Origin of the sequence: Bacillus salipaludis (assembly GCF_030938565.1) — a bacterium.
GTDB lineage: Bacteria > Bacillota > Bacilli > Bacillales > Cytobacillaceae > Neobacillus > Neobacillus salipaludis_A.
The window spans coordinates 5,358,192-5,415,862 of the sequence record NZ_JAVGVR010000001.1 but is presented as its reverse complement, the minus strand read 5'-3'; the positions used below and the strand labels follow the sequence as shown (position 1 = coordinate 5,415,862).

Genomic DNA, 57,671 nt, shown 5'->3' with positions numbered 1-57,671 from the left:
TAAACATGTTTTTTCACCTATGTTTCTTTAGTTTTTTATGTTATTTTAGCAAATTACCGTGAAACTAGGTAGAATTTGTCGATTTTTTATTAAAGGAATAAGCGGCAAAATAAAGAAACCTTATTTAAGGAGTAAAAAGTTCGATCCACTTTCGAGGGGGAAAGACATGAAAAAAAATATAAAGGAAGCAATTATTGAAGCAGCGATTAAATTATTTAATTCAAATGGATACTCTGGTACATCAATCAGAGATATTGCAGGCTATGCGAATGTAAACTCTGCAACTGTTGCTTACTATTTTGAAAATAAGCTCGGTCTTTTAGAATATTGCTTTACGCACTTTTATGAACAATACCTCGGGATAATGGAAGAGGAATATGCCCTGGTGGGACTCGGTGCCAAAGATTGCGTAAAACGAATGACTGCCAAATTGCTCCATTATCAATGTGATAATATTCATTTAGCAAATGTCGTGTACCGTGAAATGTCATTGGATTCTCAAATCGTTAGGGAAATAATGTCAACGTATAATCTTAAAGAAAAATATTATTTTCAAAAAATATTTGAAAAAGGGATGGAATGGAAGGAATTCCAGCCTCACTCTGTTCCTTATTTGATTATTCAGCTTAAGGGTTTACTAATGATGCCATTTATGAATTCTCATTATCTAAGAGAAGTAATGTATATTTTTCCAAATGAACGTTTCTTTGAGCAAAAATATTTAAATGAAATGTACAATTGGATTGAAAATACCCTTTGTAATGGTGTTGTAGTAAAGAAAGAGGCTATTTTATGATGAGCCTCTATTTTTTTGATTTCTTTTGCAAAAAAATTGAAAATTATAGTCAAAAATTGTCGTTTACATGGTATCATAAATACATTGAATTGAACATATTGTGCTATTTTTATATAAACTGACACCTAAAGAGAACTTGAAACGATGTTTTCCGGAACAGGAGGCTTACATGTGAAGTATTTCATAGGATTTTTTATCCTTATGCTAGCTTTATTTGTATTAGGATATCTAATAAAGAAAAAGTATTTTAAAGAAATGGATCGGTTAGAAGCGTGGAAAATCGATTTGTTGAATCGTCCAATTTTAGAAGAAATGTCCAAGGTCAAGCAACTTAATATGACGGGGCAAACAGAAGAACTGTTCGAAAATTGGCGTAACCAATGGGATGACATTGTAACAGTAAAGCTCCCGAAACTAGAGGAAATGTTATTTGATGCGGAAGAATACATAGACCGCTACCGATTTAACAAGGCGAAAACAGTTCAACGTACAATCAATGATACCTTGCAGGAAACCGAAAATCAGATCACAAAAATACTGGAAGAATTGCATGAACTAGTCGGCAGCGAGGAAAAAAACCGGGTAGAAATTGAACAATTAAAAGAATTATACCGGGAAACAAAAAAAGTACTTCTTGCCCACCGGCATACCTTCAGCAAGGCTGAAAAAAGTCTGGAAAAACAACTGGAAGAGATCACGAAGAAGTTCCAAGAGTTTGATGAAAAAACAGAGAATGGAAACTACCTTGAGGCTCGAGAAATTGTTTTAACAATTAGCAGCCATTTAGGGACCATTAAAAATGTGATGGAGCTTATTCCACAGCTGTTAATTGAAGTTCAATCCATCCTGCCGGCACAACTTTCCGAAGTCTATGATGGGTTTAAGGAAATGGCTCAGCAGGGCTATTACCTAGAGCATATTCAATTGGAAAAAGAAATTAAAGCATTAGAAGAAAAGCTTTCAGAAGCAATTCGCTTGATTGAGGAAACGGACTTAGATAAAGCAGTTGAAGGTGTAAAAGAAACCAAGGATCGAGTGGATATCCTTTTTGATTTACTTGAAAAAGAGGTACATGCTAAGCACTTTATCATTAAAAATGAGAAAATTACCTATGATCTACTGATAGAAGCACAGGAAGAAAACGACCATCTTGTTGATGAAGTGTCGAATGTCCAGCAAACCTATCATTTAAAAGAATATGATTTTGAAACACAGAGACATTTGGAAAAAGAGCTTTCAGCAGTGTTTAAGCATTATGAAATCCTTGTTGAAAAATTAAAAATTAATGAAACAGCTCAGACCAAAATAAGTGAAGAATTAAATGAGATAAAGGAACAGCTTGAAAACATCAGAGAAGAGCAACAGCAGTTTGCAAATAATCTTCAATCATTACGTAAGGATGAGATTGAGGCAAGGGATGCGGTTAGAGAACTGACAAAAAAAGTGGGGGAAGCCGTTCGGCTTGTTTCCAAAAGTAATGTACCTGGATTGCCCGAGGATTATAAATATTTGTATGAGGACACAAATGAGAGCATACAAAATGTGAAGCTGCAGCTTGAGGAAAAACCGCTTAATATTTCTGCCCTTAATCAATATTTAGAAATTGCAGTTTTAACAGTCGAAAAACTTACTCATTCTACATTGGAATTGATTGAAAATGCGATGCTGGCAGAAAAGGCTATTCAATATGGAAACCGGTACCGCAGCAAATTCCCTTCCGTTGCAAAGGGATTAATGGATGCAGAACAAGCTTTCAGGCATTATGAATATCAAGAGGCTTTAGAACAGGTCGCAGCATCATTAGAAGGGGTTGACCCTGGAGCCTTAAAGAAAATCAAAGCAGCAATTGCAAATGACTAATAAAGATAAGCAAAAAACCGAATCAGCATCTGCTGTTCGGTTTTTTGCTTTTGTTAAACAGAAATTTCACTTGAACCATCTTTCTAAAATGAAGCAATGTATGATAAGATTATTTTTTGCATAAGGGTTTTCGGATTCGTTAGGGGGAAAATCATGATTTATTTTGACAATAGTGCGACAACTAAACCATATAAAGAGGTTCTCGATTCATTTTTGACGGTTTCTAGTGAATACTTTGGAAACCCGTCCTCACTAAACGCATTAGGTGGACAGGCTGAGAAACTTTTAACAAAGTCAAGGGAACAGGTGGCAAATCTTTTATCTGTAAAGCAAACAGAGATATTGTTTACATCGGGAGGAACCGAAAGTAATAATTTAGCGATTAAAGGTGCTGCCTATATTCATAAAAATAAGGGCCGCCATTTAATTACGACAAGCATTGAGCATGCCTCTGTCAGACAATCATTTGAGCAGCTTGAGCAGGATGGATTTGAAGTAACGTACCTTCCAGTTGATTCAACCGGTCGGATTCAAATAGAAGACCTCGAAAAGGCAATTAGGAAAGACACCATCCTCATTTCGGTTATGCAGGTCAATAATGAAGTTGGGACCATCCAGCCAATAAAGGAAATCGGAGAATATTTAAAAAGCCATCCTAATATTTTGTTCCACGTGGACGCTGTTCAAGCTGTCGGAAAAGTCCAGCTATCATTACATGAAAACAGAGTGGATCTATGTTCTTTTTCCGCCCATAAATTCCACGCCTTGAAAGGGACTGGAGTTTTATATGTTCGGGAAGGTGTACGATTGTCCCCATTATTAGCTGGAGGAGGCCAAGAGCGGAAACTCCGCAGCGGTACAGAAAACGTTGCAGGGGCAGTTGCCCTATCTAAGGCGTTACGAATGGTATTGGCGGAAGGGAAAAACGGGATGGAAAGAATGAAAAAAATTCGGGAAATCCTAAGGAATGGGTTAAGTGAATTAGAAGAGGTTCAAATCCATACGCCCATTGAGAATGCCGCTCCACATATTTTAAATTTTTCCATTAAAGGAATAAAACCCGAGGTTCTGATTCATGCACTAGAAGAAAAAGAAATCTATGTTTCCACCACAAGTGCATGCTCATCTAAGAAGAAATCCTCAAGTGCAACATTGCTTGCTATGGGGGTTCCGGATGAACTGGCTGAAAGTGCAATACGAATTAGTCTCTCCTTTAATAATACAGAAAATGAAGCCATTGATGCTCTTTCAGCAATGAAAGAAGCTTCTGATCATTTACGAAAGGTAATGAAATAATATGAATTATGATCGAATAGTCATTCGCTATGGAGAATTGTCAACGAAAGGCCGTAATCGAAATAAATTCGTTGGTAAATTAAGAAAAAGTGTTAAATTGGCCCTTTCCGCTTTTCCAAAAATAAAAGTGGAAGCAACACATGATCGTATGTATGTTTTATTAAACGGTGAAGATGTACAAGAAATTAAAATGATTTTAAGAAAAATATTTGGGATCCAAACATTTAGTCCGGCTGTTAAGGTAGAGAGTGATTTGGAGAAAATGAAAGAAGCTGCTCTTGAATTAGTTGGTTCACTTTATCAAGAAGGCCAAACCTTTAAAGTTACCGCGAAAAGATCAGATAAAACTTTTGAATTGGATACGGACGGAATCAACCAACTATTTGGTGCTCATCTGCTGTCAAACCTTCCTGGTCTAAAAGTAAATGTGAAGAAGCCGGATATTAACTTATTGATTGAGGTACGTAAAGAGGCTGTTTACCTATCATGTGAAACAATAACAGGGGCCGGGGGATACCCGGCGGGCTCCGGTGGTAAAGCGATGTTAATGCTGTCAGGTGGAATCGACAGCCCTGTTGCTGGGTTTATGGCCATGAAGCGAGGTCTTGAGATTGAGGCCGTTCACTTCTTCAGTCCGCCGTTTACAAGTGAACGGGCTAAGGAAAAGGTGATTGACCTTGCTAAAAAGCTAGCTGAAGTGTATGGTCAAATGACGCTTCATATTGTTCCGTTTACGGATGTACAACAGGCAATACGTGAACAAGTTCCTGAAAACTATACGATGACATCCACAAGAAGATTCATGCTTAGAATTACCGATAAAATTAGAGAAAAGCGGGAAGGGCTTGCCATTATTACCGGCGAAAGCCTTGGTCAAGTGGCTAGTCAAACACTTGAAAGCATGTTTACCATTAATGAGGTTACCAATACCCCCATCATACGGCCGCTTGTAACGATGGACAAAACCGAAATTATTAAAATCGCTCAAGAATTCGATACCCTTGAGATTTCGAATAGACCGTATGAAGATTGCTGTACGATTTTTGTCCCTGCGTCGCCAAAAACAAAGCCCCGCAGAGAGAAAGTCCAGCAATATGAAAGCTATTTTGATTTCGATCCTTTGATTGAAGAAGCAGTTAATGACACGGAGACTATTACAATTAAACCGGATCTGGGTAACGATGATTCAGAGTTCGATGAATTATTTTAAAATGAATTTTTTGTGAACAATTACCAATTGATATTAAGAATGAACCTTGTGAGTTCTACACATTATATACTCACAAGGAGGTGATATCAAATGGCAAACAACAATTCTAATCAATTACTAGTTGCTGGTGTTGAACAAGCTCTTGGCCAAATGAAATACGAAATTGCTACTGAATTTGGTGTACAACTTGGTGCTGATACTACTTCTCGTGCTAATGGTTCAGTTGGTGGAGAAATTACTAAGCGTTTAGTCGCTATGGCTGAGTCTCAATTAGGCGGCAGCGGATTTACTCGATAACAAATAAATAATATGGCTACAGAGAGCAGGAATTATTCCTGCTCTCTTCTTTTTTTGTTTTATCTCATTTGATTGTATCAATAACGAACTTAAAAAATGTTTTTCGAATAATAATAATTTAAAATTTTAGGACAATTTTGTATAATAAAATTGGACGTAAATTTTTATTGCTGAGGGGGAGAGTTATGAAACGTGAGGATTTAATTGCACCGGAGAACTACAATCTTGTTTCTGAAGTAGAACGTTTTGCAAAAGACCCGAACAAATTAGCATTAAAATGGGAAAATGAAACAGGTGAAACAAAACAGGTTACATATGAAGAATTATTGAAAAAAGTAAATCAAGCAGGTAATGTGCTGATTCATAATGGTTTACAAAAAGGTGATACAGTTTTAGTGATTGTTCCAAGACTGATTGAAGCCTATATTGTCTACCTCGCTGCATTAAAAGCGGGGATGGTGGTAATTCCAAGCTCTGAAATGCTAAGAGAAAAGGATTTACAATACCGGATTACACATGGAGATGTTAAGGCTGTTATTAGTTATTATCCATACGTGGATCAATTTGAAAATATTAGTACTGCCCAATCTCTTGTGAAATTTTCCCTTGGAGGAAAAATGGAAGGCTGGAACCATCTGGATGAAGAAATGAAAGCGGCTTCAGAGAATTTTGATATTGCCGATACGAAAAGAGAGGATATGGCCTTTTTATCCTATACCTCGGGTACAACTGGGAATCCTAAAGGAGTGGTGCATACCCATGGCTGGGCATTTGCCCATCTGAAAACGGCTGCGTCTAAATGGCTTGGCATTAACGAAGGGGATACCGTTTGGGCAACGGCCGGTCCAGGCTGGCAAAAATGGATTTGGAGTCCATTCTTATCAGTCCTTGGGTCAGGCGCAACAGGTTTAATATATAATGGCAAATTTGAGCCTAAAAAGTATTTAAGCCTGCTACAAAAATACGATGTAAATGTTCTTTGCTGTACACCGACAGAATATCGATTAATGGCAAAGGTAGATAACCTCGCAGAATATCAATTGCCAAACCTTCATAGTGCAGTATCCGCTGGGGAACCACTCAATCGCGAGGTAATTGATACCTTTAGGAAATACTTCCGTGTTGATGTTCGGGACGGCTATGGTCAAACAGAAAACACTTTACTTGTTGGGGTTACCAAGGGAATGCCGTTAAAACCTGGTTCCATGGGCAAACCAACTCCGGGAAACCGTGTTGAAATCATTAATGAAGAAGGACAAGTTTGTCAAGTAGGTGAGGTGGGCGATATTGCCGTTCATGTTGAAACGCCTGCTTTATTCAAAAATTATTATAAAGACCCAGAACGAACAGCGATGCAATTCCGTGGGGATTACTACGTAACGGGCGACAAAGCGAAAATGGACGAGGAAGGCTATTTCTGGTTTGAAGGGCGCGGCGATGATATTATCATTAGTTCCGGCTATACAATTGGACCATTTGAAGTAGAGGATGCGCTTGTTAAACATCCATTTGTCAAAGAATGTGCCGTAGTGGGAAGTCCTGATGAAATTCGCGGGTATATCGTCAAAGCGTTTGTTGTTTTACAAGAGGGGATTGATTCGAACAATCCTGAATTAACAAAGAATCTTCAAGAGCATGTAAAGGAGCTTACAGCACCATATAAGTATCCTAGAAAGATTGAATATGTATCGGATCTTCCGAAAACCACTTCCGGAAAAATCCGCCGTATCGAACTTCGCCAAAAAGAAATGGAAACTTTAAAAAGTTAATTAGATAAAGAAAATCGGTAAATTCCGATTGTTAAGACTGTCGACAAATCCGAAGGATTTTGGGTTTATCGACAGTCTTTTTTGGTTGTCTACGTTAAACTCCGCTCTAGGACCTCCCCGCGGAAAGCGAGTGACCGGAGCGGAAATCAATAGGCCCTTTTGCATGGGAAATCCATTAAATAGTATTAGATTTGACAAAGTAGAAAGTTGCTGAGAAAAATACCCTTTCTTGAAAATCTGGCAATCGGTTCTCGATTGTTTTTTATTTTGGGCAAAAATTGGTGAATTAAAATTCCCCCTTTTCCTTCCGTTTCACGTTATAATAATAAATATTTCGAAACTAGAAAGATTGGGGAACAGAACAACAATGAATAAATCAGAGATAAAAAAGGGAACCTTCCATGCAGGTTTCTCCTATTTCTTATGGGGGCTGCTGCCCATCTATTGGAAGCTCATCGATCAAGTAAGTGCCTTTGAAATTCTTGCGAACCGAATTTTTTGGTCGTTTATTTTTATGGTCCTAGTACTTTTATTAACAAGAAAATGGAGATTATTTACTCAAACCCTTAAAGGATTTGCACAAAATAAAAAACAGCTTTATGCCCTGGCCATTGCCTCGTTATTAATAAGCATTAATTGGTTTGTCTATATTTGGGCAGTTAACAGCGGTCATATGCTCGAAGCAAGCTTTGGCTATTATATCAATCCGCTCGTGAGTGTCCTATTGGGAATGATTGTCCTAAAAGAAAAATTGTCAATTGCACAATATATCTCATTTGGCCTAGCCACTATTGGGGTATTGATCATTTCAATTTCCCATGGGAAATTTCCTTGGATTGCCATTAGTCTAGCACTTTCTTTTGGGTTATACGGCCTTGCAAAAAAATTAATCAATGTAGAGTCAGCCGTGGGATTAACTCTTGAAACATTAGTTGTTGCACCGATTGCAGCAATATATATGTGTTTCCTATTTATTAATGGTACGAATTCATTTTTATCAGCAAGTGCGGTAACCGATTTACTGTTAGTAGGCGCCGGAGCGGCAACGGCTGTACCACTGCTTTATTTTGCAAAAGGTGCACAAAAAATTCCGTTATCCTTACTTGGATTCTTACAATACATTGCGCCGACTTTAACCTTAATTTTAGGCGTGTTTGTCTATAAAGAACATTTTTCAAAAACACAGCTGCTTTCCTTTATTTTTATTTGGTCCGCTTTAACGATTTATTCTTTATCTAAAACAAAACTATTTCCTCAGAGAGGATTAAATATCCAAAAAGAAAAATTAAACGGATAAAAATAGCAGCCACCGAGTTTAATTCTAGGGTGGCTGCTTTTTTATAGAAATTGTCTTTTCACTTTATGCCAGAATGAATTGTCTTTTAATTTAAGCGTCTTAATTTTTTTATTGCTCATTTTTATTTGAATTTTTTCCACATGGCGAATACTTAATGCTTCATTGTCCATACCCATTACGGGATGGTCATTTCCTTCTGAAATCACTTTAAGTGTCAGCGTACGTTCCTCTCCAATGATAAATGAAGACCCCAGTGTGCGGTACCGATTATTATTTAACGAAGCAACCTCACTGATTTGCATACAGGAAATTAACGGGTCAACAACGGAACCATTTAGTGATTTATTATAAGCAGTGCTGCCTGTAGGTGTGGCCACCACCAGCCCGTCTCCACGGAAGGTTTCAAAATGCAGCTGGTCAATGAACACGTCAATTACCAGCGTTTTAATAATGGAGGAACGGATGCTGAACTCATTCAAACATGGGAACATCCCTTGTCCATCCACTGTCACTTCAAGAAGAGGGTAACGACGGACTTCAAATTGTTCATTTACTGAAGCTTCAACCATTTTTGAGGTATCATCAATCCGAAAATCACAGTACATACTTAAGTTTCTAGTAGTCGAAATACCAGCGTAAAGACAATCCTCTCTAAAACCTGTTTTCCGGACGGCCTGCAGGAAAGTTCCGTCATGCCCGATGCTGGCAATAATATTTGCTTTCAGTTGATCATCAACGATCGTAAAACCATATTGTTCAGCTAACTCATAAATATGCGAAGCTTTTGAAAGCATATCGGCATCACGTGTGTGGTAAAAGTAAATATTGCGGCGACTTTCCATAAATGGACCTCCTAAATACAAAAATAATTTCCAATTTTTAACGTTTATAAAAATATCTTTTGATAAAATGATGATAATCTTATTTAGTTTAGCATTTTTTTGAAACAATATGAAAATACGGACGTAAATTTAACTGGATTGACACAGGTGGGGGAAAGAATATGAATGGAAAACGCTGGGCAGCACTCGGAATTGCAGCAGCACTATTTTTTGTCTCAGTGGTTATTAACTTTTTATCAGCTTTTGCCTTTAAGGGTATTGAGACGGATATAGGTGAATTTTTATCAACAAGTGAGCAGCCTTTTACTGAAGAGGTAGTTAAAGACGGAAGCGAGCTAAAAAAAATTGCAGTCCTAGATGTGGATGGGGTTATTCAAGATACGGGTGAAACAGCCTCTTTATTACAAAGTTCCGGCTATAACCATCAGGACTTTATGAAAAAATTAAACTATATCAAAGAGGATGATACAGTCAAGGGTATCATCATAAGAGTCAATTCTCCCGGGGGTGGAGTCGTCGAAAGTGCCGAGATCCATGATAAACTAGAGGAGATTCAAAAAGATACGAAAAAACCGGTCTATATTTCAATGGGGTCAATGGCAGCGTCGGGAGGATATTATATTTCAACAGCAGCTAAAAGGATTTATGCAAGTCCAGAAACACTTACTGGATCTCTTGGAGTTATTATGGAAGGGATCAATTATGAAGGATTAGCGAAGAAGTATGGCGTCGATTTTGTCACGATTAAAAGTGGAAAATATAAAGACATTATGAGTCCAACTAGAAAAATGACCGAGGAAGAGCGGCAAATTCTTCAACGAATGATTAATAATTCGTATCAGGGATTTGTCAAGGTTATATCTGAGGGCCGCCATTTAAGTATTGAGCAGGTAAAAAAGATTGCGGACGGGAGAGTATATGACGGTCGGCAGGCGAAAGAATTGAATTTAATTGATGGCTATGGATATTTGGATGATGTTATTAAGAAAATGAAAAAGGATGAGAATTTGAAGGGAGCAAAGGTTATTCGCTATTCAGATGACCTTGGATTTGGTTCATTATTCAGTATGCAGGTTCATAAATGGATGGGAGAAAACGCGGAAATGGCCGGAATGCTAAAAATTCTCTCTAAACCCAATTCACCAAGGCTCATGTATCTTTATGCGGAATAGGGGCGAAGTAGATGGAAAGCAATTATGATCAAGAAAACAAAAATCAAATAGAGGATCATCGCTCCGAAGAAATGATGATACATCAAGAAGAAGAGATTAACAGCGAAAACAACGTCCAACTAAAAAAGGAAATGATAAAGGAATTACCGCGATATCCAATTCGATATGCCGGATTTTGGATGCGTTTTTGGGCATATCTACTTGACTTAATTATAGTTGGGAGCCTAGTCAGGCTGTTGATTAAGCCTGTATTTCGCATACTTGACATCTCTTTAGCTGAATTTAATATGTTTGCTCCCATTTCTATTGCTTCTGCGGTTATTTTTTATTTATATTTTGTCTTGATGACGAAATATTTCCAGCAGACACTTGGCAAAATGGTATTTGGGATAAAAGTAGTTGATTTGAATAAGGATCAATTAACTTGGGGAACTGTTTTATTCCGTGAATGGATCGGCCGCTTTATTTCGGCGACAATCATTGTCGGATATGTAATTGCTGCCTTTCTTCCGAAAAAACAAGGATTGCACGATCTCTTTTCAGACACTACGGTAATCCACGCAGAAAAGTAATTTTTAAGCCTATCAACTTTTTGTTGATGGGTTTATTTTTTTGCCTTAAAGCCATACTAATAGGCTGAAAGGCTGTGAATGAAATTGATCTGGGTCCTTCTAATCTTTGTTATTCTTGTGCTCTTATTCTTACTGATTATTTTTACAAAGCTGACGATTAAAGTGAATTATTATCACCATAATGACAATGATGATTTAAAAATCGAGTTTAAGATTTGGTTTGGCCTGATTAAATTCAAAAAACATATTCCATTAATTAAAGTGGATGATGATTCACCAAGTATTGTTGTCAAAGATAAAAAGAAAAAAGGCCATTCTTCTGAAAAATCCTCAAATGATGAGGTACATCAAATTACTCCCGATGAAATGATTACGAATTTTAATAATACAAAAGAAATTCTAAAGCATATAGTTGATATGCATATAATCATCCGTAAGTTTTTAAAAAAGGTCTCTATACAACAATTTGAATGGCATACGATGTTTGGGATAGGGGATGCTGCACATACAGGAGTATTATGTGGAGGACTTTGGACGATTAAAGGAGGTATTGTTGGTTTACTAAGTAACTATTTTAATTTAAAAGAAATGCCTATTTTACAGGTTACACCACACTTTCAAGCAACCGTTATTCAAACACAATTTTCATGTATGTTTCAGTTTCGAATCGGGCAAGCTATTTTAGCAGGATTAAAACTAATAAAATTCTGGAAGGGCGGACGCCCGAAATTAAAATCAAACACTAATTTTTCAAAGGAAAAAACTAAATCCGTTTGAAAGAGGAGGAAACTACGATGTCTGACCATCCAATTCAAGGTTTGATGACAACGGCAATGGAAAGCTTAAAAGAAATGATTGATGTAAATACAATTATCGGGGATCCTGTTGAAACCCCGGATGGAAGTGTCATTTTAACAGTTTCAAAGGTTGGTTTTGGATTTGCGGCCGGTGGAAGTGAATTTAAAGGAGGCGGCGGTGGAGGCCAACAAGGTCAGGGCCAAAATCAAGGTCAGGGCCATAATCAGTCAAGCCTCCCATTCGGAGGAGGAAGCGGAGCCGGGGTTTCTATTACACCCATTGCCTTTTTAATTGTAAATTCTCAAGGTGTGAAAATGCTTCATTTGGACGAAAGTACTCATTTGTATGAAAAAATATTGGAACTGGCACCACAGGCAGTGGATAAAATCCAGCAAATGTTTTCGAAAAGAGATCACCTACATTCAACCAGCCAGCAAAATAGCCATCAGTCTCAAGAAAAACATGATCTTGATTTATAATGAAAAGGTTAATCTTCCGAGAAAAGGAGGATTAACTTTTTTCATGGATAGGTTTCAGGTTGAAATAATTGCAAAAAAGATTCTGAAAAGATATATTTACACTGTACATATTAGCGGTATGACATTAAATTGCCGCTCAATTTGATAAAAACAAAGGAGGATGTAAATATGGCAAACGTGACATTTGGCGGTAAAGCGGTAACATTATTAGGCAGTGAGGTAAAAGTAGGGGAAAAGGCACCTAATTTTACTGTGCTTGCAAATGATCGTTCAGAGGTTACTTTAAATGATACAAAGGGACAGGTGCGTTTAATTACTTCTGTACCTTCTTTGGATACAGGTGTATGTGATGCAGAAACACGTCGTTTTAACGAGGAAGCAAACAATTTAGGGAATGTAAAAATCCTAACGATCAGCTGCGATCTTCCATTTGCACAAAAGCGCTGGTGTGGAGCGAACGGAATCGAAAACGTACAGACATTATCCGATCATCGTGACCTTTCTTTCGGTGAAGCATATGGTGTTGCTATGCAAGAACATAGATTATTAGCACGTGCAGTGTTCGTGGTTGATTCCAGCGATACTGTGACATATGTTGAATATGTGAGTGAAGCAACGCATCATCCTAATTATGAAGCAGCAATCGAAGCAGCTAAAAGTGCGAAATAATTAAATGTAGAGGAGGCCTCGTCAATGGCGGGGTCTTTTTTGATTATATGGAGGTTATAGGATGAAAGTTTCTCCAGTTGAAGAGCTTTTTACGGTATTTAATCAGACGGCCCTCGTGATTCAGGAGGAATTAGAATGCAGCTTTTTAGAGGCATTGGCTGAAACAGGGGAGAACCTTTTTCAGGGTTCTATCCTTCAGGAGGAGTTAAGTGAATTAACCGTAAAAAGACTAAAAAAACATTATGAAGAAATTCAGATTAATAAATATTCAAATGAAGAAATTCGAAAAGCGTACCAGCTTGTGATTTTAAAAGGGATGCAGGAAAATGTGCAGCCAAATCATCAAATGACGCCTGATTCGATTGGTATGCTTATTGGTTATTTAGTTCAAAAGTTTGGCGTGCAACCATCAATGCGCTTGCTTGACCCGGCAATTGGAACAGGTAATTTATTAACGACTGTATTAAACCATTTACAAAAGGAAGTGGTTTCAATCGGCGTTGAGGTTGATGACCTTTTAATAAGGCTGGCTTACATTAATGCTAATTTGCAACAGCATCCCGTAGAGCTTTTCAATCAGGATAGCCTCGAGCCATTATTTATTGATCCAGTTGATGTGGTAATTGGAGATCTACCTGTTGGTTACTATCCGAATGATGTTCGGGCCGCGGATTATCAATTGCAGGCAAAAGAAGGGCATTCCTATTCACACCATCTATTTATTGAACAAAGTGTCAAGCACACAAAACCAGGAGGGTATCTATTTTTCCTGGTGCCAAATACACTTTTTGAAAGTGACCAAGCCAAAGGGCTTCACGAATTTATAAAGGAACATGTTATTATACAAGGGTTCCTTCAATTGCCAAATAGTATGTTTAAAAATAAGAGTACGGCAAAAAGTATTTTAGTTTTGCAGAAGAAAGGTGAGGAAGTTCTGCCTCCAAAGCAAGCTTTACTTGTTAATCTGCCAAGTCTGTCAAATGCTGCAGAAATGGATAAAATCTTATTAAAAATGGACAAATGGTTCCAAGAGAATAAACCAAAAAACCGATAAAATATCGGTTTTTTTTCAGGCTGTCGAAAATCTTTCGATTGCCTTTTATTTTATTTGATCTCTTAAAAAATGCACTGCTTTAATTCATTATATATTATTAGAGTTTGGTCTCTGCAACAAGTCTGTTGATTTCCGCTCCAGGTGCGTGCGGTTCGCGGGCGTGCCGGGAAGCCTCCTAGGCGCTTTGGCGCCTGCGGGTCTCCCCTGCCCCGTACTCCCGCAGGACAATGAATTGCTTCCTTGAATCCGCCCACGCACGAAGAAAATGCGTTAGCATTTTCGAGGAGTCTTCTCGCCTTCCGCTCCAATCAACAGATGCATTTTTAAAAAAATTTCACTCCATGAATATTTAAAATAATTGGTGAATTTAATTTTAGGCCAAGAAGAGTTTCGCCAAAGTGAATAGAATTCGTTTCTGATGGATTAGACCCAGATGACTACCTTCTATGCTTGATTGACAAATCTATTGGTTTTTCGTCTATTATTTAAAAAGTAAATCTGGAATAATGCTTTATAAATTTATAAAGGAAAAAATTGGGCGAAGCTTCGCAGGCTGGAAAGAGCTCTTCGTGGGCTTTCCGATTCCGGTTATGGGATTTGGACAGAACCGGTGAACAGGTTATTACCGCAGCCTGCCAAAATTATAGAAGATTACAATACAGTTAACAAGGTTTGAAAAAGTGTGTTGTAATACATTGTTTTACTAGCTTGTTGATTGGAGCGGAGGGCACTCGACTCCTGCGGGATAGAGAGGTCACTGGAGACCCCACAGGCGCACGCGCCGAGGAGGCTCCAGGACCTCCCCGCGCGGAAAGCGAGTGACCGGAGCGGAAATCAACAGGCCCTATTGCAGGGAAATCAAAAGACAAAGTAAAAAATCGCTAAAAAAATACCCTTTCTAAACAATCTTAACCGATGAATTTTTGTTTTTTTGTTTTTTACTAATAGTACAAAAACTTTGAATAAAATTATATTTTAGATGTAACCGCTGACACTTAAATTACTCCTTGAAATGTGACAAATCGAGTGTTTAAATGAGTAATTGAGAGATATATTCAATTTCGGTTTGCAAAGGCTAAAGATGAGAGAAAAGAGTCCTTTAAAACCGATGTTTTTATATAAAAGGAGCTGTAGCAAAATGTCTAAAATTATTGCAATCAATGCCGGCAGTTCATCCTTAAAGTTTCAATTATTTGAAATGCCAAGTGAGAATGTTATTACAAAAGGGTTAATTGAGAGAATCGGTTTAAAAGATTCTATTTTTAATATCACTGCACATGGTGAAAAAGTTCAAGAAATCATCGATATTCCAAATCATGATGTGGCCGTTAAAATGTTGTTAGATAAACTTACGTCGCTCAGAATTATTGAATCACTGGATGAAATTGAAGGAATCGGACATCGTGTAGTACATGGTGGAGAAGCCTTTAATGATTCTGTTCTCATTACCGATGACGTATTGGCAAAAATCGAGGAGCTATCGGAATTGGCGCCACTGCATAACCCGGCAAATATTACTGGAATTCAAGCATTTCAAGGAGTATTGCCGAATGTTCCGTCAGTTGCTGTCTTTGACACAGCCTTCCATCAAACGATGCCTGAAAGCTCTTTTTTATATAGTCTTCCATATGAATACTACAAAAATTATGGAATTCGAAAATATGGTTTCCATGGTACGTCCCATAAATATGTGTCACAGCGTGCCGCTGAGCTATTAGGTCGTCCAGTTGAACAACTGCGCCTTATATCCTGCCACTTAGGGAATGGGGCAAGTATTGCAGCTATTGAAGGCGGTAAATCAATTGATACTTCAATGGGCTTTACACCACTTGCAGGGGTTACAATGGGAACGCGTTCAGGAAATATTGACCCAGCGTTGATTCCATATATCATGGAAAAAACGAATAAAACGGCTGAAGAAGTTCTTGATATTTTAAATAAAAAGAGTGGAATGCTGGCTGTTTCCGGTTTTTCAAGTGATTTACGGGATATTGAAATTCAAGCGAAACAAGGAAACGCCCGGGCAAAACTTGCGTTAGATGTATTCGCAAACAGAATTCATAAATACATTGGTTCCTATGCATCCCGTATGTATGGTGTAGATGCGATTATTTTTACTGCGGGAATCGGCGAAAACAGCGATGTGATTAGAGAAAATGTTCTTAAAGGGTTAGAATTCATGGGAGTTTACTGGGATCCTGCCCTTAATAAGGTTAGAGGAGAAGAAGCCTTCATTAATTATCCTCACTCACCTGTTAAGGTATTGATCATCCCGACAAATGAAGAAGTAATGATCGCCCGCGACGTGGTTCGCTTGGCAAATTAGGATTTAATATAAAAGGCAAAGTCTCTCTAAAGGGATTTTGCTTTTTTTAATCCTTCTGTTTCTTTATGCTATACTTAAAGAAAGAATTGGAAACAGGAGGAGTGTTTTCATGCCGCTCTCAGACAGGGAGAAAAACGTCTTAAAGGAAATAAGGGAATGGGAAAATCATTTATTCAGTTATGAAGTAAATGACTTTCAATTGACCTATGAAAAATACTTAGAGCGTTCCTTTTTACTTTTACCCAAAATGGTTCAAAAAAAGTTTTTTCTATTAGTCGACAACTGGTTGTTTCACTTACATGGCTTGATTCAGGGTTCCCAGCTTCAGATGGATGCGAAGGAACGAATTCTTTCATCCGGAAGGATTTTTTACAAGGAGTTAGAAAAAATAGATGATCTAAAAAAATTAGATATCAATCAACTGCAATACATAGCCCAGCAACAAATTGCCAAGCATCGGCTGTATTCCTTTGCACAAGGTGGACTATCTGGAACAGGCGGTACCCTGCTTTTAGGAATGGATATTCCGGCAATTGCCGTGATTAATTTACGAGCTGTGCAATTAATTGCCATGACTTATGGATTTGAGGTCAATACTCCTTTTGAAATGATGACTTCACTGAAGGTTTTTCATACTGCTACACTTCCTCCTAGGATTCAGAAGGATGGATGGGCGGCGCTCATGCATGAATTAGACGGAAACGATGATTTTTATTTTTATCAAGGGAATGAAGAAATAACGGATATTACCTGGCTGGAGCAGCCTGTCCAACAGCTGTTAAAGGCAATGGTCATTGCTTTATTTCGAAAAAAATTGATTCAGGGCATTCCGCTTGTCAGCATGGCGATTGGGGCAGGGGCAAATTATCAGTTAACAAGGAAAGTTACGGAAGTTGCCCACAAATATTATCAGCTTCGTTATTTAAAAGAAAAAGAGGAGTATCCGGATGAGTACGAAAGAGCATAAAAAAGAAGCGCCGAAAACCGTTCATTGTAAAGTAATTACGGTTAGTGATACACGAAATGAAGAAAGTGACAAAAGCGGGAGATTGATGATTGACCTCCTAGAGCAAGCAGGTCATAAGGTCCTTGATTATTGTATAGTAAAAGATGAAAAAGCCCCTATTCAAGAAGAAATTTTAAAGGGCTGTGAACGAGAGGATATCGAGATTATTATCACCAATGGAGGCACAGGTATTGCCAAACGGGATGTGACGATTGAGACCGTCAAGGCGCTAATTGAAAAAGAAATTGTTGGGTTTGGAGAATTGTTTAGAATGTTAAGCTACCAGCTAGATATAGGATCTGCAGCCATACTTTCACGAGCTATTGCAGGGGTTGTGAAAGATAAAGCCGTTTTTTCTACCCCGGGCTCTTCAGGTGCCGTAAAGCTTGCGATGGAAAAACTTATTCTTCCAGAAATAGGGCATGTGGTAAGAGAATTGAAAAAGGACTTGAAATAAAAGAGGCTCCCATAAGCGGGAGCTTTTTCTAATGGTGCATTTTTACTGAAACAGTTTGATTTGCGCGATACCAAATCCATAAATCATTAATAATGGAAGCGAGATCCGCGATTTCACTGTTTAGTTCACAGGAACGAGGGAAGTCGCTTTCATCTGAAAGTTGTGATTGTTTTTGATTAATCGTATGTTCAAGTTCTGCAATTCTGTCAGGAATGGTGCCGCGAATTTGCTCCCAATAGAACAAGATAGCAGCCTGGGTCTGGCGGGAATACTGTTCCCAATCTAGTTGAATGTCAGGGAGTTGAATTCCCAGACGTTGATCGAAAGAAAAATGTTCTTCCATACATTTGCCTCCACATGTATAGTTTTTTTTATTTTACTACACATTATCGGAGCTTTCACTGGAAAACTATTAATCTAACCTAAAATATAAATGTAAAACAATTACACAAGTTAATAGCATTATGTATTTTTTATTAAGTCGATGATTCATCATCTCTTTTACCCGAATTATACAACAATTGGAAATGTATAGATGTGCCAATTTTTCGAACAATAATGGGGTATTAATTATTGAAGGGGGCAGGCACATGAGCAAGCGTAATCCGAATAAGCAAAATATTTTTGAGTTTGATGAACAGGGGACAAATGAGGTAAGCGAGCAAATCTTGAATTCGTATAATAGCGGATTTATCGGAGAGGGAACCGAACAGACTGAAAGCAGCAGTACAGAAGGTTAGGCAGGGAAGGATGGAAGGCTGTCCGAATGAGGGCAGTCTTTTTCTTTTTTTATTCTATTTTCAATAAATCACTGGAATCTATATTCATAACAGGCTTTGACATTATTAAGCTTATGGGTGGATATAATAGTAAATATGGATGATTTAAAATGGAGGTAAGGATATGCGGATTGGAGTACCTAAAGAGATAAAAAATAACGAAAATCGTGTAGCGATGACACCTGCCGGGGTAGTAAACCTATTAAAATTTGGTCATGATGTATATATTGAAAAAGGAGCGGGGCATGGATCTGGTTTTTCTGATGAGGATTATGCTTCAGCTGGAGCAAAGATAGTAGATTCGGCCGGAGAAGCTTGGTCGATGGAAATGGTTATGAAGGTAAAGGAACCACTCCCAAGTGAGTACTCCTATTTTCGTGAAGGGCTAATATTATTTACATATTTACATTTAGCCCCGGAACCGGAATTAACCAAAGCTCTCATCGATAATAAAGTGGTTGGAATTGCCTATGAAACCGTTCAGCTATCAAATAGAAGTTTGCCATTATTGACTCCTATGAGTGAAGTAGCTGGTAGAATGGCAGCACAAATTGGTGCTCAGTTTCTTGAAAAGGTTCATGGCGGTAAAGGAATATTGCTTTCCGGAGTGCCGGGGGTTCATCGAGGAAATGTGACAATTATCGGTGGCGGGGTTGCCGGTACCAATGCAGCCAAAATGGCCATTGGATTAGGTGCGAAGGTTACGATTATTGATTTGAACCCCGACAGGCTTCGTCAATTGGATGATATTTTTGGTTCAGACGTGACTACGTTAATGTCTAACCATTATAATATTGCCGAAGCTGTTAAGGAATCAGATCTTGTAATTGGAGCTGTCTTAATCCCGGGAGCAAAAGCACCGAAGCTTGTCACGGAAGAAATGATTCAGTCAATGAAACCGGGCGGTGTTGTCGTAGATATCGCCATTGATCAGGGGGGGATTTTTGAAACAACAGACCGGATTACGACACATGATAATCCAACATATGTAAAGCATGGGGTAGTCCATTATGCTGTTGCAAACATGCCAGGGGCTGTTCCGCGTACCTCCACCATTGCTTTAACAAATGTAACGGTTCCGTATGCATTAGACATTGCGAATAAGGGATATAAAGCGGCTTGCCTTAAAAATGAAGCATTGTTGAAAGGAATTAATACACTTGGCGGCTATGTAACCTACGAGGCAGTGGCAGAAGCACATGGTCTTCAATTTAAGGATACAAAGACATTGTTAGAAAAGGTGTAAGGTATATAAAAAAACCAGCTTCAATTTGAAGCTGGTTTTTAGTTACTAATATGTAGCCGCAATTGCCGTATTCATATAAGAAAGTTTTAAACCACCACTCCTCAAAGTGGGTGTTCGCAGAAACCTTCCTGCCTGTCCTCCATGTCTTGTAGACAGAGGCATGTCATTTCAGTTTCAATGTTAAAACTCCCTTTTACAGCTTAAAGGTTAAAACTTTATTATCATTACGTACAATGCAGCTTGTATTATTATTTTACTGCAGATTACTCGATTGTTCAATAGATAAAAATTCCATATGGTTATTTAATAATTTGTAATTCTTTCGGGAAGTTTGTTAATACTTTAGCACCGTCCGCGGTAATAAAGAGATCATCCTCAATTCGAACCCCGGCTACCTCAGGTACATAAATTCCTGGTTCAATTGTATATACCATGCCTTCTTCGATGACCAACTGATTTGTTTCAGTCATGGAAGGATATTCATGAACACTAATTCCAAGTCCATGTCCTAAACGGTGTGGAAAATACTCTCCATATCCTGCATCAGCAATAATTCTGCGGGCGGTTAGGTCAACCTCTGCTGCTGTCACACCAGGCTTACTAGCCTCAATTGCGGCAAGCTGCGCTTTTAAGACAGTGTCATAAATTTCTTTTTGCTTATCATTAATGTCTCCGTATGCAACGGTTCTAGTGATATCAGAGCAATAGCGATCAACGACAACACCGAGGTCAAATAAAACCAAATCGCCTTTTTTTATTTTTGTTAACCCCGGGTTGCCGTGCGGAGATGCAGCGTTTGTACCAGTTAAAACCATCGTTGCAAAGGACATTTCGGTAACGCCCTTTTGTTTTAATGCATATTCGACTGCATTAAGAACATCTAATTCTGTTTTGCCTTCTTTGATTTCACTTGCGCCGAATTCGACAGCATAGTCTGCGAGTGCACAAGCCTCCTCGATAACTTTTAATTCCTTAGCATCCTTAATCATTCGAAGAATACGTAATTTTTCTTCAGCAGAAATAAAAGCAGCTTTTGGGAAAAGGCTCGATAGTTGTTCGTACCGTTCCACATTCATATGTTCTTTTTCAATCGCTGTTTTCGATACGATTCTGATTCTTTTTTGAATAGAGCTTTGAATCATTTCCCAAGGATTTTCGATGTCATTATATCCTATGATTTCATGGTCCCATCCGGAGCGTTTCGCATCATGAACTTCCATGGCCGGACAAACAAGAAATGGTTCCTCTTGTTGAAAAACAACAAGAGCCAGCAGGCGTTCATGCGGATTCGTAAAATATCCGCTTAGGTAAAAAACATTTTCTGAAGAGGTGATGAAGCTTACTTCGATTTCATTTTCTTTCATCCAAGCTTGAAGCTTTTCTACACGTTGATTCATGTTAGTTCCCCCTTAAAAATCATTTCCACTTTTGAGATTATCAATTTAACGCCTGAATGTAAACAAACTGGGCTTTAGAAGTGATAGTTTATTATAGGACTGTTACAGTTCAGTTTTTTGCTAAAAGTGTTATCTTTTGGGTAAAGTTATTTTGTGAGGAAGGAATTCCTAATTTTAGTATGGAAGTAATTATAAAACTATTTAATGAGAGGAGTTAAAACAATGAAAATTTCTTATCATGGCCATTCCATTGTTCAAATTCAAACGGAAGGGAAAACAATTTTAATTGACCCGTTCATTCGAGGAAACTCTTTAACGGATCTAAATGTGGAAGCGGTAAATCCTGATGTTATTCTGTTAACACATGGTCATAACGACCATGTCGGTGATACGGTTGAAATTGCAAAAAGAACCGGTGCCCTTGTTGTTGCCAACGCTGACCTAACCACTTATCTCAGCTGGCAAGGTGTTCAAACCCATGGGATGAATATAGGCGGTGCCTATCAATTTGATTTTGGAAAGGTCAAACTGACACAGGCTTTTCATGGATCAGGTTATGCAACTGTTAACAATGAGATCGTGTATTGCGGCATGCCAACGGGTATTTTGTTTAGCAATGAGGGTAAAACAATTTACCATGCCGGCGATACAGGGCTTTTCTCCGATATGAAGTTAATTGGTGAGCGTCATCCAATTGATGTTGCCTTCCTGCCAATCGGTGATAATTTTACGATGGGCGCGGAGGATGCGGCTTATGCTGCCAAATTATTAAACGCGAAAACAGTTGTGCCGATTCATTTTAATACATTCCCGCCAATTAAGCAGGACCCGAATAAATTTATTGAACTACTTGAGGAACAAAACGGTAAAGTTCTTCAGCCAGGGGAAGCTATAGAATTATAATGAATTAAGGTATTTGTCTACTTTTTTTCCTCTTTCTAGCATAAATATGAAACAAGCAGTTTTTAAGGGAGGAAAAAATGTGAAGAAAAACAGATATTTATTATGTCTTTTACTTTGCGGAGCAATGCTTTATTATGCAGTGCCTCAATTATCGGTAACCGCACCGGGGCAGAAAGGGATTTTTGCTTTAGCGTGGCTTGCCTTTGCTCTAATGGTGATTGCCGGTAATTTAACGGGAATTCTTTATAGCCCGAAAAAAGCAGCTCAAAAACATCAACCAAACCGCAGTAAAAGAAAATCCCGCATGTTTCATTAAAGAGTATAAGAAAAGCTCCGGTAGAACCAATACCGGAGCTTTTTCGTAATAATGTAACAATCCTCATTGTCTAGCTCCACCGCCTAGCCTCTCGAGTCGCTTCGGTCCTGCCCATGAAGTCAAAGAACGACTTCACAGTCATGCCCGCAAGCAGCTGTCGGGGCTAACCAAGGCGCTTCCGCTTTTCTTGTATTGTATCAAGGCTTTTTTAACTCTATAATTAAATTTACACACGGAATCCGGGAAAGTCATTACTGGATGAATGGGAATTTAAAATAAAGGGTGACGGTCTTGGCTACAAAACATGAACAAATTTTACAATATATAGATACACTTCCTGTAGGCGAAAAAATCTCTGTCCGCCAAATTGCAAAGGCGATGAATGTCAGCGAAGGAACTGCCTATCGAGCCATTAAGGAAGCTGAAAATAAAGGATATGTCAGCACCATTGAACGGGTTGGGACCATTAGAATAGAGAGGAAGAAAAAAGAAAACATCGAAAAACTTACCTTCGCAGAGATTGTAAATATTGTGGATGGTCAAGTTTTAGGGGGAAGAACGGGACTCCATAAAACACTTAATAAATTCGTCATTGGAGCAATGAAATTAGAGGCAATGATGCGCTATACCGAAGCGGGCAACCTATTAATCGTCGGCAACCGGACGCAAGCTCATGAGCTTGCCTTGAAAGAAGGAGCGGCAGTCCTGATAACTGGGGGATTTGATGCCGAAGACCAAATCAAAAAGCTTGCAGATAATCTTGAATTGCCAGTTATCTCAACGAGCTATGATACGTTTACTGTAGCAACGATGATTAACCGTGCCATTTATGACCAATTAATAAAAAAAGAAATTATCTTGGTGGAAGATATTTTAACTCCTTTGTCTGAAACATTTTTTCTAAAAACATCAGATAAGGTTTCAAAATGGCATGAATTAAATCAACAAACCACCCACAGCCGTTATCCGGTTGTAGACCATAATATGAAGGTTCAAGGGATGGTTACCTCAAAGGATATATTAGGGCAGGATTTTGAAACAACTATTGATAAGATTATGACAAAAAATCCAATGACTGTAAGCGGAAAAACAAGTGTTGCTTCCACAGCCCATATGATGGTGTGGGAGGGAATAGAGGTTCTTCCGGTGGCAGATGATTCGAACCGTTTAGAAGGGATTATCAGCAGGCAGGATGTGTTAAAAACGCTGCAAATGAATCAACGGCAGCCGCAAGTCGGTGAAACGATTGATGATATCGTAACCAACCAGATGGAATTAATTCAAGGGAAGGCAAAAGGGGAAGAGGTTTATTCCTGTGAAGTCAGCCCGCAAATGACGAATCATCTTGGAACCATTTCCTATGGTGTCTTTACCACGATTGTCTCTGATGCGGCAAATCGAATTTTACGAAGCTATAAAAAAGGCGATCTTGTCGTTGAAAATATGACCATCTATTTTCTTAAACCCGTTCAAATGGAAAGTACACTAGAAATTTATCCAAAAGTGCTTGAAGTAGGGCGGAAGTTCGGTAAGGTGGACGTTGAGGTATTTAATGACGGCATATTGGTTGGGAAAGCGATGATGATGTGTCAGCTAATTGATCGAACCTAAAAAATACTATGTTAAAGAACCATGTTGATTTTTAAACAAAGTTGATTGGAGTGGAAGGCACGTAGACTCCTCGAAAATGCTAACGCATTTTCTTCGTGCGTGGGCCGATTCAAGGAAGCAATTCAGTGTCCTGTGGGAGTATGGGGCAGGGAAGACCCCGCAGGAGCAAAGTGACGAAGAGGTTTCCCAGACCGCCCACGAACCGCTTGTGCTAGGAGCGGAAATCAACAACTAAGTTTCACAGTGCCAAAAATAAGAAAAGCCGCTCCTGATATTAATGGAGCGGCCTTTCATTTATTTACTGTCTTTTTAGGGCCTCGGCTTCTTTAACAGCAAATGGCAGGTAATGTTTATAAGCTTTATACCCTGTCCAAGAGCTTATGCCGCCAATGATAATAAAAACAGCAGCAACAATAATGGTAACGGTTGTTTGCGATAAATATACAGTATTAATACCGAAAGAGAAGACAAAAAGACCAAGGGCAATACTCGATTTAGCCGAAAGCCATTTCTTTTCAGCAGGACGGTTGCTTCTAAAGTACTTTGTTTTATAAAATAAGTATAGTACAAATAATAGGACAATTAAAATAACGAGTACTGACATTTTTAGCTCCTCCGAACTTTTAAAAAATCATCTACTATTGTACAGGTTATCATCAAAAAATGCCAGAACCGGTTCAAAATGAACAGAAAAAGGAGACGCCATGCAAGAAAAAATCTTAGAAACAATTAAAAAATATGAAACCATTATTGTTCATCGCCATGTTCGTCCAGACCCTGATGCATATGGTTCCCAATGCGGACTTGTCGAAATGTTGAGAGCATCTTTTCCAGAGAAAAAGATTTATGCGGTGGGCCGCGAAGAACCATCCCTTCATTTTATGCAGCGATTGGATACCATCGAGGATGCAGTATATAACGGTGCACTTGTGATTGTGTGTGATACAGCTAACACAGAAAGAATTTGCGACAGCCGGTATACTTTAGGAGATATGCTGATAAAAATTGATCACCATCCAAACGAAGACCCGTATGGAGACCTTTTATGGGTGGATACGAGTGCAAGCTCTTGCAGTGAAATGATTTATGATTTCTATTTATTTGGGAAAGAGCAAGGTCTGAACATGAATGATAAAGCAGCAAGACTCTTGTATGGAGGGATTGTTGGCGATACTGGCAGATTTCTTTATCCAAGTACAACAGAAAAGACTTTTTCACATGCAGGAGAATTAATCCAATATAATTTTTCACGAACAGAACTCTATGACAAGATGTATGAGCTGGATTTAAATATCATTAAGTTAAATGGATATATTTTACAGAACTTTGAGCTGCAGGAATATGGAGTGGCCTCGGTTATTCTTACAAAGGAGCTTTTAGAGGAATTTGGGGCGAAACCGCCGGAAGCCTCCTTATTAGTTAGTACATTAGGGGACGTTAAAGGAATCACAGCCTGGGTCTTTTTCATTGAAGAAGATGACCAAATTAGGCTTCGCCTCCGCTCAAAAGGACCGGTAATTAATGGAGTAGCACGCAAGTTTAAAGGCGGCGGTCATCCCCTTGCTGCAGGTGCATCCATTCATTCTTGGGATGAAGTGGACTTAGTTTTAAACGAACTACGAGAGGTTTGCAAATCTCATTCCTAATTATTAAAATTAATGGCTGTATTAAAGGATAATGTTGATTTTTGACAACGTTGATGGGAGCGGAAGGCGCGAAGACTCCTCAAAAATGCTAACGCATTTTCTTCGTGCGTGGGCGGATTCAAGGAAGCAATTCATTGTCCTGTGGGAGTACGGGGCAGGGGAGACCCCACAGGAGCGAAGCGACGAGGAGGCTCCCTTGGACCGCCCACGAACCGCTTGCGCCTGGAGCGGAAATCAACCTCCAAGTTTAACACAGCCAAATTAATAAAAATTCGGCCCTTTATTGTTAGGGCCGAATATTATTCATCAAAATTAATTTCAAGCTCAATGGAAAGAGTGGTATAAACAATCATTTCTTTCACTTCCAGCTTGTATCTTTTATTGTTAATTTTCACTCTTTTATTTTCAATGATTTTTTTAATCAAATCCTTACTTTTATAAACAGTTTCGAGGTCCTTGGCCAGCATCATGCTAATATCGTCCTTTACGGATTCCTCTGTTTCAAATGTACTTAGCTGATCAAGCTTATATTTCTCCCAGTTTGTAATCCGAACATTTATTTTTTGAACTGTAATTTGTTCAATATTGCGTTTATTACTCTCTTTATATTCCTGTTGCCAAATATTAATATCCTTTTTCAATTCCAGGATTTCATCCTCCTGAAGACGGATTTTATGCGTATGCTTTTCTTGCCATACCCCAAAAATATATAAAAAAATGACCCAACTAATTGCACCGCCAACAGCCATTCCGGAAAAAAATCTTTGCCATGCGGGCCTTCTATAGTAAGGCGGGATTCTCATGATAAATGCTCCTGTGTCAACCAATTGATTATTAGAGCACCTGTTTGGGCACCGCCAAGTGCGGAAAGAATTAAGAGGATCTGTTTAAATACATCCTTTGTCTCAGCATTAAAAATTCCTCTCTCAAAGCTGTACACAGCATCAAAGGTCCCGCCAATCGCTGCTACAATTGCCCATATTCGAAGGGCTGAAGACAAACGAGCAACGGCTGTCAGAGGCGGCTGTCCAGTTAGGAAAGAAGCAATTCCCCCAATTAATGACCCGCCAAGTAAAACGCCTAAGGCAATAAAGTAGCTTTCGATAAAAGTAGGAAAAAACCCAATCTCTTTCATGATTTCAACCGCCCTTACACAAAATCAGTAATCTCTTACTCATTTATATGGACAAAGCCTAACGAATATGTTTTTTGCACTAAAATATGAGTAATGTCTAGCTCCAGCGCCTAGGGACTCTATGGTCTACAGCCAATCCGTCAAGAAGGTCAAAGTACAACCTTCTCGCCGGCTCGTTTTATGCTAGGCTACAAAAAGCTAACGCTTTTTGTACGCATTAAGTGCGGCTAATCACTGGATTTGCTACGCTTGCCAGTGATTAGCCGCACTATATTGCCCCTGACCAAGGTGCTTCTGCTTTTCTTTAGGGGAACATATTTTCTTTTTTTCAATGAAGTTCTATAATAAGAAATAGATAATCGTTTTAAGGGTGTGATGACTAATGTCTTTTATTCACCTGCATGTATATAGCGCGTACAGCTTATTAACGAGTACGGCATCTGTTCCTAATTTGGTAGAAAACGCAAAGAAAAAGGGTTTTTCCGCCATAGCGATAACAGACCGAAATGTCATGTACGGAACAATCGAATTTTATAAATTATGTAAGAAATTTGATATAAAACCCATCATCGGTTTAACCATAAATGTTCAAAGTGAAGAAGCAGAGGCGGAGTCTTTTCCGCTTGTCTTACTGGCAGAAAATGAACAAGGCTTTAAAAACCTATTAAAAATATCAAGTGCGGTTCAAACTAAATCACCAAGTGGTATTCCTTTCAAGTGGTTAAAACACTATGCAAAAGGGTTAATTGCTATTACCCCGGGAATCGAGGGGGAAATTGAACAATATCTAGCAGAACGGAAGGAAGAATTAGCAGAAACTGCTGCCAGAAAGTTGAGGGGAATTTTCGGTAATGACCATCTTTTTTTCTCGATTCAAGATCATCATTTGGAGAAAGAAAGATTGATAAGAGATGGAATTCTATCACTTTCCCAAAAGTTAAATATACCCATTGTTGCAACAAACTCTGTTCAGTATTTAGAAAAAGATGATTCTTTCGCACATGAAGTCATGCTGGCCATCAAAAATGGTGATAAAGTAAATGATGAAAATCATGAAAAATTGGGGAGTGACCATTTTTATTTAAAAACACCAGAAGAAATGGTTGAGACTTTTTCTGAAATACCGGAAGCCTTAGAAAATACAATCGCCATTGAAAAACGCTGTCAGGTAAACATTGAATTAAACAAGACTTTTCTACCTGTATATCCAACAGAAAATGGTATGCAAGCAGAAGATTATTTGGACATGCTTTGTAAAAAGGGATTAGCTGAGCGTATAACTAATCCTTCAGAAGAATATCAAAAAAGGCTTGCTTACGAATTATCGGTCATTAAACGAATGAAGTTTAGCAACTATTTTTTAATTGTTTGGGATTTTATGAGATATTCTCGTGAGAATGGGATTTTGACCGGGCCGGGCCGGGGGTCGGCAGCAGGTTCTCTTGTTGCCTATGTACTGTACATTACGGATGTAGACCCGATTCAGCATCATTTATTATTTGAACGTTTTTTGAATCCGGAACGAATTTCCATGCCTGATATTGATATCGATTTTCCGGACCATCGCCGCGATGAAGTCATTGAATATGTTGCAGATAAATATGGGGATTTGCATGTTGCTCAGATTGTCACGTTCGGAACAATGGCGGCAAAAGCAGCATTGCGGGATGTCGGCAGAGCATTTGGATTCAATTCAAAGGAATTGGATCATCTTTCAAGGCTTATTCCCACTCGATTAGGAATAAGTCTAAATGCTGCCTATAACGAATCAGAGGCATTAAGAAATTTTATTCACGAAAATCAATTGAACCGGCGTCTCTATGAGACTGCCTTGAAACTTGAAGGGCTCCCGCGGCATACATCCACGCATGCGGCAGGAGTAGTGATCAGTGAAAAGCAGCTTGTTGATTTAATCCCCATTCAACAGGGAAGCGGAAATGTTTATTTAACGCAATATTCAATGGAATACCTTGAAGAAATTGGCCTGTTAAAAATGGACTTTCTTGGATTAAGAAATTTATCGCTGATTGAATCCATTTTAGCTTCCATAAAGAGAAAAACCGGTAAAAAAGTAGAGATCGGTTCCATATCACTAAACGATTCTGAAACGTTTGAACTGTTAGCGAGCGGGGAAACCACAGGAATTTTCCAGCTGGAATCGGAGGGAATGAGAAAGGTGCTAGTCCGCTTAAAGCCCTCACGATTCGAAGATATTGTGGCGGTTAATGCGTTGTACCGGCCAGGTCCAATGGAAAATATCCCGCTGTTTATTGATCGCAAACATGGAATAAAGCCCGTTAGTTATCCACATCCGGATTTAAAAAACATCCTTGAGAATACATATGGAGTCATCGTCTATCAGGAGCAAATCATGCAAATTGCCTCGACAATGGCCGGATTCTCGCTGGGAGAAGCCGATTTATTGAGAAGAGCTGTTGGAAAGAAGCAAAAAGAGACACTGGACCGTGAGCGAAACCATTTTGTCCAAGGGGCTTTAAAAAAGGGTTATGAACAGAGTTTGGCGAATGAAATATACGATTTGATTGTCCGCTTTGCCAATTATGGATTTAATCGAAGCCATGCAGTTGCCTATAGTATGATTGCCTATCAGCTTGCTTATTTAAAAGCACATTATCCATTGCATTTTATGGCGGGGTTATTAACGGCTTCGATTGGAAATGAATCAAAAATATCGCAATATATTATGGAATCAAGGCAAAAGGGGATTAAAGTACTTCCTCCTTCCATAAATAACAGCGGGTATTCATTTCAAGTGGAACCGGAAGGGATTCGTTATAGTTTGGCGGCTATCAAGGGTATCGGTGCAGCTGCCTTGAAAGAAATCTTTGGAGCAAGAAAAAAGAAAAAATTTGAAGATTTATTTGATTTTTGCAGCCGTATTTCATCGAAAGCAATTAATCGTAAACAGCTTGAAACCCTGGTTCATTCCGGAAGCTTTGATGAATTTGGGGAAGACCGTGCGGTCCTGCTCGCCAGTTTAGATGTTGCAATTGAACATGCCCAGCTGGTGAATCCGGATGACTCCAGCCAAATTGACTTTTTTTCCGGTGAAGAGTACTTTCCGAAACCAATGTATGTACAGGTTGATCCAATTAGGTCCGAGGACAAGCTTTCCTTTGAAAAAGAAGCACTCGGATTTTACCTTTCCAATCATCCTGTTTCCACGTATGAACAGGAGTTAAAACAAAAGGGGGCTCAAGCGATATTTGAGCTTACTATGAATAGGAACAGGGCAATTTCAGGAATTTATGTTACTGCCTCAAAAAAAATTCGTACGAAAAAAGGTGAATCGATGGCCTTTCTTACCATTAGTGATTCAAGTGGTGAAATGGAGGCAGTGGTTTTTCCTGCTGTTTATAAACGCTTTTCAGCAATTTTAGACCAAGGGAAATTTGCCGTCGTCGAGGGAAAGGTAGAAGAAAGGGAAGGGAAACGTCAATTTATTATCCAGCAGGCAGCAGAAATGCAGCACTGGCTTCAGGAAAAAAAGCAAAAAGCCTCTGTGTTATATATTAAAATTGTCGAGGGAAAACAGGATGAACTTTCTTTAAGGAAATTATATTATTTTTTAAAGGAGGAAAAGGGGGATACTAGTGTTGTCTTACATTATGAATCCACCCGAAAAACTGTCCGATTAGCAAGTGAATATAATGTACATCCCACTTCTAAATTATTGACAAACTTGGGGGACTTTCTTGGTCCCGATAATGTCGTATTGAAAGAATAATTCTTTACAACTTTCGCAGATATGTTATAGTGATAAAGAGACGAGTGTGGTCAGACCACTCATAGTCGGAGAGATTTCAAAAAAACTTTTTGGTGATAATTTAAGGGGTGACTTAGCTTGACTTTACGTGAAGAAGCATTACATATGCACCGCATTAACAAGGGGAAATTAGAATCAAAATCAAAAGTTCAAGTTCGAAATGCTAAGGATTTGAGTTTAGCATATTCACCAGGTGTAGCGGAGCCTTGTAAAGATATCTATGAAAAACCCGAAACTGTTTACGACTATACAATGAAGGGGAATATGGTTGCCGTTGTGTCCGATGGGACAGCTGTACTTGGTCTTGGAAATATCGGCCCTGAAGCTGCATTGCCTGTTATGGAAGGAAAAGCAGTCCTATTCAAAAGCTTTGCAGGAGTGGATGCTTTCCCAATCTGTTTAAATACTACAGATGTTGATAAAATCGTTGAAACTGTTAAGCTGATGGAACCAACCTTTGGCGGTGTCAATCTTGAAGATATTGCTGCTCCACATTGTTTTGTTATTGAAGAAAGATTAAAAAAAGAAGCCAATATCCCAATTTTCCACGATGACCAGCACGGTACAGCGATTGTTACGGCTGCTGGATTAGTCAATGCCTTAAAGTTAATTGGTAAAAAGATGACTGAAATTAAAGTGGTTGCGAATGGCGCCGGTGCTGCCGGGATTGCAATCATTAAATTGTTATATCATTATGGTGTAAGAGATATTATCATGTGTGATACAAAGGGAGCCATTTATGAAGGCCGTCCTGTCGGAATGAACGCCGTTAAGACTGAAGTGGCGAAATTCACTAATCATGATAATTTAGCTGGAAGTCTTGAAGATGTAATTAAAGGCGCGGACGTCTTTATTGGGGTTTCTGTTGCTGGTGCCCTTACAAAAGAAATGGTTGCATCTATGAACGAAGATGCGATTATCTTTGCCATGGCTAACCCTGATCCAGAAATTATGCCTCATGTAGCAAAAGAAGCCGGGGCAAAGGTTGTTGGGACAGGAAGATCAGACTTCCCAAACCAAGTAAACAATGTTCTTGCATTCCCTGGATTTTCCGTGGAGCGCTTGATGTTCGTGCGACACATATCAATGAAAAAATGAAAGTGGCTGCTGTTGAGGCGATTGCTGGTTTAATCTCAGAAGCTGAGCTTAATGAGGATTATGTCATTCCGGGACCATTTGATCCCCGTGTTGCACCTGCAGTAGCATCAGCTGTTGCAAAAGCTGCAATGGAAACAGGAGTTGCACGTATTAAAGTTGACCCTGAAGAAGTAAAAGAAAAAACGATGAGACTTGCTATTATTGGAAAAAGTGAGTGAGATCGTAAGTGTCAAATACGAAAGTTTACCTCGAAATTGTAAAGCAGTTGAGAGAAATGATCACTGCTGACGGACTTAAGTCCGGCGATAAAATACCATCTGAACGGGAATTATCAGAGCGCCTGAATGTCGGGCGCTCTTCCGTTCGAGAGGCCCTTAGAGCATTAGAATTGCTGGGGTTAATTGAAACGAGACGCGGGGAAGGAACCTTTATTAGAGATTTCCGCGGGAACCAGCTTGTACAACTTTTAAGTACCTTTATTTTACAGGATGAAAAAGCGAAACAAGATGTTTTTGAAACAAAAAATTTAATTGAAATGGATTGTCTCCGATTAGCCATTCAACGAATGGGTAAAGAAAGTATTTTGAAACTCATTGAAAAAGTTAAATCCGGTCAATTGGATGATGATGAGTTTTTTTACCGAATCATTGAAAACGCTGATAACCATTTATTTTTAAGAATGTGGTTAATTTTAAAGGATTATTACAACTCACTCCATTTAAGAAAAGTTGAATATAAACGGGAAGATTACCTTATTTTACTCGAAGCGTTAGCGGAAAAAAATGAGCAAAAAGCGCTTTCAGCCTACCGGAATCTGCGAAAATTGTCTTCTTTAGCGACAAATACTAACAAAATTTGAACCCCAAATCCTTTATAGTGGATACAGACAAGCGATGCCCGGATAATGGGATTTTTGATATGTGGGTGGTCTGACCACTTTTATAAACCCGCAAAGGTATGAAGTGATTAAAGAATAGAAAGACTTTTGATTAGAAGATGTAGCTCTTGCCGATTGGCCTAAGAACTACAACGAGGGAGGTTATTTTTTGCTTAAAGACCTTTTTACAAAAAATAATACAAAGAAAAGAAAATATGCAACCATTCCAACTGAAACGGTAAAAAGTGATGTACCTGAAGGAATTATGACAAAGTGTCCTTCATGTAAAAAGATCATGTATACAAAGGAATTAAATAAAAATCTAAAAGTGTGTATACATTGTGGTCATCATTTCCAAATGAATTCAAGAGAGCGGCTTGAAAGTTTTCTGGATGAAGGTAGTTTTGAAGAAATAAATGAAAATATGATTTCAAAAAATCCTTTGAATTTTCCTGATTATCTGGAAAAGCTGGATAAAGACCGCGAAAAAAGTAAACTAAATGAAGCGGTTGTAACTGGAATTGGAACTGTGAATGGTCATAAAATTGTTGTAGCCATTATGGATGCCACCTTCCGAATGGGAAGTATGGGATCGGTTGTTGGTGAAAAAATAACACTTGCGATCGAAAAAGCGGATGAGCAATCCGTACCATTTATTATTTTTACTGCTTCCGGCGGTGCCAGAATGCAAGAGGGAGCACTAAGTCTTATGCAGATGGCCAAAACCAGTGTTGCCTTGAAGAGGTTTAGTGATAATGGCGGTCTAATTATTTCAATGATGACACATCCAACTACAGGCGGTGTTTCCGCAAGCTTTGCATCGCTAGGTGATTATAATTTTGCAGAACCAGAGGCTCTGATTGGCTTTGCAGGTCGAAGGGTTATTGAACAATCCATCCGTGAAGAATTACCGGAGGATTTTCAAACAGCTGAATTCCTTTTAAAACATGGGCAGCTTGATGCAATTATTTCTCGTTTGGATTTAGTAGATCAAATTACTAACATTCTTGAAATCCATCAACCTGGAGGTGAAATTGAATGGTAGGAGAACTAGAATTTGAACGTCCAATTATTGAGCTTAGAAAGAAAATCAGCGAAATAAGGGAATTTACCAAAACAGCTGATGTTGATCTAAGTTCGGAAATTGAAAAATTAGAGACACGCTTAGAGAAACTTGAAAAAGATATTTACGAAAATATTAAGCCATGGGATCGCGTGCAGATTGCCCGCCATCCAAACAGACCGACAACACTCGATTATATTGCGGAAATCTTTGAAGGCTTTTTTGAATGTCACGGCGACCGGACCTTTTCGGATGATGAGGCAATTGTCAGCGGAATTGCTAAATTTAAGGGATTACCTGTTACCATCATCGGCCATCAAAGAGGTAAGGATACGAAGGAAAATATCCGCCGGAATTTTGGAATGCCGCATCCGGAGGGGTACAGAAAAGCACTTCGTTTAATGAAGCAGGCAGATAAATTTAAACGGCCGATTATTTGTTTTATTGATACAAAAGGTGCCTATCCTGGGAAAGCCGCTGAAGAACGTGGGCAAAGTGAAGCGATTGCAAAGAACCTTTTTGAAATGGCTGGTCTGCGGGTACCTGTAATCTGTATTGTTATTGGTGAAGGCGGAAGCGGTGGAGCCCTCGCACTTGGTGTCGGCAATCGGATTTATATGTTGGAAAACTCTACCTATTCAGTTATTTCACCCGAAGGGGCAGCAGCTATTCTGTGGAAGGACGCCGCTCTTGCAAAGAAAGCGGCAGAAACGATGAAGATTACCGCACCAGACTTAAAAGAACTGGGTGTAATTGATGATATTATCCCTGAGATTAAGGGCGGTGCCCATAAGGATGTTAAAAAGCAGGCAGAGGAAATTGAAAATATGTTAAAGACTTCCTTACAAGAACTTCTTAAACTTTCAGAGGATGAATTGATTGAAGATCGCTATAATCGATTCAGGACAATAGGTGAGTTTTCACTTGCAAAGGATTACATTGGTGTTCAGTAAAACGTGTCTTTTTTAGACACGTTTTTTTATATCAAGGTCATTTTTTGTAACATAATATTCATTGAAAATTATTAAAAAAGACAATGATAACGGTTGCATTTACAATTAAATCGCTTGCAGTTGACAGACTATTCCGTCTATTTATTTTTGCATTATGAATCAGTTGTTATCGTTATTTCTTCATGTTATTTTATAAATATTCAAGTGTTTTATGCGAATACTAAAAGCAGTTATCAACAAAATAGGCTGAGAGTCTAATTTTTTTTTTGCAATACATAAATTTAGGTATTTTATAATGGGGTGTTTACCATGAAAAAAATTGGGGTACTTACGAGTGGTGGAGATTCACCCGGTATGAATCCGGCAATTCGTGCAGTTGTTAGAAAAGCAATTTATCATAATCTTGAAGTTTACGGTATCTATGGTGGCTATTCAGGATTGATTTCCGGTAATATAAAAAAACTTGAACTAGGTTCAGTTGGAGATATCATTCATCGGGGTGGGACCATGCTTCATTCAGCCCGCTGCCTGGAATTTAAAACAAAAGAAGGTCAGCTTCAAGGAATTGAGCAATTAAAGGCTCATGGAATTGACGGGTTAGTGGTAATCGGAGGAGATGGTTCGTACCGCGGAGCAAAAGCTTTGACTGAGCAAGGTTTTCCTTGTGTAGGTGTACCAGGAACGATTGATAATGATATACCAGGCACAGAGCTTACTATTGGATTTGATACGGCGCTCAATACGGTAATTGATGCTTTAGATAAAATCCGTGACACAGCTACATCCCATGAAAGAACGTTTGTGATTGAAGTAATGGGTCGCAATGCAGGTGATATTGCTCTTTGGGCAGGTCTTGCCGGCGGAGCCGAAACTATTTTAATTCCTGAAGAAAATTTTGATATGGATGAAATTGCTGACCGTCTTCGCAAGGGTCAAGAGCGTGGTAAAAAACATAGTATTATTATCGTGGCTGAGGGTGTTTGCAGCGGCGTTGAATTTTCTAAAAAACTAGAGGAAGCGACAGGCTTTGATACTAGGGTTTCCGTTTTAGGACATATTCAACGGGGGGGATCACCAAGTGCTGCCGATCGTGTCCTTGCCAGCCGTTTAGGAGCAAGGGCTGTGGAGCTTCTACTTGAAGGTAAGGGTGGACGTGCAGTCGGAATCGAAAATAATCGGCTTGTCGATTATGATATCATCGAAGCGTTAGGGAAGAAACACACATTAGACCTGCAGCTTTATAACCTTTCAAAAGAATTATCCATTTAATCATGCTCAATCTAGGAGGAAATAAAGGATGTTACGGAAAACAAAAATTGTTTGTACAATCGGTCCTGCAAGCGAGTCGGTTGAAAAATTAACACAATTAATTGAATCGGGAATGAATGTAGCAAGATTGAATTTTTCCCATGGTAATTTCGAAGAACACGGTGCACGGATTAAGAATATTCGTGAAGCCGCAAAAAAAACAAATAAAACAGTCGCTATTTTGCTTGATACTAAAGGCCCTGAAATCCGTACAAATAATATGGAAAACGGTGCAATTGAATTAAAGTCCGGGGAAAATATAATTATATCGATGACAGAAGTAGAAGGAACACCGCAAAAATTTTCCGTTACATATGCCGGGTTAATTGAAGATGTTCACGTAGGCTCGAAAATTTTATTGGATGATGGGCTAATTGGTCTTGAAGTAACAAAAATAGATCAATCTGCAAATGAAATTCATACAAAAATTTTGAATAGCGGTACATTAAAAAATAAAAAGGGTGTAAATGTACCGGGAGTTTCTGTTAATTTACCAGGAATTACAGAAAAAGATACAAAAGATATCCTTTTTGGGATAGAGCAGGACATCGATTTTATCGCTGCCTCCTTTGTTCGACGTTCCAAAGATGTTTTGGAAATCCGCCAGCTTTTAGAAGAAAATAATGCAGCCCATATTCATATTATCCCTAAGATTGAAAATCAAGAAGGTGTTGATAACATTGATGAAATCCTGGAGGTTTCCGATGGTTTGATGGTCGCACGCGGTGATCTTGGGGTCGAAATTCCTGCAGAAGAAGTTCCACTTGTACAAAAAATGTTAATTAAAAAATGTAATGCACTAGGTAAACCAGTTATTACGGCAACGCAAATGCTTGATTCGATGCAGCGTAATCCAAGACCGACACGTGCAGAAGCTAGTGACGTTGCTAATGCCATTTTCGATGGAACAGATGCTATTATGCTTTCAGGGGAAACGGCTGCCGGCACGTACCCTGTAGAAGCCGTACAGACCATGCATAATATTGCCTCAAGAGCTGAACAAGCACTAGACCACAAAGAAATCCTATCAACCCGCAGTAAGGATACGGAACATAATCTGACTGATGCGATTGGGCAATCAGTAGCACATACTGCACTTAATCTTGATGTAACCTCAATTGTTACGCCAACGGCGAGTGGTCATACAGCAAGGATGATTTCGAAGTATCGTCCGAAAGCACCAATTGTTGCTGTTACATCAAATGATTCGGTGTCCCGCCGTTTATCCCTTGTTTGGGGCGTATACCCGCAGCTGGGAAGAATGTGCGCAACCACGGATGAAATGCTCGAAATTGCTGTTGAAGAAAGTGTAAATAGCGGTATTGTCAAACACGGAGATTTAGTGGTGATTACGGCTGGTGTTCCTGTTGGGGAAGCCGGTACGACCAATTTAATGAAGATTCATGTTGTTGGTGATATCATTACAAAGGCTCAAGGCATTGGACGGAAGTCTGCTTTTGGAAAAGTAGTGATTGCACACAATGCAAAGGAAGCTATGGAAAAAGTAAAACCAGGATGTATTCTAGTTACAATTGGCTCTGACCGTGATATGATGCCTGCGATTGAAAAAAGTGCCGCACTTATTACAGAAGAAGGCGGTTTAACCAGCCATGGTGCTGTAGTAGGCTTAAATTTAGGGATTCCTGTAATTGTCGGTGTTGAAAATGCCTTAAACCTATTTACAGATGGTCAGGAAATCACCGTGGATGCAGCAAGGGGCGTTATTTATAACGGACATGCGAGTGTTCTATAATAAAAAAAGAAGGGCTTTTGCTCTTCTTTTTTCCTTTTCAATGGTATGATTGTCTTAACAGGTAGTAGGGGGAGAAGGAAAATGCGTTACTTATTTTTATTGATTATCATTATTCCGGCTGCTGATATTGGGCTGCTCCTTTTTTCAGGCAAAACAATTGGAGTATGGCCAACACTTCTCTTTATCCTTTTGACAGGGGTCCTAGGTGCCTATTTGGCAAAAAAACAAGGCATACAAACCATTCGAAGAGCACAGGAACAGCTGCGCTACGGACAGATTCCTGGTGAATCAGTACTAGATGGTGTGTGTATTCTGATTGGAGGAACGCTCCTTCTTACACCCGGATTTATTACCGATATCCTGGGATTTCTCATGCTTTTCCCACCAACTAGAAAACCAATTAAATTCTTAATGAAAAATTCGTTCCGCAAATGGATTAATAAAGGCAATATTAAAATAATAAAATAAAAAAACGTCAGCAGCGGAGCTGACGTTTTTTTATGCTTCTTTTCCCACAATGAATCCCCATAAATCATGAAAGACATTTGCACGGTAAAGTGTACTGATAATGACAAGGGTAACTGGGCCAAGGATTAATCCTAAAAACCCAATTAATTTAAATCCGACGAATAAAGCAATTAGGGTTGCTAATGGATCAAGGCCAATATTAGAAGATAGAATTTTCGGCTCCATAATCTGTCTTTGAGCTAAAACAATCACATATAGAACACCTAACCCAATAGCAAGTCCTGTATCTCCAGAAATGACCTCATAAATAATCCATGGAACAAAAACAGCCCCTGTCCCTAGATAAGGAAGTACATCGACAATCCCAGTGACGAGCGCAATCGTGATTGCATAATCGACACGAAGGATAAGCAATCCGATTAAAATAATAACAGTAGTGATGGAAATAAGGGTTAATTGTGCTTTGATAAACCCAAATAAGGCTTTCTTTAAATCAATAAAAACAGTTTTTCCACTGGACTTTGCTTTTTCAGGTAATAATTTTCCACCAAGGGCTGACAGACGATACCAATCCTTGCTGATAAAGAAGGTTGCCAGTAAAGAAAAGATTAAGACGGTAGCGGCAGTTGGAAACCATGATAAAATGTTAGGAATAATCCCGAAAAGGTTTTGGATGAATGAACCGACAGTGGAACCAATATTCTTCCCTACATTTTGAATATTTCCGATAATGGTATCCTGCTGTCCGGCATCAAGCTTGTTAAAAACACTCGTTAATTGATTATAGAAGGGAATAATCTGGGCAGTGACGACTTTTTCAATATAATCGATTAATGTATCAAGATGTTCCGGTACTACTGCGGCAAGGTAATTTGCTCCAGAAACAATTTCTGCAACTAATAATGTAATCAATCCCGCAAATAGAGCAAAAATAAAGATTAGCGATAGGAAAACAGCGAGTACCCTCGGCATTTTTGCTTTTTTCTCCAATATATTAACCAAAGGATTAATTATAAAAGCAATAACGAGCCCAATTAGAAATGGATAGGTAACCTTTGATACATAATAAAAAGATAAAAATCCAAGAACCACAATTCCTACTACTAAAAGGAATCTTAACGTTCTATATAAATACTTTAGATTCAAGCTTAAACCTCCTCTCTAGAATGATCTATTTTAATTAGATATATTTTAACATTTTTGAATGAAACTGCATATTTTTCCAATCTTATTTTTAAGGACCTTTTTATAATGTTATACTGATATATTTATAATGGGAGGTGCACAACAAATGATGAGTCATTCATTATTGTTTTTATTGTTATTACTCGGAATTGGTTTTATAGCTAAAAATAACTCCTTAATGATTGCGATTGCAGTTTTGCTTTTACTAAAATTTAGCGGATTAGGGGCAAAATCGTTCACCATTTTGCAATCGAAAGGAATCAATTGGGGTGTTACGATTATTACAATTGCAGTACTAGCTCCGATTGCAAGTGGAGAAATTGGTTTTAAGGATTTAACAGGCGCATTTAAATCCTCATTTGCCTGGATTGCCCTTATCTCCGGTATGGCCGTTGCCTTATTAGCAAAAGGGGGGGTCTCATTACTTGCGAATGATCCTCAAATTACGACAGCACTAGTTTTAGGAACCATTTTATCCGTTTCGATTTTTAAAGGTGTGGCAGTCGGACCGCTTATTGGGGCAGGTATTGCCTATACAGTGATGAAAGTTGTTGATTTTTTCACTTAGAAATTTTGTAAAAATAATATTTTTTCTTTTTTTCAAGTCCTTCTCATTCACAAAACTCTGATAATTGTTTATAATAGAACGTGTAAGCGTATCCTTTTTTTACATATCTCACTCATATATGATAAAATACCTTTATAATAAGCAATTTATTATGAAGGAAAGATTTTGCTTTTTTCCGAGCAAGCGCTCACTCTATTTCAATCTATTGGAAAAATGGGTGAGATGAGTAAACACTATAAATGGGAAAAGTACAACCTACTTTATTCTTTTCATCCAGGATAGCTTTTGCTAACTTTTTTTGAAAGCCATAATAAACAAATGGGTAATGGGGAATTTTAGAAAGCAAAGGAGAGATTTACGATGACGGTAACACGTGGACTTGAGGGGATTGTAGCAACAACTTCCTCCATCAGCTCAATTATCGATGACACACTAACTTACGTAGGTTATGACATTGATGATTTAGCAAAAAATGCTAGCTTTGAAGAAGTTATTTATTTGTTGTGGCATCGTCAGCTGCCGACAGCAGAGCAATTGAAAGAACTTAAAAAAGAACTTTCTGAAAATGCAGCACTTCCTCAAGAAGTAATCGAACATTTCAAAATGTATCCTATTCAAAAGGTACATCCAATGGCAGCGCTCCGCTCAGCCGTTTCTCTATTAGGGTTATATGATGACGAAGCCGATGTAATGAATGAAGAAGCAAACTATAAAAAAGCGGTTCGTCTGCAAGCAAAGATGCCTACAATTGTAGCAACATTTGCGAGGGTTAGAAAAGGTCTAGAACCTGTTGCACCAAAAAAGGATTTAAGCTTTGCAGCTAATTTTCTTTACATGTTAACAGGAAATGAGCCTAAGCCTATTGCCGTGGAAGCAATTAATAAAGCACTTGTCTTACATGCAGACCATGAATTAAATGCCTCTACCTTTACTGCACGTGTTTGTGTGGCTACATTATCAGATGTTTACTCCGGAGTTACAGCTGCAATCGGAGCATTAAAAGGTCCGCTTCACGGTGGAGCTAATGAAGCTGTTATGAAGATGCTTACTGATATTGGTACAATTGAAAATGTTGAACCATATATTCGCGGCAAGCTGGAGAAAAAAGAAAAAATCATGGGCTTTGGTCACAGAGTATACCGCCAAGGAGACCCTCGTGCAAAGCACTTAAGAGAAATGTCAAAGAAATTAACAGAACTTACCGGCGAACCATTCTGGTATGACATGTCTGTTAAAATTGAAGGCATTGTTACCGGCGAAAAGAAATTACCGCCAAATGTTGACTTCTATTCAGCATCTGTATATCACAGCCTTGGTATTGATCATGATTTATTCACACCAATCTTTGCTGTCAGCCGTGTTTCAGGATGGCTTGCTCATATTCTAGAGCAATATGAAAACAACCGCTTAATTCGTCCGCGCGCTGAATATACTGGTCCTGGAATGCAAAAATACATTCCAATTGAACAAAGAGGATAATTTTTATTTTACTTTTTGCTCAAAAATTGATGTAATAGTATTGTATGAAAAGGTTAGAGGTAACTCTCTAACCTTTGATTAAGTCGTGGAATACGGGTTATGAAACTTTAATCCGACAGTTATACATAATAGGAGGAGAACATCTATGCAAGGCGAAAAAATTACTGTAAAAGATGGCGTATTAAATGTTCCAAACAATCCAATTATCCCGTTTATCGAAGGAGACGGTACTGGTCCTGATATTTGGGCAGCTTCGTATCGCGTATTAGATGCAGCGGTAGAAAAAGCCTATAAGGGTGAACGCAAACTTGTCTGGAAAGAAGTTTTAGCAGGGGAGAAAGCATTCAATCAAACAGGGGAATGGCTTCCTTCAGAAACTCTTGATGTAATCAATGAATACTTAATTGCGATTAAAGGCCCATTAACAACTCCTGTTGGCGGTGGAATTCGTTCATTAAACGTTGCACTTCGTCAAGAATTAGATTTATTTGTATGCTTACGTCCAGTAAGATGGTTTGAAGGGGTTCCTTCACCGGTTAAACGTCCTCAAGATACAGACATGGTTATTTTCCGTGAAAATACTGAGGATATCTATGCTGGTATTGAATATGAAAAAGGTTCAGATGCAGTTAAAAAAGTGATTGAATTCCTTCAAAATGAAATGGGCGTTAAGAAAATCAGGTTCCCTGAAACTTCAGGTATTGGAATTAAGCCTATTTCTGAAGAAGGAACCAAACGTCTTGTTCGTGCAGCCCTTAACTATACCATTAAAGAGGGACGTAAATCTCTTACAATTGTGCACAAAGGTAATATCATGAAATTTACTGAAGGCGCATTTAAAAACTGGGGCTATGAAGTGGCTGAAAAAGAATTCGGCGATAAAGTCTTCACTTGGAATCAATATGACCGCATTAAAGCTGAACAAGGCACTGATGCTGCAAATAAAGCACAGGCTGATGCTGAAGCAGCAGGTAAAATTATTGTAAAAGATGCAATTGCGGATATCTTCTTACAACAAATCCTTACTCGCCCTAAAGAATTTGATGTTGTTGCGACAATGAACTTAAATGGTGATTATATCTCCGATGCGCTTGCAGCACAAGTCGGCGGAATTGGTATTGCACCAGGAGCAAATATTAACTATGTAACAGGACACGCTATCTTCGAAGCAACTCATGGAACTGCACCAAAGTATGCAGGTCTTGATAAAGTAAATCCTTCATCTGTTATCCTGTCAGGTGTTCTTATGTTAGAACATTTAGGCTGGAATGAAGCTGCCAATTTGATCACGAAATCAATGGAAAAATCTATTGCTTCTAAAGTTGTAACATATGATTTTGCCCGTTTAATGGACGGAGCAACAGAAGTGAAAACTTCAGAATTTGCCGATGAGCTAATCAAAAATATGGAATAAGTTTATTTCCTTCAGGGCTGTTTTTAAAACAGCTCCTGAAAGGTTATGCATTTTAGATTTAATACTTTTTTAAAAAAGGGGAGAGTCAAAATGTCTTTAAAACGTAAAAAGGTTTCTGTAATCGGCGGAGGTTTCACTGGTGCAACTACTGCATTCTTACTTGCACAAAAAGAACTTGCAGATGTAGTTTTAGTTGATATTCCTCAAATGGAAAATCCAACTAAAGGAAAAGCATTAGACATGCTTGAAGCAAGTCCTGTTCAAGGCTTTGATGCGAACATCACAGGTACTTCTAATTACGAAGATACGGCTGATTCTGATATCGTTGTTATTACAGCCGGTATTGCCCGTAAACCAGGCATGAGCCGTGATGATTTAGTTCAAACAAACCAAAAAGTAATGAAAAGTGTAACACAGGAGATTGTTAAGTATTCACCAAACTGTACAATTGTAGTTTTAACCAACCCAGTTGATGCAATGACCTACACTGTTTTTAAAGAATCTGGCTTTCCTAAAAATCGCGTAATCGGCCAATCAGGAGTTCTTGATACAGCTCGTTTCCGTACGTTCGTTGCCCAAGAATTAAACCTATCTGTCAAAGATATTACAGGTTTTGTTCTAGGCGGACATGGGGATGACATGGTACCGCTTGTTCGTTATTCCTATGCAGGCGGTATACCTCTTGAAACATTAATACCGAAAGATCGCTTAGAAGCAATTGTTGAACGTACAAGAAAAGGCGGCGGAGAAATCGTTAACCTTCTTGGAAACGGCAGCGCATACTATGCTCCTGCAGCATCTTTAGTGGAAATGTCTGAAGCAATTCTGAAAGACCAACGCCGCGTCATTCCTTCCATTGCATATCTTGAAGGTGAATTTGGATATGATGGAATCTACCTTGGCGTACCAACTATCCTTGGTGCAAATGGAATTGAAAAAGTTATCGAACTTGAATTAACTGCTGACGAAAAAGCAGCATTAGATAAATCCGCTGAATCGGTACGCAATGTTATGGGTGTACTAGCTTAATAAATTTGTGAATTCGGGGTTTATGCCCCGAATTTTTTTCGAATTGGATTGAAACCGTTTACATAAGGGGGAGATTAAATGCTTTTAGGGAAAAAGAGAAAACTGGGCCGGAAAATTAAAGAAATGACCGTTGGAGAAAAATTATCGCTAACCGAAAAAATTGAAGATAAAGACCTTTTACTCTATTTAGGATTAACAGATGATGCCAATCCCCTTTATATTCAACATGACTATGCATCACAAACACCATTTAAAAAACCAATTGTCCCGGCTATTATGCTGACAGGAATCCTCACTTCCGCTATTTCGAAGTATTTACCGGGTCCTGGAAGTCGCATTCTGAGTCAGGAAATTGAGTTTCCAAAACCGGTTTACCATTATGGAACCGTTCATTTTTTATTTGAGGTAATCGAAGTAAATCAACCCGATCATTTCGTCATGATTCAAGTATTGGGTCACAATGAAATTAATGAAGTGGTCATCCAAGGAAAAGTAAAGGTATGTCCGCCATACCCGCTCGAAGGTTTGGATGGACAGGCATTGGAAAATTTTTAATACGAACAGTTAAGGGAATGTAGTCTGCACATTCCTTTTTTCATTTTACCGAGGTTAAAGGTTATTGGAGAAATTTTTTAAGGTTTATATTATAATAAAAATTGGAAACTTGGATAGGACAATAAAATAGGGGCAAATTTATATAAAAGCGGAGGATTCTATGAAAAATAAAGTACTTGTTGTGGATGATGAGCAATCAATCGTAACCTTGCTTCAATATAATTTTGAACAGGCTGGTTTTGAGTGTCTTACAGCAATGGATGGTGAAGAGGGAAAAAGATTAGCTGAAACAGAGTCACCTGATATCATCATTTTAGACCTTATGCTACCAAAACTAGATGGAATGGATGTTTGCAAACAGCTTCGCCAAAACAAAGTCATGACCCCTATTCTAATGTTAACAGCAAAAGATGATGAATTTGATAAAATATTGGGCCTTGAATTGGGTGCAGATGACTATATGATTAAGCCATTCAGCCCAAGAGAAGTAATTGCTCGAGTGAAAGCAATTCTAAGAAGAACACAAGTACAGCCCGAACTTAATGAAAATACAAAAGATATCGAGCAACTTGTAATCGGGGATTTAAAAATTTATTCAGAAAAACATGAAGCTTATTTTCGAGGGGAACGATTAGAGCTAACATTAAAGGAATTTGAACTTTTGCTGCATCTTGCACAAAATAGTGGAAGGGTTTTAACCCGGGACCAATTATTAAGTGCTGTCTGGAATTATGATTTTGCCGGAGATACAAGGATTGTCGATGTCCATATATCGCATTTAAGGGAAAAAATTGAAGATGATACCAAGAAGCCAATCTATATCAAAACCATTCGCGGACTGGGGTATAAAATGGAGGGGCCAAAAGGAGAATGATAAATTTTCGTAAAAGGCTTCTAATTGCACTAATTGCTACCATAGTGATTGTCTTAACTGGATTAGGAATAATGCTTAGTCAGTTATTGAAAGGTTATTATTCTAATTCATTTTACCAACTAAAACAGGAATATGGACAATATGGGTGGATTTTATTATTTAGCCTGGGAATTATCTTACTTATCATTCTTTTTCTTGGATATTTGATTACAGCAAGATACACGAAACCGATTGAAGCCGCGACACAAGTGGCAATGGAACTTGCTAAAGGAAATTATCGAGCAAGGACTACTGTGGGTGGATTTAACGAAACAGGAATGCTTAACCAGTCGATAAACATTTTGGCAAAAAACATTGAAGAAATGGTCAAATCTAAGGAAATGCAGCAGGATCGGTTGACGGCTCTGATTGAAAATATTGGGGCAGGCTTAATTTTAATTGACAGCCGTGGATTTATAAATTTGATAAATCGTGGCTATAGTGAAATATTTCATGTGGATCCTGCAGATTATTTGTTTAAACGTTATTTTGAAGTGATGGACCATGAAGAAATCTGTAATTTAGTTACAGAGGTTTTCAGAACTGAGCAAAAGATTAGAAAACAAATGTTGCTTCCATTATTTATTGAAAGAAAGTACTTTGATGTTTACGGGGTGCCAATCATTGGGAAAAACAATGCTTGGAAAGGCATCTTGCTAGCTTTTCATGATATAACAGAAATAAAAAAGCTTGAGCAAATGCGTAAGGATTTTGTTGCAAATGTTTCGCATGAATTAAAAACACCGGTCACATCAATCAAAGGATTCACTGAAACACTTTTAGATGGGGCGATGAACAATCAAGAAACATTGGAAGCTTTCCTCTCGATTATTTTAAAGGAAAGTGACAGGCTGCAAACGCTGATTCAGGATTTATTGGACTTGTCAAAAATTGAACAGCAAGGATTTAAATTGGCTTTGCAAGAAGTAGATTTGACATTATTACTTAATGAAGTGATCACAATGTTGAGTGGAAAAGCACAAGAAAAGAAAATGAACATTGATTTTTATCCAAACCAGGAACAGGTATTGATTAAAGGCGATTTGGATCGATTAAAACAAGTGTTTATTAATTTGATTGCAAATGCGATTACCTATACACCTCCTGAAGGAGAGGTAAAGGTCATATTACTTGAACATGGAAAGAATGTTCGAATTCATGTGAAAGATTCTGGAGTGGGAATTGAAAAGGATGAAATTCCTCGAATATTTGAGCGCTTTTACCGTGTAGACCGGGCTCGAAGCAGGAATTCCGGCGGAACTGGTCTAGGTTTAGCCATCGTAAAGCATTTAGTTGAGGCTCACCATGGAACAATTAGTGTAAGAAGTAGTGTAGGCGAAGGCAGTGAATTTATTATCGAATTTAGTAAATAGTGAAAGTAACCTTGGATTGGTTGGTGTAATAAATTTACATAAACTTAATAGTTTCTATATATTTAGTTAACATTGTCGTTATATGATAATTGTACAAGCCCCCAATCCAAGGGAACCAAAGAAAAGGTGAAAGTTACCCCGCTTTCACCTTTTCTTTTTTTTGCGTACTCAACGTTATTTTCTTTTCTTTTTCCAGTCATGATAGAATAAGAAAAGGAAATTATGTTTTTATAAAGATATATACATAATCGTTTATAAATGTAATATGAGGAGGTTCCTGATGGATCAGAAAAAGCTAGTATTAATAGACGGGAATAGTATTGCCTACCGGGCATTTTTTGCGTTGCCGCTGCTGAATAATGATAAAGGAATTCATACAAATGCAGTTTATGGTTTTACCATGATGCTGATGAAGATTATTGAAGATGAACAACCGACCCATATCTTAGTTGCCTTTGATGCAGGAAAAACGACCTTTCGTCACAAAACGTTTGAGGAATATAAGGGTGGCAGGCAAAAAACACCTCCAGAATTATCAGAGCAATTTCCGTTTATCCGTGAACTGTTAGATGCCTATGGGATTTCACGTTATGAACTCAACAATTATGAGGCAGATGATATTATCGGCACTCTCTCACTAAATGCTGAAGAGAATGGTTATGATGTAAAAGTGATCTCCGGAGATAAGGATTTAACACAGCTATCCTCGAATAACATTACAGTCGGAATTACCCGAAAAGGGATTACAGATATTGAAGAATATACTCCAGAGCATATTCAAGAAAAATACGGTCTTACTCCTGGGCAAATTATCGATATGAAGGGTTTAATGGGAGATTCATCTGACAATATCCCGGGGGTACCGGGAGTCGGTGAAAAAACGGCAATTAAATTACTTAAGGAATTTTCGACACTGGAAAATCTTCTGGATTCCATCGGGCAAGTCAGCGGTAAAAAACTGCAGGAAAAGCTCGAAGAATTTAAAGGCCAAGCGTTAATGAGCAAAGAGTTAGCAACGATTGAAAGAAAGGCTCCAGTCGAAATAAAACTAGATGAAATTTCCTATGAAGGGTTTACCAGAGAAAAAGTGGTGGCATTTTTTAAAGAATTAGGCTTTAATTCATTGCTGGATAAACTCGGAGAGTCTGAAGTAGGTGAAGTTCAGGACGATTTGGAAGAGATCGAGTTTCAGATTCCGGAAGAAATCACTGCGGATTTATTTGCCGATCATAATTATTTCTATGTGGAAATGCTCGATGACAATTACCATTATGCTGACATTATCGGTTTTTCACTGGTAAATGAAAACGGGAATTTTTATTTTCCAACGGAATTGGCAATAAAATCAGAGGAATTTAAAAAATGGGCTGAAGACGAAAATAAAACGAAAACGGTATATGATGCAAAACGTTCAGAGGTTTCTTTAAGAAGATATGGAATTCATTTAAAAGGTGTCGATTTTGATACTTTGATTGCTTCTTACATCATCAACCCGACTGAAAGCATTGAAGATCTTGCATCCATTGCAAAAAGAAATGATGTTCATAATATTCAATCTGATGAAGCCTTTTATGGAAAAGGAGCCAAACGGAAAATTCCCGATACCCAGCTGCTTGCGGATCATTTAGTAAGAAAAAGCTTGGCAATGTCTGTTTTAAAGGAAAAACTGGAACATGATTTAATACAAAATGAACAATATGAATTGTTCACTGATCTTGAGATGCCGTTATCGCTTATTTTAGCAGATATGGAGGCATGTGGGATAAAGGTGGACAGCGAGCGGCTGCAGTTGATGGGGCAGGAGATTAACGACCGTTTAATCGACATCGAAAAGGTCATCCATGAATTAGCAGGTGAGAAGTTTAACATTAATTCGCCTAAACAACTAGGGATTATCCTATTTGAGAAATTGGGTCTGCCTTCATTCAAGAAAACGAAAACGGGATATTCAACTTCTGCTGATGTATTAGAAAAACTGGCGCCTGATCATGAAATCATTGAATATATTCTTCTTTACAGGCAATTAGGTAAGTTGCAGTCAACCTATATTGAAGGGTTACTTAAGGTCATTAATCCTGAAAATAGTAAGGTCCATACAAGATTTCAACAAACTTTAACTGCGACAGGAAGACTAAGTTCTATTGATCCGAACCTGCAAAACATTCCAATTCGTTTGGAAGAAGGACGAAAAATTCGGCAGGCCTTCGTTCCATCCGAAAAAGACTGGGTGATTTTTGCTGCGGATTATTCGCAGATTGAATTGCGTGTCTTAGCGGATATTGCCGGTGATGCCAAACTGATTCAAGCCTTTAAAGAAGACCTGGATATTCATACGAAAACCGCGATGGAAGTATTCCATGTCAGTGCGGAGGAGGTCACCTCTAATATGAGACGTCAGGCAAAGGCCGTAAATTTTGGAATTGTTTATGGAATCAGCGATTATGGTTTATCACAGGGATTAGGTATTACCCGTAAAGAGGCAGGAAATTTTATTGAACGTTATCTTAACAGCTATCCGGGTGTCAAAGATTATATGGATGATATCATTAAACTGGCAAAACAAAAGGGATATGTTACGACATTATTGCAGCGCAGAAGATATATCCCGGAAATCACCAGCCGTAATTTTAATATTCGCAGCTTTGCGGAAAGAACGGCGATGAACACCCCGATTCAAGGGAGTGCGGCTGATATTATTAAAAAAGCCATGATTGAGATGGATGCAGCACTGAAAGGGCACAACTTAAAAACAAGGCTATTGCTTCAGGTCCATGATGAATTGATCTTCGAGGCACCACAGGATGAGATTGAAATTTTAAAAACGTTGGTACCGGAAGTAATGGAACATGCACTGGAATTGAAGGTGCCATTAAAAGTAGACTATGCATATGGGCCAACCTGGTTTGATGCCAAGTAAAATGAGGTGAATTTGAATGCCTGAACTTCCAGAAGTCGAAACGGTGCGAAAAACGTTAAAAAATTTAGTTCTTCATAAGAAAATTAAAGATATCATAGTCCATTGGCCGAAAATCATAAAAAATCCCGTAGAAATCGAGCAATTCATTGATGCCCTAAAAGGGGAAACCATTTTGGATGTGGGGAGGAGAGGGAAATTTTTAATCCTATATACCGACCATTATGCGCTTGTTTCCCATTTAAGGATGGAAGGAAAATACGGACTCTATCCTAAAAATGAGCCTTATGATAAGCATACCCATGTGATTTTTCATTTTACCGATGAAACCGATTTAAGGTATCGTGATGTTCGTAAATTTGGAACAATGCATTTATATAAAAAAGGGGAAGAATTTTTCCGGCCGCCATTATTTGATCTTGGACCAGAGCCCTTTGATGATACCTTTACAAGAGATTATTTAAGCGAGATGTTAAAAAAGACAACAAGGAAAGTAAAACCGGCACTTTTAGATCAAAAGGTCCTCGTTGGGCTTGGAAATATATATGTAGATGAAGCCCTTTTCCGGGCAGGGATTCATCCGGAACGGATTGCGAATACATTGACTGAGGAAGAAACCACAAATCTTCATCGAGAAATTATTCATACATTAAGTGAAGCAGTGAAAAAGGGCGGAAGTACGATACGTTCTTATGTCAACTCTCAAGGAGAGATTGGCATGTTTCAGCTTGAATTATATGCCTATGGACGCAAGGGCGAAGCATGTAAACGATGCGGTACACCGCTTGAAAAAATAACGGTCGGCGGCCGTGGAACACATTTTTGTCCAAGCTGCCAAAAGATTTAATCATGATGTAAAAGCCGGTTTAAAGGCACACATAGGATAGGCTCCTTCCATATACTATCGTAGTGATTGACAGGAAGGAGCCCTAAATCAATGGTTCAATTGTTCTCACTTCTCTTGCTAGCTCTTGCTCTTAGTCTCGACAGCTTTAGTGTTGGATTTACCTATGGATTAAGAAAAATGGTCATGCCGGTTAAATCAGTTCTTATCATTGCTAGCTGTGCGGGATTATCTTTATTACTCGCTGTGTCAATCGGACATGGTCTTGCAAAAATATTATCACCAAGTATAACGGCAGGGCTTGGGGGATTCATCCTTATTGCTTTGGGTGCAGGAGTCATTTATCAATATTTTCGGCCGGAAAAAGAGAAAGAAGTTCAAAAACAAGAAAAAACAATTGTAAATTTTGAAATTCGCTCTCTCGGTTTAGCCATAAATATTTTGAAAAAACCAATGTCTGCCGATTTTGACCAATCTGGTACCATTACAGGAATTGAGGCATTAGCGCTGGGGTTTGCGTTGTCATTAGACTCTTTTGGCGCAGGAATTGGGGCTGCTATGCTTGGGTTTTCCCCTTACTATTTGGCGATAGCGGTAGCGATTATGAGCCCATCCTTTGTCGTTTTTGGAATTAAAATTGGAACATTCTTTCACAAATATGAATGGATTCAGAAATTTACCTTCTTACCGGGGGTCATGTTAATCTTAATTGGAATATGGAAATTATGATACGAAAAGCGGAAGCGACTTGTTCAGCCCCAGCAGCTGCTTGCGGGCCTGACAGTGAAGTCGTTTTTTGACTTCATTGGCAGGACCGAAGCGTCCTCGAGGGGCTAGGCGCTGGAGCTAGTTAATTCTTGTAGTCAAATGAATAATTTTTGTTAGATAGAAAGGATCAGAGCATGTCACTCGTTATTGGATTAACAGGCGGAATCGCCAGTGGAAAAAGCACGGTATCCAATATGTTTAAGGAAATGGATATCACCGTTATTGATGCAGATATCGAAGCACGCCTTGCAGTGGAAAAAGGTGAGCCTGCCTATAACAAAATTATTGAATCCTTCGGCAGCGATATTTTACTTCCGAATGAAGAAATTGATCGTCAAAAATTAGGTTCGATTATTTTTCACCATAAAGACAAGAGACAGCTCTTAAATGAGATTGTTCATCCCGAAGTACGAAAACGAATGAGACAACAAATGGAAGCGGCCATTTCGAATCAAGAAAAAATCGTCGTTCTCGATATCCCATTATTATTCGAGAGCAAGCTAACCTATATGGTCCAAAAAACAATTCTTGTTTATGTAGAACGTGAGGTTCAGCTCCAGAGGTTGATGGAGAGAAATCAGCTTTCGAAGGATGAAGCGGAGGCTAGAATCCATTCACAAATGCCGCTTGCAGAAAAAGTAAAACTGGCGGATGCCGTCCTCAATAATAATGGCACCCTAATAGAAACAAAAAAACAACTCCTTGAAGTTTTAGATAAATGGGGAGAAAATCTATAATGTATAACCTATTTGAGAAGGGATTTCCCTTCTCTTTTTTTATTGGAATCGCTAGTTTTTAGCGTTAAATCAAGGGATTTTCACCTGGGTGAATTATCTGAAAAATAAAACATTAAGAAAATCCGCATATTATTCATCACAATTACGGATTAATATGTTATACTAATTACAAGAAAACAAGTTAACAGTATAACACTTATGCGGAAGGGGCCGTAAAATGAAAGCAAGAATTGCAATTAACGGTTTTGGGAGAATCGGAAGGATGGTTTTTAGAAAAGCGATCCTTGAAAATAAGCTTGAAGTTGTAGCGATTAATGCGAGCTATCCGGCTGAGACATTAGCTCATCTTATTAAATATGATACAAATCACGGACCTTTTCAAGGGGAAGTTATTGCCTTAGATGATGAGTTAATCGTAAATGGAAAAAGAGTGAAATTATTAAGCAGCAGAAATCCGGAAGAACTTCCTTGGAAAGAGCTTAATATAGATATCGTAATTGAAGCAACAGGTAAATTTAATTCCCGTGAAAAAGCAGCATTACATTTGGATGCAGGAGCTAAAAAGGTAATTTTAACTGCTCCAGGTAAAAATGAGGATGTTACCATTGTTGTTGGGGTAAACGACGAAATGCTTGACCTTAACGAGCATGACATCATTTCAAATGCATCTTGTACAACAAATTGCCTTGCGCCAGTCGCAAAAGTATTGGATGAAAAGTTTGGAATTGAATCCGGTTTAATGACAACGATTCATGCCTATACAAATGACCAAAAGAATATCGATAATCCACATAAAGATTTACGCAGGGCTAGAGCGTGTGGACAATCTATCATTCCAACAACAACTGGCGCTGCTAAAGCATTATCCTTAGTTTTACCACAGCTTAAGGGCAAATTGCATGGAATGGCGCTTCGTGTTCCTACGCCAAATGTTTCTTTAGTTGATTTAGTAGTTGACTTAAAACAAGATGTTACAGTTGATGATATTAATCATGCATTTATTGAAGCAGCAGATGGACCATTAAAAGGAATTTTAGATTTTACAATGGAGCCGCTTGTTTCAGTTGATTTTAACACAAACCAACATTCAGCCATTATTGATGGTCTATCTACCATGGTAATGGGCACAAGAAAAGTCAAGGTACTTGCTTGGTATGATAATGAGTGGGGCTATTCATCACGCGTTGTTGATTTAACTCTATTTGTCGCACAAGAATTGGCGAATACAAAACAGGTGAAAGTGGGATAAAACCCGCTGAAACAAAAAATTGCTGTCAATTGGCAGCAATTTTTTTTACATAAACGGTATGTTAAAGATTTGCTTGGAGCGGAAATCAACAGGTAATTTATAATAGAATCTTTAAAAATTTTTATTTTGATAGGTTGCAAAAAAAATATAAACAAAGTATACTAGTCATCGTGAACTTCTTGAAATTAGGTAACGATCGATTACTTAAAGGGTTAGGACCTCTCTGGACTAACTTTCCCCCGTGGTAATTACTTTGCTACCGTCAATAACAGGATTTCAAGAACGAAGCAAAAATCCTTAGAGGGGGAAATTGAATATGGAAACTATGGGTAGACACGTAATCTCAGAATTATGGGGATGCGATTTTGAAAAATTGAATGATATGGACTTTATTGAACAAACTTTTGTTGAGGCAGCTCTTAAGTCAGGTGCGGAAATCCGCGAAGTGGCTTTCCATAAATTTGCTCCTCAAGGCGTGAGCGGTGTCGTGATTATTTCTGAATCACATTTAACCATTCACAGCTTCCCAGAACACGGATATGCGAGCATTGATGTGTATACTTGCGGCGATTTGAATCCGAATATTGCTGCCGACTATATCGCAGAAGCTTTAAATGCGGAAACACGTGAAAATATTGAAATTCCACGTGGTATGGGCCCTGTTCAAGTGAAACAGGCAAAAGTCCTTTAAACCTTATAAAAGTGAAAATGGCAGAAGAAGAGGCGTATCCGATGATACTCCTCTTTTTATTTTCATAATATTTGATGTAAACTAGGAAGAAAGATATTTTTTGGGAGGATGGATATGGCACTTTTTGGGAATATGTTCTTAAGGTTTAGTAAACAAATTGAAACCTCTGATAAGCACTCAGATGAACAGTTAAAAACACATTACTATAAATCCAGTTTTAATCAATTATTCCAATCTGTTGAGGAATTATTTAGGCAGGATGCGGATTGCCGGATCATAACCGTATCGAAAGAGCGAGGCGAAATAGCCGTTGAGGTAATGAAACCATTTCCTTGTTTTCTAATTGCTACGGTCATATCAATTAGAGGAATGGAAACGGCTGTGGATTTTAATCTTTCAACCGAACATTTTTCAGTCGGCGGGACCTATCCTGCTTTAAGGAAGAGAATCACTTCTTATTACGACAAGCTAAAACAACTACATACATATATTGGTACAGGTAAAAACGCCTAATAGTTCTACTTGTCTTAAAGGGTTGTTTTTTATAAGATAAAGGTAAGATATGATGACACTTGTTCGGGTTTTGTCGGATAGATTTGGAGCTGATTAACAATGAAATGCCCATCTTGTCAAAATTATGGTACACGTGTGCTTGATTCCCGTCCAGTTGATGAGGGGCGGGCAACACGGCGCAGACGAGAATGTGAAGAATGCGGCTATCGTTTTACAACCTTTGAGAAAATTGAAGAGATTCCCTTAATTGTTGTTAAAAAGGAAGGTACAAGGGAAGAATTCAGCCGGGATAAAATTTTAAGGGGCTTAATTAAAGCTTGTGAGAAGCGCCCTGTTGCATTAAAAGAATTAGAGGATATCACGCAAGGGGTAGAAAAAGAACTGCGAAGTCAAGGAGTCTCCGAGATTAAAAGTGATATGATTGGCGAAATGGTGATGGACAGACTCGTAAATGTGGATGAAGTCGCATATGTCCGATTTGCCTCTGTTTACCGTCAATTTAAAGACATTAATGTATTTATTAATGAATTAACAGAACTGATAAAAAAAGAGAAATCATAGGGAGCTAAAGAGACTTTGGCTCTCATTTTTTTCACTGGAAAAATTTTTATAAGAAGGGTTTGAAATATATGGCGCAGCATTGGCAGGAGCTTATTCCAATCGATCGTTATATTGTTGCGGCCAGTGGGTTACTACATGAATATGACCGAAAAGTGCTGACCTTATTGTATCAGCCATTAATTGGATCAACCTGCTCTAGTTTATATATGACACTATGGGCAGAGCTTGAAGAAAACAGAATGTGGTCTGAACCCTCCAGGCATCATTTATTAATGAATTTACTAGGGCATAATCTAAAAGATATTTATGAGGCACGATTAAAGCTGGAGGGAATTGGTTTATTAAAGACATATGTGAAAACAGATGAGGAGCGCTCGTTTATTTACGAGCTTCACCCGCCGCTCACGCCAGAACAATTCTTTTTAGATGGAATGCTTAATATTTATTTATATCGAAAAATCGGCAAGAATCATTTCGCCCGGCTAAAGCGGTTTTTTAGTGATCAAAAAAAGCCGAATGAAGAGGGATTTGTTGAAGTTACAAAGGCATTTCAGGATGTCTTTGCCTCAGCTACCCCTGGAAGCCTGCAGTATATGCAGGACATTCAAAGTGAACTGGACCCTGGCAATGACCAGCAGTTTATCGGCCGGAATGAACAGAAACCAATTGTGGTTGATGTGAATACCTTTAATTTTGATTTATTACAAGCGGGATTAAATGATTCACTTGTACCGAAAAAAGCACTCACTCCAAAAGTGAAAGAGGTTATTAGTAATCTTGGATTTCTTTATGATATTGATCCGATTCAAATGAAAAATATCGTCATAGGGGCCGTTAATGAGGTAAATGAAATTGATGTCGAGGAATTAAGAAAGGCTGCCCGTGATTGGTATCAATATGTCCATTATGATCAGCTGCCGTCCTTAATTGAACGAACACAGCCGCACGTTTACCGCGTTCAGCTTGAGGAGCCAAAAACACAGGAGGAGCAGTTAATTCGTTCATTGGAGACCACTTCGCCTGTGAAGGTTTTTAAAGACTCCTCTGGCGGTGTCGAACCTTCAAAAGCTGACTTAGAAATTATCGAAGAAATGATGTTTAAACAAAAGCTTCTCCCGGGAGTTATGAATGTACTCATTCAATTTGTATTACTAAAAACAGATATGAAATTTACAAAAGGGTATGTTGAAAAAATCGCCGGGCACTGGGCAAGAAAGCAGGTTAAAACAGTTAAAGAAGCGATGGACCTCGCAAAGAAGGAGCATAACACCTACCTTGGGTGGAGTGAAACAAAGAAATCGGGAAAATCTTCTTCAAAGCAAAAGCCAATTCGAACCGAAGTACTTCCTGAGTGGTTTGAAGAAAAATCTCAGACAGCAGCTAAAGATGCTCCTGTCGAGAATAACAAGGAACTAGAAGCGAAAAAGCGTGCCATCGAGGAAAAATTAAAGGCATTTCGCAAATAGAGGGTGACGAATATTGGAAAGAATAAACCAAACCTTGAAGCGGTTGGCCTCAAATGAAAACTTTCAAAAACGCTATGAAAAGATGCGGCGGGATCTACTCCAGCATCCTGATATTAAAGCATTTCTTAATGAGCATCGGGAGCAAATAAACGATGCAATGATTGAAAAAAGCTTAAGCAAACTTTTTGAGTATACGAACCAAAGTAAGGAATGCAGCCGCTGCCAAAGTCTTGACAGCTGTATTAATATGATGAAGGGCTATCATCCTTCTCTTGTTTTAAGGCGTAATTCGATTGACGTGGTATATGAAAAATGTCCACGGAAGGTCATTGCTGATGAAAAAAGGAAAAACGAGCAATTAATTAAAAGCCTTTATGTCCCGAGAGATATATTAGAAGCGACCTTTGAGGATTATGAGGGTGATTCAGGCAGACTTGATGCAATTGATCATGCTGCCGACTTTTTAATGAATTATGAACAGAATAAGAGGCAAAAAGGGCTATATCTTTATGGCAAATTTGGGGTTGGGAAATCCTATTTATTAGGTGCAATTGCCAATGAGCTTGCAAAAAAGAAAATTTCCTCGATGATTGTCTATGTTCCTGAACTGTTAAGGGAAATGAAAAGCTCCATAGCGGATTCAACCTTAAATGAAAAAATTGAAGCATTAAAAAAAGAACCAATCCTAATGTTGGACGATATTGGTGCAGAAGCTGTGTCCAGCTGGACGAGGGATGAGGTATTAGGACCAATCATGCAGTTCCGGATGCTTGAAAATCTGCCGACGTTTTTTACCTCTAATTTTGATTATCAAGGGCTGGAACATCATTTAACCTATAGCCAGCGTGGCGAGGAAGAAAAAATGAAAGCCCGCCGGATTATGGAAAGAATCCGTAGTCTGACTGTGCCTGTACAGGTAGATGGCCCAAACCGCCGAAATTAAATAGGGATGATGAAAAAAGGATTGCTAATATAATATTGGCATTCCTTTTTCTTTTGGGATAACTGTCTAGCTCCAGTGCCTAGCCCCTCGAGGTTGCTTCGGTCCCGGTGATGAAGGCAAAGAGCGCCTTCACCACCAGGCCCTCCAGCGCTTTTCGGGGCTGATTAAGGCACTTCCGCTTTTCTTATTCTATTTTGGCCAAGTCCCCCATATATATTAAAAACAGAGT

54 protein-coding genes, 1 other RNA gene and 1 pseudogene (1 of these 56 only partly in view) are annotated in these 57,671 nt (G+C 38.5%); 47 read left to right on the top strand and 9 right to left on the bottom strand.

Going from position 1 to position 57,671, the window contains the following annotated elements; translation table 11 throughout:
- A protein-coding gene (msrC, locus tag RCG21_RS26980; protein ID WP_133334321.1) for a free L-methionine (R)-S-oxide reductase MsrC crosses the window boundary here: on the bottom strand, nt 1-7 show its beginning. It extends 476 nt beyond the left edge of the window; the window shows 7 of its 483 coding nt (coding positions 1-7); it begins with the start codon at nt 5-7; its stop codon lies off the left edge, out of view.
- Nucleotides 8-166: 159 nt separating this feature from the next.
- Here msrC and refZ point away from each other — a divergent pair, with 159 nt between their 5' ends.
- The 7 genes from refZ to rarD all read left to right on the top strand — a co-directional run bounded on the left by refZ (nt 167) and on the right by rarD (nt 8,525).
- On the top strand, nt 167-796 hold the full coding sequence (gene refZ / locus RCG21_RS26975) for a forespore capture DNA-binding protein RefZ (protein WP_133334322.1): 630 nt from the start codon (nt 167-169) through the stop codon (nt 794-796).
- 171 nt (nt 797-967) lie between these two features.
- Nucleotides 968-2,656: a septation ring formation regulator EzrA gene (ezrA, locus tag RCG21_RS26970; RefSeq protein WP_208025356.1), complete on the top strand. Its 1,689-nt coding sequence runs from the start codon at nt 968-970 to the stop codon at nt 2,654-2,656.
- 153 nt (nt 2,657-2,809) lie between these two features.
- Nucleotides 2,810-3,952, top strand: a complete 1,143-nt coding sequence (locus RCG21_RS26965; protein WP_133334324.1) for a cysteine desulfurase family protein — start codon at nt 2,810-2,812, stop codon at nt 3,950-3,952.
- A 1-nt stretch (nt 3,953) separates the two neighbouring features.
- Entirely contained in the window at nt 3,954-5,162 is a 1,209-nt protein-coding gene (gene thiI, locus RCG21_RS26960; protein WP_133334325.1) for a tRNA uracil 4-sulfurtransferase ThiI, read from the top strand.
- Between the two features lie 90 nt (nt 5,163-5,252).
- Entirely contained in the window at nt 5,253-5,459 is a 207-nt protein-coding gene (locus RCG21_RS26955; protein WP_133334326.1) for an alpha/beta-type small acid-soluble spore protein, read from the top strand.
- Nucleotides 5,460-5,644: 185 nt separating this feature from the next.
- A complete protein-coding gene (gene mbcS / locus RCG21_RS26950; protein WP_133334327.1) occupies nt 5,645-7,228 on the top strand; it encodes an acyl-CoA synthetase MbcS in 1,584 nt (527 codons plus the stop codon).
- 367 nt (nt 7,229-7,595) lie between these two features.
- Nucleotides 7,596-8,525, top strand: coding sequence for an EamA family transporter RarD (gene rarD / locus RCG21_RS26945; RefSeq protein WP_133334328.1), 930 nt, complete (start codon nt 7,596-7,598; stop codon nt 8,523-8,525).
- 41 nt (nt 8,526-8,566) lie between these two features.
- Here rarD and RCG21_RS26940 read toward each other — a convergent pair whose 3' ends face one another.
- Complete coding sequence (locus RCG21_RS26940) at nt 8,567-9,367, bottom strand: NAD kinase (protein ID WP_133334329.1); 801 nt, start codon at nt 9,365-9,367, stop codon at nt 8,567-8,569.
- A 161-nt stretch (nt 9,368-9,528) separates the two neighbouring features.
- Between RCG21_RS26940 and sppA the strand changes: the two genes are divergently transcribed.
- The 9 genes from sppA (at nt 9,529) to RCG21_RS26895 (ending at nt 17,900) form a co-directional block, all read left to right on the top strand.
- A complete protein-coding gene (sppA, locus tag RCG21_RS26935; protein WP_133334330.1) occupies nt 9,529-10,539 on the top strand; it encodes a signal peptide peptidase SppA in 1,011 nt (336 codons plus the stop codon).
- A 131-nt stretch (nt 10,540-10,670) separates the two neighbouring features.
- Nucleotides 10,671-11,111: an RDD family protein gene (locus tag RCG21_RS26930; RefSeq protein ID WP_235824798.1), complete on the top strand. Its 441-nt coding sequence runs from the start codon at nt 10,671-10,673 to the stop codon at nt 11,109-11,111.
- A 78-nt stretch (nt 11,112-11,189) separates the two neighbouring features.
- Nucleotides 11,190-11,888 carry a DUF2953 domain-containing protein gene (locus tag RCG21_RS26925; protein WP_208025357.1) on the top strand — a complete coding sequence of 233 codons (699 nt, stop codon included), beginning with the start codon at nt 11,190-11,192 and terminating at the stop codon, nt 11,886-11,888.
- 17 nt (nt 11,889-11,905) lie between these two features.
- The gene (ytfJ, locus tag RCG21_RS26920; protein WP_133334332.1) at nt 11,906-12,388 is read left to right on the top strand and encodes a GerW family sporulation protein; all 483 of its coding nucleotides are present in this window, start codon (nt 11,906-11,908) and stop codon (nt 12,386-12,388) included.
- Between the two features lie 168 nt (nt 12,389-12,556).
- A complete protein-coding gene (gene tpx, locus RCG21_RS26915) occupies nt 12,557-13,057 on the top strand; it encodes a thiol peroxidase (protein WP_026572190.1) in 501 nt (166 codons plus the stop codon).
- Between the two features lie 61 nt (nt 13,058-13,118).
- The gene (locus RCG21_RS26910; protein ID WP_133334333.1) at nt 13,119-14,111 is read left to right on the top strand and encodes a class I SAM-dependent methyltransferase; all 993 of its coding nucleotides are present in this window, start codon (nt 13,119-13,121) and stop codon (nt 14,109-14,111) included.
- A 1,138-nt stretch (nt 14,112-15,249) separates the two neighbouring features.
- Nucleotides 15,250-16,437 carry an acetate kinase gene (locus RCG21_RS26905; RefSeq protein ID WP_133334334.1) on the top strand — a complete coding sequence of 396 codons (1,188 nt, stop codon included), beginning with the start codon at nt 15,250-15,252 and terminating at the stop codon, nt 16,435-16,437.
- Between the two features lie 109 nt (nt 16,438-16,546).
- Nucleotides 16,547-17,404 carry an EcsC family protein gene (locus RCG21_RS26900; protein ID WP_133334335.1) on the top strand — a complete coding sequence of 286 codons (858 nt, stop codon included), beginning with the start codon at nt 16,547-16,549 and terminating at the stop codon, nt 17,402-17,404.
- Nucleotides 17,385-17,900, top strand: coding sequence for a MogA/MoaB family molybdenum cofactor biosynthesis protein (locus tag RCG21_RS26895; RefSeq protein ID WP_133334336.1), 516 nt, complete (start codon nt 17,385-17,387; stop codon nt 17,898-17,900). Before RCG21_RS26900 ends, RCG21_RS26895 begins: the two co-directional genes overlap by 20 nt.
- A 28-nt stretch (nt 17,901-17,928) precedes the next feature.
- Here RCG21_RS26895 and RCG21_RS26890 read toward each other — a convergent pair whose 3' ends face one another.
- Nucleotides 17,929-18,243, bottom strand: a complete 315-nt coding sequence (locus tag RCG21_RS26890; RefSeq protein ID WP_133334337.1) for a hypothetical protein — start codon at nt 18,241-18,243, stop codon at nt 17,929-17,931.
- Nucleotides 18,244-18,490: 247 nt separating this feature from the next.
- On the opposite strand from RCG21_RS26890, the gene RCG21_RS26885 reads away from it, so the two are divergent.
- On the top strand, nt 18,491-18,640 hold the full coding sequence (locus RCG21_RS26885) for a hypothetical protein (RefSeq protein WP_165976245.1): 150 nt from the start codon (nt 18,491-18,493) through the stop codon (nt 18,638-18,640).
- A 163-nt stretch (nt 18,641-18,803) separates the two neighbouring features.
- Complete coding sequence (gene ald, locus RCG21_RS26880; protein ID WP_133334338.1) at nt 18,804-19,925, top strand: alanine dehydrogenase; 1,122 nt, start codon at nt 18,804-18,806, stop codon at nt 19,923-19,925.
- Between the two features lie 49 nt (nt 19,926-19,974).
- Here ald and ssrS read toward each other — a convergent pair.
- Nucleotides 19,975-20,170, bottom strand: a non-coding RNA gene (gene ssrS, locus RCG21_RS26875) — 6S RNA.
- Between the two features lie 54 nt (nt 20,171-20,224).
- The gene (locus tag RCG21_RS26870) at nt 20,225-21,322 is read right to left on the bottom strand and encodes a M24 family metallopeptidase (RefSeq protein WP_133334339.1); all 1,098 of its coding nucleotides are present in this window, start codon (nt 21,320-21,322) and stop codon (nt 20,225-20,227) included.
- Between the two features lie 222 nt (nt 21,323-21,544).
- Between RCG21_RS26870 and RCG21_RS26865 the strand changes: the two genes are divergently transcribed.
- The 3 genes from RCG21_RS26865 (at nt 21,545) to RCG21_RS26855 (ending at nt 24,152) form a co-directional block, all read left to right on the top strand.
- On the top strand, nt 21,545-22,225 hold the full coding sequence (locus RCG21_RS26865) for a metal-dependent hydrolase (protein WP_133334340.1): 681 nt from the start codon (nt 21,545-21,547) through the stop codon (nt 22,223-22,225).
- Nucleotides 22,226-22,304: 79 nt separating this feature from the next.
- Nucleotides 22,305-22,541, top strand: a complete 237-nt coding sequence (locus RCG21_RS26860; protein WP_133334341.1) for a hypothetical protein — start codon at nt 22,305-22,307, stop codon at nt 22,539-22,541.
- 291 nt (nt 22,542-22,832) lie between these two features.
- The gene (locus RCG21_RS26855) at nt 22,833-24,152 is read left to right on the top strand and encodes a CBS domain-containing protein (protein WP_133334342.1); all 1,320 of its coding nucleotides are present in this window, start codon (nt 22,833-22,835) and stop codon (nt 24,150-24,152) included.
- Between the two features lie 298 nt (nt 24,153-24,450).
- On the opposite strand, the gene RCG21_RS26850 is transcribed toward RCG21_RS26855, so the two are convergent.
- Nucleotides 24,451-24,756: a YtpI family protein gene (locus tag RCG21_RS26850; protein ID WP_133334343.1), complete on the bottom strand. Its 306-nt coding sequence runs from the start codon at nt 24,754-24,756 to the stop codon at nt 24,451-24,453.
- A 100-nt stretch (nt 24,757-24,856) separates the two neighbouring features.
- Between RCG21_RS26850 and RCG21_RS26845 the strand changes: the two genes are divergently transcribed.
- Nucleotides 24,857-25,798, top strand: a complete 942-nt coding sequence (locus RCG21_RS26845; protein WP_133334344.1) for a DHH family phosphoesterase — start codon at nt 24,857-24,859, stop codon at nt 25,796-25,798.
- A gap of 299 nt (nt 25,799-26,097) precedes the next feature.
- Here the strand turns inward: RCG21_RS26845 and ytrI are convergent, their stop codons facing one another.
- Both ytrI and ytrH read right to left on the bottom strand, forming a co-directional pair.
- A complete protein-coding gene (ytrI, locus tag RCG21_RS26840) occupies nt 26,098-26,601 on the bottom strand; it encodes a sporulation membrane protein YtrI (RefSeq protein ID WP_026572203.1) in 504 nt (167 codons plus the stop codon).
- A complete protein-coding gene (ytrH, locus tag RCG21_RS26835; RefSeq protein ID WP_235824799.1) occupies nt 26,598-26,936 on the bottom strand; it encodes a sporulation membrane protein YtrH in 339 nt (112 codons plus the stop codon). The genes ytrI and ytrH overlap by 4 nt, the downstream gene beginning before the upstream one ends.
- 379 nt (nt 26,937-27,315) lie before the next feature.
- Here ytrH and dnaE point away from each other — a divergent pair, with 379 nt between their 5' ends.
- The 8 genes and pseudogenes from dnaE (at nt 27,316) to RCG21_RS26795 (ending at nt 38,240) form a co-directional block, all read left to right on the top strand.
- On the top strand, nt 27,316-30,681 hold the full coding sequence (gene dnaE, locus RCG21_RS26830) for a DNA polymerase III subunit alpha (protein ID WP_133334346.1): 3,366 nt from the start codon (nt 27,316-27,318) through the stop codon (nt 30,679-30,681).
- Between the two features lie 117 nt (nt 30,682-30,798).
- Nucleotides 30,799-32,036, top strand: a pseudogene (gene ystJ / locus RCG21_RS26825) (NADP-dependent malic enzyme).
- 56 nt (nt 32,037-32,092) lie between these two features.
- Nucleotides 32,093-32,677 (top strand): FadR/GntR family transcriptional regulator, encoded by a 585-nt coding sequence (locus tag RCG21_RS26820; protein WP_133334705.1) that lies wholly within the window; start codon nt 32,093-32,095, stop codon nt 32,675-32,677.
- Nucleotides 32,678-32,864: 187 nt separating this feature from the next.
- Entirely contained in the window at nt 32,865-33,740 is an 876-nt protein-coding gene (gene accD / locus RCG21_RS26815; protein ID WP_133334348.1) for an acetyl-CoA carboxylase, carboxyltransferase subunit beta, read from the top strand.
- Nucleotides 33,734-34,711: an acetyl-CoA carboxylase carboxyl transferase subunit alpha gene (accA, locus tag RCG21_RS26810; protein ID WP_133334349.1), complete on the top strand. Its 978-nt coding sequence runs from the start codon at nt 33,734-33,736 to the stop codon at nt 34,709-34,711. Before accD ends, accA begins: the two co-directional genes overlap by 7 nt.
- 309 nt (nt 34,712-35,020) lie before the next feature.
- Nucleotides 35,021-35,980, top strand: a complete 960-nt coding sequence (gene pfkA / locus RCG21_RS26805) for a 6-phosphofructokinase (RefSeq protein WP_133334350.1) — start codon at nt 35,021-35,023, stop codon at nt 35,978-35,980.
- A gap of 28 nt (nt 35,981-36,008) precedes the next feature.
- A complete protein-coding gene (gene pyk / locus RCG21_RS26800; protein ID WP_133334351.1) occupies nt 36,009-37,772 on the top strand; it encodes a pyruvate kinase in 1,764 nt (587 codons plus the stop codon).
- Nucleotides 37,773-37,853: 81 nt separating this feature from the next.
- The gene (locus RCG21_RS26795; protein WP_133334352.1) at nt 37,854-38,240 is read left to right on the top strand and encodes an FxsA family protein; all 387 of its coding nucleotides are present in this window, start codon (nt 37,854-37,856) and stop codon (nt 38,238-38,240) included.
- 30 nt (nt 38,241-38,270) lie between these two features.
- Here the strand turns inward: RCG21_RS26795 and ytvI are convergent, their stop codons facing one another.
- Nucleotides 38,271-39,386: a sporulation integral membrane protein YtvI gene (gene ytvI / locus RCG21_RS26790; protein ID WP_133334353.1), complete on the bottom strand. Its 1,116-nt coding sequence runs from the start codon at nt 39,384-39,386 to the stop codon at nt 38,271-38,273.
- A gap of 145 nt (nt 39,387-39,531) precedes the next feature.
- On the opposite strand from ytvI, the gene RCG21_RS26785 reads away from it, so the two are divergent.
- From RCG21_RS26785 to dnaI, 17 genes are all read left to right on the top strand, one after another.
- Nucleotides 39,532-39,993 carry a DUF441 domain-containing protein gene (locus tag RCG21_RS26785; RefSeq protein ID WP_133334354.1) on the top strand — a complete coding sequence of 154 codons (462 nt, stop codon included), beginning with the start codon at nt 39,532-39,534 and terminating at the stop codon, nt 39,991-39,993.
- Nucleotides 39,994-40,353: 360 nt separating this feature from the next.
- The gene (gene citZ, locus RCG21_RS26780) at nt 40,354-41,472 is read left to right on the top strand and encodes a citrate synthase (protein WP_026572215.1); all 1,119 of its coding nucleotides are present in this window, start codon (nt 40,354-40,356) and stop codon (nt 41,470-41,472) included.
- 145 nt (nt 41,473-41,617) lie between these two features.
- Nucleotides 41,618-42,886 carry an NADP-dependent isocitrate dehydrogenase gene (icd, locus tag RCG21_RS26775; protein WP_133334355.1) on the top strand — a complete coding sequence of 423 codons (1,269 nt, stop codon included), beginning with the start codon at nt 41,618-41,620 and terminating at the stop codon, nt 42,884-42,886.
- A 90-nt stretch (nt 42,887-42,976) separates the two neighbouring features.
- The gene (gene mdh / locus RCG21_RS26770) at nt 42,977-43,915 is read left to right on the top strand and encodes a malate dehydrogenase (protein WP_133334356.1); all 939 of its coding nucleotides are present in this window, start codon (nt 42,977-42,979) and stop codon (nt 43,913-43,915) included.
- A gap of 78 nt (nt 43,916-43,993) precedes the next feature.
- Complete coding sequence (locus RCG21_RS26765; RefSeq protein ID WP_133334357.1) at nt 43,994-44,470, top strand: MaoC/PaaZ C-terminal domain-containing protein; 477 nt, start codon at nt 43,994-43,996, stop codon at nt 44,468-44,470.
- A 160-nt stretch (nt 44,471-44,630) separates the two neighbouring features.
- A complete protein-coding gene (locus tag RCG21_RS26760; protein ID WP_133334358.1) occupies nt 44,631-45,344 on the top strand; it encodes a response regulator transcription factor in 714 nt (237 codons plus the stop codon).
- On the top strand, nt 45,341-46,756 hold the full coding sequence (pnpS, locus tag RCG21_RS26755) for a two-component system histidine kinase PnpS (RefSeq protein WP_133334359.1): 1,416 nt from the start codon (nt 45,341-45,343) through the stop codon (nt 46,754-46,756). The genes RCG21_RS26760 and pnpS overlap by 4 nt, the downstream gene beginning before the upstream one ends.
- A 280-nt stretch (nt 46,757-47,036) precedes the next feature.
- Complete coding sequence (polA, locus tag RCG21_RS26750; protein ID WP_308913939.1) at nt 47,037-49,673, top strand: DNA polymerase I; 2,637 nt, start codon at nt 47,037-47,039, stop codon at nt 49,671-49,673.
- A 16-nt stretch (nt 49,674-49,689) separates the two neighbouring features.
- Complete coding sequence (mutM, locus tag RCG21_RS26745; protein ID WP_133334361.1) at nt 49,690-50,517, top strand: DNA-formamidopyrimidine glycosylase; 828 nt, start codon at nt 49,690-49,692, stop codon at nt 50,515-50,517.
- Nucleotides 50,518-50,607: 90 nt separating this feature from the next.
- Nucleotides 50,608-51,243, top strand: a complete 636-nt coding sequence (gene ytaF, locus RCG21_RS26740; protein WP_133334362.1) for a sporulation membrane protein YtaF — start codon at nt 50,608-50,610, stop codon at nt 51,241-51,243.
- A gap of 173 nt (nt 51,244-51,416) precedes the next feature.
- Complete coding sequence (coaE, locus tag RCG21_RS26735) at nt 51,417-52,019, top strand: dephospho-CoA kinase (RefSeq protein ID WP_133334363.1); 603 nt, start codon at nt 51,417-51,419, stop codon at nt 52,017-52,019.
- Nucleotides 52,020-52,236: 217 nt separating this feature from the next.
- The gene (locus RCG21_RS26730) at nt 52,237-53,268 is read left to right on the top strand and encodes a glyceraldehyde-3-phosphate dehydrogenase (RefSeq protein WP_133334364.1); all 1,032 of its coding nucleotides are present in this window, start codon (nt 52,237-52,239) and stop codon (nt 53,266-53,268) included.
- Nucleotides 53,269-53,584: 316 nt separating this feature from the next.
- Nucleotides 53,585-53,959: an adenosylmethionine decarboxylase gene (gene speD / locus RCG21_RS26725; RefSeq protein WP_026572226.1), complete on the top strand. Its 375-nt coding sequence runs from the start codon at nt 53,585-53,587 to the stop codon at nt 53,957-53,959.
- A gap of 114 nt (nt 53,960-54,073) precedes the next feature.
- On the top strand, nt 54,074-54,472 hold the full coding sequence (locus RCG21_RS26720) for a hypothetical protein (protein WP_133334365.1): 399 nt from the start codon (nt 54,074-54,076) through the stop codon (nt 54,470-54,472).
- A 99-nt stretch (nt 54,473-54,571) separates the two neighbouring features.
- Nucleotides 54,572-55,033, top strand: a complete 462-nt coding sequence (nrdR, locus tag RCG21_RS26715) for a transcriptional regulator NrdR (RefSeq protein WP_026572228.1) — start codon at nt 54,572-54,574, stop codon at nt 55,031-55,033.
- Between the two features lie 68 nt (nt 55,034-55,101).
- Nucleotides 55,102-56,499: a replication initiation and membrane attachment family protein gene (locus RCG21_RS26710; protein ID WP_308913938.1), complete on the top strand. Its 1,398-nt coding sequence runs from the start codon at nt 55,102-55,104 to the stop codon at nt 56,497-56,499.
- Nucleotides 56,500-56,512: 13 nt separating this feature from the next.
- On the top strand, nt 56,513-57,442 hold the full coding sequence (dnaI, locus tag RCG21_RS26705) for a primosomal protein DnaI (RefSeq protein WP_133334367.1): 930 nt from the start codon (nt 56,513-56,515) through the stop codon (nt 57,440-57,442).
- Nucleotides 57,443-57,671: the final 229 nt, after the last annotated feature.

Coding starts and splice junctions, on each gene's coding strand:
- refZ (WP_133334322.1), top strand. CDS start 167: ATGAAAAAAAATATAAAGGAAGCAATTATTGAAGCAGCGATTAAATTA.
- RCG21_RS26965 (WP_133334324.1), top strand. CDS start 2,810: ATGATTTATTTTGACAATAGTGCGACAACTAAACCATATAAAGAGGTT.
- thiI (WP_133334325.1), top strand. CDS start 3,954: ATGAATTATGATCGAATAGTCATTCGCTATGGAGAATTGTCAACGAAA.
- RCG21_RS26955 (WP_133334326.1), top strand. CDS start 5,253: ATGGCAAACAACAATTCTAATCAATTACTAGTTGCTGGTGTTGAACAA.
- mbcS (WP_133334327.1), top strand. CDS start 5,645: ATGAAACGTGAGGATTTAATTGCACCGGAGAACTACAATCTTGTTTCT.
- rarD (WP_133334328.1), top strand. CDS start 7,596: ATGAATAAATCAGAGATAAAAAAGGGAACCTTCCATGCAGGTTTCTCC.
- RCG21_RS26940 (WP_133334329.1), bottom strand. CDS start 9,367: ATGGAAAGTCGCCGCAATATTTACTTTTACCACACACGTGATGCCGAT.
- sppA (WP_133334330.1), top strand. CDS start 9,529: ATGAATGGAAAACGCTGGGCAGCACTCGGAATTGCAGCAGCACTATTT.
- RCG21_RS26930 (WP_235824798.1), top strand. CDS start 10,671: ATGATAAAGGAATTACCGCGATATCCAATTCGATATGCCGGATTTTGG.
- RCG21_RS26925 (WP_208025357.1), top strand. CDS start 11,190: ATGAAATTGATCTGGGTCCTTCTAATCTTTGTTATTCTTGTGCTCTTA.
- ytfJ (WP_133334332.1), top strand. CDS start 11,906: ATGTCTGACCATCCAATTCAAGGTTTGATGACAACGGCAATGGAAAGC.
- tpx (WP_026572190.1), top strand. CDS start 12,557: ATGGCAAACGTGACATTTGGCGGTAAAGCGGTAACATTATTAGGCAGT.
- RCG21_RS26910 (WP_133334333.1), top strand. CDS start 13,119: ATGAAAGTTTCTCCAGTTGAAGAGCTTTTTACGGTATTTAATCAGACG.
- RCG21_RS26905 (WP_133334334.1), top strand. CDS start 15,250: ATGTCTAAAATTATTGCAATCAATGCCGGCAGTTCATCCTTAAAGTTT.
- RCG21_RS26900 (WP_133334335.1), top strand. CDS start 16,547: ATGCCGCTCTCAGACAGGGAGAAAAACGTCTTAAAGGAAATAAGGGAA.
- RCG21_RS26895 (WP_133334336.1), top strand. CDS start 17,385: ATGAGTACGAAAGAGCATAAAAAAGAAGCGCCGAAAACCGTTCATTGT.
- RCG21_RS26890 (WP_133334337.1), bottom strand. CDS start 18,243: ATGGAAGAACATTTTTCTTTCGATCAACGTCTGGGAATTCAACTCCCT.
- RCG21_RS26885 (WP_165976245.1), top strand. CDS start 18,491: ATGAGCAAGCGTAATCCGAATAAGCAAAATATTTTTGAGTTTGATGAA.
- ald (WP_133334338.1), top strand. CDS start 18,804: ATGCGGATTGGAGTACCTAAAGAGATAAAAAATAACGAAAATCGTGTA.
- RCG21_RS26870 (WP_133334339.1), bottom strand. CDS start 21,322: ATGAATCAACGTGTAGAAAAGCTTCAAGCTTGGATGAAAGAAAATGAA.
- RCG21_RS26865 (WP_133334340.1), top strand. CDS start 21,545: ATGAAAATTTCTTATCATGGCCATTCCATTGTTCAAATTCAAACGGAA.
- RCG21_RS26850 (WP_133334343.1), bottom strand. CDS start 24,756: ATGTCAGTACTCGTTATTTTAATTGTCCTATTATTTGTACTATACTTA.
- RCG21_RS26845 (WP_133334344.1), top strand. CDS start 24,857: ATGCAAGAAAAAATCTTAGAAACAATTAAAAAATATGAAACCATTATT.
- ytrI (WP_026572203.1), bottom strand. CDS start 26,601: ATGAGAATCCCGCCTTACTATAGAAGGCCCGCATGGCAAAGATTTTTT.
- dnaE (WP_133334346.1), top strand. CDS start 27,316: ATGTCTTTTATTCACCTGCATGTATATAGCGCGTACAGCTTATTAACG.
- RCG21_RS26820 (WP_133334705.1), top strand. CDS start 32,093: ATGATCACTGCTGACGGACTTAAGTCCGGCGATAAAATACCATCTGAA.
- accA (WP_133334349.1), top strand. CDS start 33,734: ATGGTAGGAGAACTAGAATTTGAACGTCCAATTATTGAGCTTAGAAAG.
- pfkA (WP_133334350.1), top strand. CDS start 35,021: ATGAAAAAAATTGGGGTACTTACGAGTGGTGGAGATTCACCCGGTATG.
- pyk (WP_133334351.1), top strand. CDS start 36,009: ATGTTACGGAAAACAAAAATTGTTTGTACAATCGGTCCTGCAAGCGAG.
- RCG21_RS26795 (WP_133334352.1), top strand. CDS start 37,854: ATGCGTTACTTATTTTTATTGATTATCATTATTCCGGCTGCTGATATT.
- RCG21_RS26785 (WP_133334354.1), top strand. CDS start 39,532: ATGATGAGTCATTCATTATTGTTTTTATTGTTATTACTCGGAATTGGT.
- citZ (WP_026572215.1), top strand. CDS start 40,354: ATGACGGTAACACGTGGACTTGAGGGGATTGTAGCAACAACTTCCTCC.
- icd (WP_133334355.1), top strand. CDS start 41,618: ATGCAAGGCGAAAAAATTACTGTAAAAGATGGCGTATTAAATGTTCCA.
- mdh (WP_133334356.1), top strand. CDS start 42,977: ATGTCTTTAAAACGTAAAAAGGTTTCTGTAATCGGCGGAGGTTTCACT.
- RCG21_RS26765 (WP_133334357.1), top strand. CDS start 43,994: ATGCTTTTAGGGAAAAAGAGAAAACTGGGCCGGAAAATTAAAGAAATG.
- RCG21_RS26760 (WP_133334358.1), top strand. CDS start 44,631: ATGAAAAATAAAGTACTTGTTGTGGATGATGAGCAATCAATCGTAACC.
- pnpS (WP_133334359.1), top strand. CDS start 45,341: ATGATAAATTTTCGTAAAAGGCTTCTAATTGCACTAATTGCTACCATA.
- polA (WP_308913939.1), top strand. CDS start 47,037: ATGGATCAGAAAAAGCTAGTATTAATAGACGGGAATAGTATTGCCTAC.
- mutM (WP_133334361.1), top strand. CDS start 49,690: ATGCCTGAACTTCCAGAAGTCGAAACGGTGCGAAAAACGTTAAAAAAT.
- ytaF (WP_133334362.1), top strand. CDS start 50,608: ATGGTTCAATTGTTCTCACTTCTCTTGCTAGCTCTTGCTCTTAGTCTC.
- coaE (WP_133334363.1), top strand. CDS start 51,417: ATGTCACTCGTTATTGGATTAACAGGCGGAATCGCCAGTGGAAAAAGC.
- RCG21_RS26730 (WP_133334364.1), top strand. CDS start 52,237: ATGAAAGCAAGAATTGCAATTAACGGTTTTGGGAGAATCGGAAGGATG.
- speD (WP_026572226.1), top strand. CDS start 53,585: ATGGAAACTATGGGTAGACACGTAATCTCAGAATTATGGGGATGCGAT.
- RCG21_RS26720 (WP_133334365.1), top strand. CDS start 54,074: ATGGCACTTTTTGGGAATATGTTCTTAAGGTTTAGTAAACAAATTGAA.
- nrdR (WP_026572228.1), top strand. CDS start 54,572: ATGAAATGCCCATCTTGTCAAAATTATGGTACACGTGTGCTTGATTCC.
- RCG21_RS26710 (WP_308913938.1), top strand. CDS start 55,102: ATGGCGCAGCATTGGCAGGAGCTTATTCCAATCGATCGTTATATTGTT.